The following is a 41357-nucleotide window of genomic DNA, read 5'->3' as shown; positions in this document are numbered from 1 at the left end:
AACCAAGACAACCAAGACAACCAAGACAACCAAGACATATTAACTAGTTGGTCAAGAACTTATACTGCTACATCTGGCAGCACTGAATATGATATAGATTCTGTTCTTACCTTTACTGAATCTGGTTTTACATACGATGAAATACAGCATGCTCCCGTTGGAAATGTCCTAGAAAACTATAAAGGAACTTGGTCGATTAAAGATGGGAAGATTACATTAGTGACAACACATGTTCCAGGTCGTAATGAAAAATACATAACTATTGAAAAGGAAGCACAAAACATATATGACCAGAATGTGGGGTCTGGTTCTACCGAAAGTGTTGCTTTAGAAAATAAAAATTATACTTTGTCACTCAAGTATACCGTTTGTGATTTTGTTTTAACCAGTAATAGTCTAACCTTATCTGTTAAAAGTGGCAAAACACAATATGGTGGTACACACAAACACAAAAATTAATTATTTATCACTTCAAAAATGATACTGCTATCGGGTATCTAGTCTCTCTATTTACCTGCTAGCAAACACTTATATGTTTATAATGTCTATTACCTCTTTGACTTAAAGTTGACTCTACGAATTAAACTTTCTTCATCACATAGAGAGGTATAAATGAAATACTGGCGAATCATTGTCGGTCATTGGGTTAGCTTGTATGAGAATGTTGACTGCAAATTTCGATATTACGGGAATGAAAAAAGGAACTGCTCCTTTACGCTTGCCTCGTTTTCAGGGGGAACATCTTGAGAATAATAAAAAATTTGTTACTCCTTAAGTGACTATGCTGACAGCAAAAATATTAAAGCAGCCCAATTAGCTTTAGCATGAGTCCCCTCCCGTGGTAACGCTAGTTAGGGATTTTTCTCTTTGATTTTTCATTACACTAGTGCAACAATATTTCTAAAAGGAATAAGAATTGAAATTCGATAATATCCAAAAAGCACTAAGTAAAATCAAATCTGCCAAAACAACATTATCATTAAACCAGATGTGGTTGGGTTCTGTCCCTGAGGAAGTAGGGGAATTGCAGAACCTGTCCCGTTTAGATCTGAGTTATAATGACCTAAAGGAACTACCTGATTTTGTCTATAGTTTGACTAAGCTTCGTCATTTAAAGTTAAAAGGAAATAAAATCAACTTCCTGTCAGAACAGATAAGTCAATTGACCAAGCTTAAGACTTTAGATCTTGAGGGGACTGTCATAACAGCTCTTCCTGAATCCATAGGAAGTTTGTCAAACTTGGAAGAACTAATTGTGGAATCAGGTGCATTAACCAAGGTTCCTGATTCCCTTGGAAGCCTTACAAAATTAAAAGTATTAGATTTGGGTCGTAATCCTGTTAAAAGGATTCCCGAATCTATTGGCCAATGTACGCAGTTGGAAAGACTAAACCTTACTTATACCCAATTGGAATCACTACCTTCTTCACTGGGGCAGTTACAGAATCTGGAACAGTTATCTTTGTTATACACAAATCTGACAAGTATTCCCGATTGTTTAGGAGATTTAACCTGTCTTACCGGTTTCGGTATTGCTGGTATGGAGAAATGCGTATCCTTTCCTTCTGACTTTTCTAAGCTGACTAGGCTTAAGAATTTCATTTTAAAAGACTGCAAGCTGGATAAGATTCCTCAGGGAATTTATACTTTTTCATCCCTTGATTTTCTTCGTATAGAGGGGTGTGGATTAACAGCTATTCCAGAGGATGTTCTTAACCTTTCTGACTTAAAGGGCTTGTATGTAGGTTTTAATAAGATAAACACCATTCCTGAATTCTTATCTCAAAAGGAATGGCTTACCCTTGATCTATCAGGGAATAATATTACAGCTTCTTCCTTTCCCGATAACTTTGAGCAGATGAAGATTCACAATCTCTATCTCTACAGTACTCCCTTATCTGATTTAAAAAAGGAACCCGATGGTTTTACAAAACCTGATATGACCAAGATCGCAGGGATTGGGTTCAAGATACAAAAGAAACGACCAGATACTTTCGTGATTGATTTGGAAAAAAGTCTAAAAGAGGAGGGCTCTGACCTGAATAGTCTAAAGACAGAGGTGCTGAATAAAATTAATCAACCATTGATAAAATGGGGAGGCACCAGTAATCAAATCACAGAGATAAGTGACTGGCAATGCCTCTCTCTCAAAACACTTATAGATAAAAAACTCAGCAAGTTAAAGACCATTGCTAAAAGATCCTTTCAGGAATTCTATGGAGATGACAAGAAAAGGATCCTAATGGATGTACAAAGTTTGGAGCTTCCTCAATTTGATAGTGAATGGGAGATCACTATTAATAATAAGGACATGACAGGGCCCTTGGTTATACTGAAAATGAATGGTTGGAATGTCTCAGAAGAGACATTGGTCGGGTAATAAATGAACGCCACTTTATTTATGTTGTGATATTAGGTATAATCCGTTTCAGATAAAATGTGATTGATTCACTCAAGGATAAATAATTATATGGTAGTTAAAGGGATGCGAAGCCAAGCTTATGTCGCCATTCGAGAGAAGATCGTTAATTGTGTCTATCCTCCGGGAACCATGCTAAATGAAGCAATGCTCACCCAGGAGTTGGAGTTCAGTAGAACCCCTATACGAGATGCTTTAACACGAATTGAACAAGAAGGCTTTATAGAGATCCTTCCCAAAAAAGGTATCTATGTCAAAAATGTATCTCTAAAGGATGTACGGCAAATCTTTAAAGTCCGTCTTGAGATTGAGCCTCTGGCACTCAAAATGGCTGGTCCCTCCTTACCTAAAGAATCCCTCTTCAAGTACCGAGACTTATTTTCAGGCAGTGAAATATCTGTGGAAGCGGACTTTCGCGTTGATCAGCAAATGCATCTGTTTATTATAGATCACTGCGGCAATCGCTTTATTATTGACATGATGCATAAAGTTTTTGATGAAAACACACGTGTTATCATATCAAGTGGACAGAACGAAGCCAAAATACATGATGCCCGTAAAGAGCATTTAGCGATTATTAATTATCTTATCGATGAGAATTATGACTTAGCTGAAGAAGCTATGAAGTTTCACATCAATCAATGCAAGGAAAAGGCCTTAGACTTCTTTTATAATGTATAAGAGAATGCTGGTCTGATTTTCCTTTACCTGTCTATTATTCCTTACTAACTGTATTATCCTATCTATTTTCTCATATCCCTTTTTGATTATATCTTCGTGAATTAATTTAAAGCTTTATATAGTAAGTAAATATTATCTGTAAAAGCTATTAATTAATTTTATTGACAATTTTTATTAAGCAATAGTAACATGATTAAGTCATGATAAATACATAATAGTATATTTGTTGTATACAACAGAAATAGGACAATGTAATACAGATCTATTGCTTCAAAGATCTCGTAACACCTATGAATTTGTACGGTTAAAAAGGAGGAGCTAGAAAGGTGATTATCATATTGATCGGACTTTCACTATTGTTGATTTTGACACTGAATAAAGTATCAACGTTAATTGCCTCATTAGTCTCAGTGCTATTTATTATTGTTTTCAGTGGTTTACCCATACTGGACTCAATAACTGGTGACTATATGAGTGGTTTTGCTGGTTTTGTTGGAAATGTTTGGCTAATGCTATTACTGGGAGCTTTATTTGCGAAAGTAATGGACATAACGGGAGCAGCTAGATCAATTGCGCAATTAATAATGAGTAAATTTGGTGCCAAGCGGGCCGTTCCGGCAATTATTGTGGCCGGAGCTTTGTTAACTTATGGAGGTATCTCTTCCATGGTCGCTTGTTTTGCTTTGTACCCCATAGCACTGACCTTGTTTAGAGATGCCAATCTTCCCAGGAAGATCATTCCTGGAGCAATAGGTGCGGGTATGTTTACCTTTATCAATATGCTGCCAGGTAATCCTTCTATTATGAACATTATTCCTACGAAGTATTTAGGTACCACTCCTATGGCAGCACCTATTATCGGTATTGTCTGTGCCATTTTCACTTTTGTATTAACTCTTGTTTATTTTAGATATGAGATTAAAAAGGCCCAGGCTACAGGAGAAGTCTTTTTGTCTGATGCTGATACAGAGAAGGTATTAGCAAAAGCTGATGAGTTAGAAAAGATTGGAAACTTACCCAATCCTCTATTAGCTTTGCTTCCCCCCATAGCTGTTGTTGTCACTCTTAATGTGATAGGGGCTGATATTGTTGTGGCTCTTGTCGTTGGTATTGCTTTGTGCGCTGCCTTGTTTTTTAAGAATCTTAAAGGAATTGTACAGGCATTTACTGATGGAGCTAATGGTGCTGCTGTCACAGCCATGACCGCGGGAGCTATTGTAGCTATTGGAAGTATCATTCGAATCACACCTGGATTTGAGCGGGTCGTGGCCCGTGTCTTAGAGGCTTGTCAAACAGGTGGAAGTCCTTTGGCTATCTTCGCTGCAGCAACTTCCTTTTTATGTGGGTTGAATGCTTCTGGAATGGGTGGATTATCAACGACCCTGGAAGCCCTGGCTAAACCCTTCCTTGAAATGGGTGTTAACCCTCAAGTCCTTCACAGAGTAGGAGTTATAGCTTCAACCAGTTTGGACAGCTTGCCCCATAGTGGTGGTGTTGTCGCTTTATTAACGATAACAGGAATATCTTACAAAGAGGGATATAAACCCATATTTATTACTACCGTTTGTATTACAACTTTGGCTTTGATAATTGCAGTCATTTTAGGTGCCCTGTTACCAATTGCTTAACTAATGAGAATAAGGAGAAGAATGTAATGTCAGCAAAAAAAACATTGAGACAGATTTTAGAAGAAACTAAGGAATGTTTTCTCGTTCCTTGTGTATATGATTGTGCGTCCAACAGAGCCGTAGAAATGTGCGGTTTCCCTGTTAGTTTGCTAAGCGGTGGAGAAGTATCGATTAGCCTAAATGGTGTTATCGACTACGGATTCACAAACTTGACTGATCTGGAATGGGTTGTAAGTCGTGTGTCCACAACAAGTTCCATACCTTTGATATGTGATGTTGAGGATGGTTTTGGTGGTCCTTTGGCGGTGTATCGTTCTTGTAAACGACTTGCCGCTGCTGGTGCTGCTGCTCTTCAATTAGAGGATTCTGCTGATATGGAAGAGTCCACAAAGATCCTTCCCCGAGACAAATACCTTGCCAAAATCAGAGCGGCTGTTGAAGCTCTGAAAGGTACTGATTGCTTACTCATAGCCAGAACCAATGCTGATCCTTCTGATCCAGAAGAGTTCAGAGAAGGTATGGATCGTGTTCGGGAAGCTATGGAGTTAGGAGCTGATATGGCTATGATGGTACTAGTATCTTCCTACGAAGATGCAAAGACTATGGCTGAAAATGTTCCTGGTTGGAAGATATTAGCTGATGTTAGAGCTGATAATGGTGTTCCTAACTTAACAATGAAACAGTTAACAGACTTGGGCTTTAGCATGTGTTCCACTCACTACACAATGAAGGCTGCTATGGAAGGTATGTTGGAACATGGTCTACAAAATTTTAAAGACCAAAGTGTTGCTTATACTTTTAGCCATGCTTCCGGTACTGGTCAGCCTGATTACAGTGCCTCTCCCTTATTTGAACCCCAGGCTTATCTTGAATTAGAGAATGAATTTACAGGCAATGATAAGGAATACACCATTGTAGGACATAAAGTAGATGGCTATCCAGAAGGTTTTAAACGGATTGACATCAAAGACAGATTGTAAGGCAAAAAACAGGAGACATTATGGTTAGAACAGAAGAAGAGCTTCAAAAGGAACAAAAACCAGCCCCCTTTGAAGGCAAAGGGGAGATCCTTGTAAGAAGTTTATTAAATGGACCGGATGAAATGTATAAAACGGGACGGGTATTTGCTCATACCACAGTCTATCCCGGAAGTGGGATTGGGTATCATGTCCATAATAAAGAATCAGAGACTTATTATATCCTAAGTGGTGAAGGTAAGTTTAATGATAATGGAGTGATTAAGACCGTAAAAGCCGGTGATGTCACTTTTACAGGAGCTGGCGAAGGTCATGGCATTGAGGCTTTAGGGGATACTCCCATTGAGATGATAGCCTTAATTCTCTATGACAAGCGACAGTAATATTGGAGAACTAGAATGAAAACATTTGAATTAGCTAAGGGACTTCGAGTGGTTGATTTAACCAAAACACTTGATCCTAGTACAGAAACAAGAAGGTGTGGTTTAACTAGATTTAACACTGGCGGACCTATTCCTGATTTTCACACTATCATGGATTTAACTAGCCATTTGGGGACTCATGTTGAATGTCCTTATCATCATAATGATGACTGGACAGATGTCCCTGGACTTCCTTTAACAACTTTTATGGGAAGGGCTATCTATGTCAATATTACCCATTTAGATCCTAATGCTAAAATCAAAGGCTCTGATCTTGAGAAGGCTTGTGGTGATCGAATACAAGAAGGGGATATTGTGATCATTGATTCTGATTATAGGATCCCTCCTTTTACCAAACTAACCAATACAGCTGAAGATAAGCGTTTGTTCATTTGTCGCGAAACAGCAGAATGGTTCAAGGCTAAAAAGGTAAAGTGTGTGGGGTTCGGAGATGGTGTATCTATTGAAAGCAATAACGAAGATGTTTGTGCCTTTCATGATGTATTGATGGAGGTTAATGTTGTCTTTTTAGAAGTTCTTAAGAATTTAGAATTGCTGGAGACAGATACTTTCTTCATGTCATACAGTCCTCTTCCCATAAAAGGACTTGATTCTTGTCCTATTCGAGCTTACGCCATTGAAGGATTGGCTGAGTTTTCATAAGCAGTATGAATCACTATTGGGGCTCCTGGAATAATACCAGGAGCCTTTATCTATATTACAACAGGGGGAACTATGAAAATTGCCGTAATTGGCGCAGGTGCTATGGGATCCATTTATGGAGGGAACCTCTCTAAAGAAAATGAGGTCTATCTAATCGATAACAATGAAGAGATTGTTAATAAGATTAATAAAGAGGGGCTTATCATTCAAAAAGATGGTGTTGATCAACGATTTACACCTAAGGCTACAACAAATAGCGAGGCTCTTCCCTCGATTGATCTGATCATTCTCTTTGTTAAATCTTTGTATTCCAGGGATGCCCTATGGAACAATAAGAATCTAATCGGAGAACATACTTGCGTTATGACTCTTCAAAATGGTTCTGGTCACGAGGATATCTTAAAAGAATTTGTTCCCTTGGATCGGATAATTATTGGAACTACTGAGGATAATGGAGCGGTCTTAGGTAAGGGGTGTGTTCGTCATGGAGGCAGGGGGAAGACTAACATCGGTATGTTAGGTGAAGATAGGAACGATATACTTCCTGTGGTTAAAAAAGCCTTCGATGATTGTGGGTTTAAGGTTGTCATCCATTCTAATATCAAACAGCTTATTTGGAATAAGCTTTTCACAAATTCTTCCTTAAGTGCTGTGACCGCTATATTACAAGTAGATATTGGGTTTATTGCAGATAATCCCTATGCCTTTGCTTTGACGAAATCTCTAATAAAAGAAGCCTGTGCTGTCGCTCAGGGAATGGGTCTAGAAGCGAAGGAAGAGGATATTATTGAAGAAGTAAGAAACACATCCTTAGAATCTCCTAAAGGATGCACCTCCATTAGAGCTGATATTCGTGATGGGAGAAAAACGGAAGTGGATACCATCAGCGGTGCTGTTGTGAGAGCTGCAGAAAAGCTCAACATACCCGTTCCCAATCATACCTTTGTCTTAAATATGATTCACGCACTCGAACAGAAATAACTTCATTCATTGGATATCTAACTAGTTAAAATAGATACAGATAAATCAATATTACAACTAATTTCATTACATATTACAAGGAGCTCAAAATGAAATTATCAATTAGGTCAAAGATATTAATACCAGCTCAAATTCTTGTGATTGTCGGTATAACTATTGTATCTTTATATACCTATTTTGAAGCTGCCTCTTCATTAAAGAAAGTTTCTTTTCAAGCACTAACCCAGATGGCTGGTGATACTTCGAACCTCATAGATAACTGGGTTGAAGAAAGAGTGCTCAATGTAGAAAGCTTTTCTCAGGAACCAACTTTTGTTCGTTATGTTCAAAACAATAATTCAGAAAGTGACAGACAATCAGCTGTGAAAAGAATCAAAGAACTTCAACAGGTATTTCCCTATTTTGACACTATTGGGGTTATTAATAAACAAGGGATCTCACAGGTTTATAGTTCAAAAGACAGCAAATCAAAGATTGATTTGAGTCATAGAGAATACTTTAAAAAAGCTATCTCTGGTAAAAAAAATATATCCGAGTCTTTTACTTCTTCTGTTACAGGAAATACGGTGTTTGCCATCGCTTCCCCAATTTCGATGGATGATGAAAATATCGGAGTCTTCTTTTGTACAGTAGAGTTTAGTAATATATCTCTCCATTTTACTGATTTGATTAAAATTGCCGAGAGGGGGTTCGGCTATGTAGTGAGTTCTAAGGGAACCGTTCTTGCTCAGCCCGGTAATGGTGTTGTATTGAACGAAGATATAACAGAGGAAGAATTCGGCAAAGTCGTGGTCAGAGATAAAACGGGTTATGTAGAACTTGCTTCACAAGGTATTAAGAAGGTCTTTGCTTTTGCTGAAGTACCAGCAACAGGTTGGATCATTGTCGCTGAAGTGGAGAACGATGATCTATTAGCCTCCATAATTACGATGCGTAACAGCACAACTTTAATTGGTCTTGTTTTAGTTGTCGCCATATTTCTGCTTCTATTTTTTAGCCTTCGTGGATTAATAAAATCCATAAAAACCGTTGCTACCCACACAGAAAGTTTATCAGAAGGGGAAGGCGATCTATCCTTACGGCTTGATATTAATACCTCAGATGAGATGGGTATGTTAGCCAATAGGTTCAATCTTTTTCTGGATTCCCTATCTAAAATCATCTACAACATTCAGGAAGGGACAAAATCTACAATTACGGTTAAAGATAATCTTGAACATAGTGTTGGTTTGACTGTTAAGGCTTTTGAAGCCATCTATAATCATGTGGATAGTATTGCCAGTCTTTCTTCTAATCTGGAAGGAGAGATGAAAGAATCTGTAAGCGAAATGAATCTTGTATCAAACAATATTTCCAGGTTGTCAGATCAAGTTGTTGAGCAAACTGCCGCTGTTGAGGAATCCACTGCTGCAGTCAATGAAATGGTTGCTTCTATTAAAAGTGTTGCTGTGATTACCCAGAAGAAAAAAGAAACTACTCATCTTCTCTTGCAAACAGCTCAAGAGGGAGATGAAAAACTCAAAGATACTTCAAAAGCTGTTACTATCGTCACAGGTCATATTGAACATGTCAATGAAATGGTCTCCATTATCAATAATATTGCGGACCAAACTAATCTGCTGGCGATGAACGCCGCCATTGAAGCGGCTCATGCTGGCGAGGCCGGTAGAGGCTTTGCTGTGGTCGCTGATGAGATTCGAAAATTAGCAGAAGAGTCCAGTAAAAGTGCTGCTAATATTGGTAGTATTATGTCCCAGATGGTTGAAGCCATTCAAAATGCGTCTCTGTCCAGCAGTATCTCTTCTGAAAAATTCTCAGAGATTTATAGTGAGATTCGAGATGTATCTCAGTCCTTCGAAGAAATCTATCAATCAGCAGAAGAGCTAAACCAGGGAGGTCATCAGATTATTCAAGCAATGACTATCCTGTCTGAAACCTCTATAAGTGTAAATACTACTTCAACAGATTCAAGACAACAACTGGATAATGCTGTATCAGGAATAAAGAGTATTGCTGAAGTCTCCTCTAAAGTTAGAGAGGAGGTAGAAGGTATTTCTTCAGATGTAGATAATATATCTCATTCGATAGATCAGGTTAGTGAACAAATTGATAAAATTAATGACACTGCTAATAATCTTGAGAATGAAGTAGGCCGATTCATCCTATAGATATAAAAAGCAGGACTCTTTAACAATTGTATTTACAATATGTCTAATTCGTTTTAGTTTCCATGGTAAGCAATGTTTGAGGATACTGTTTATGCTAGAAATCAAGAACCTATCAGTCAAAAGAGGAGACCATCCTTTATTTATCAATTTGAGCTGCGAAGCCCTTCCTGGGGATGTCGTGGCTTTATCCGGTTCTAATGGTTGTGGCAAGACCTCCTTATTCCTTTGTATAGCCGGCAGTCTTCCTTATGAGGAAGGAAGGATAAATATTGTTGAAGATAGGGTTAGCTTTGTGCCGGATAATGGAGGAACCATTCCTTTGTTATCCGTGGTTGAACAACTTAGTCTTCAGTGTTTGCTTTCAGGCTTAACAAAGGAAGAGACCCGGAGAAGAGTCGATCAGGTGATTCAGGTTCTGGAATTGGATCCCCACAGGGACAAAAGGGGGGCTGAATTATCCTTGGGCTTAAAGAAGCGTTTAGGTATCGCCTTGGGTATCATTCGTGATGCTGATGTTTTTCTCTTTGATGAACCCTTTAGCGGACTAGATTATCTCTCGGTTCAAGTCTTTTATGGAATCTTGCAAGCTCTTAAAGAGAAGGGCAAGATTGCTGTTGTATCCTCCCATTCCCTGACTTTAGAAGAGGATCTTTTCAACCGTCGATGGGTTGTGCGTGATAATAGGATTATTCAAAATCCTGATGAGGAACCAAGCTCTCCAGGGCGCCTCTCAAGTCTAGCGGATTTGACATGGTTAGATTAACTTCTCTTGTTAACATTTCCCGGGCTCTCCATTATCGCAGCATTCATAGAGATAATAGTGAGTCACCCTTCGCTGTTGTAGGAATCTTTCTTCTGTTTATTCTGGTGGTTCGGACGGGTTCTGATCTATTGATGGTTAAAGGGATGTCTACAGGTACGGCTAGTATTGATTACCTGCAAATCAGTAATGGCCTATTAACATATATTGTTTTATGGGGGTTATTTAGTGGGACCCTTCATCTGTTACGCCTTTTACAAAGCATTCCTGAAGATGCCTTTGTTCACTTCACTAGCCAAGGCCTGGGTTTCCGGAAGGTCTATAAAAGGCAAATCTTACTACGTTATCCTGTTCATTCTATTTGTGTACTTCTTATTCTAAGCGTTCCTTTTCTGGTTCCTTCCGGGGATATCCTTTATGGTACATTGTTCAGCCTTTTGATTATAGGCTTTATGATTCTTGCCATTCTTGTGATTGCCAGACTTCCGAAGAACTTAATCCCCAGGTCTGTTGATATTGAGCATCTGCAGATATTTTTTTTATTATTGCTCGTTGGTTTAAACCCGGATGTTGGCAATGTCCATAACAAAGTTGTTCTTCTGTGTCAGGGCAAGTTTATATCTTTTGGTTGGGCGGCACCTTTATTGGCCGTGCCAGTATTTATCTTATTAGTGACAATGTGCTTAATATTTATGTCTCTACTTAATAGAGGGAAAGGGGTACGTACATATAGTCCTCAGTGGCCTGTTTTAGTACGTTGGTACCTTCGTATCACTGGTAAAATCTGGTTCCTAATGTATCTATTCGGTATCCCTTTTATTCTCTCAGATTATGTTGATGTGTTTTTGAAGAAAATGATAACCATAATAGCACTGGTTTTATCCTTCTTAAGTTTTATGATATTCAGAGGGTTAGCCAGTGGTGAAATCTATAAGCTCTGGCATCGAGTCTCTTTTGACTCTAAACATAAAAACCTCTGGATTCCTGTGATTGTGATGGCTATTATCTTAGGGATTGTCCCCACTGTATTATACCGGTATACCCTTTCTTGATCTGAAGTACAGGTATGAGTACAGAAAAGCTAAGGATGGCCCCATACATTACCTGGTTAAAGGAGTCCAAGATCTCTTGCTCTGAGAGCCGCTTGGGTTCTATCTCTCAAATTCATTTTTCTTAGTATTGAACTGACCCTGTTTTTTATGGTTCCTTCAGTCAAATAAAGATGATCTGCGATTTCTTTGTTGGTATAACCAATGGCTATAAGCTCGAGTACCTCTTTATCCCTTCTGGATAATGATCCTATCATTTCACTTGTTATCGTCTCATGTTCGTATTTACGCTGGGTCTCAATGAGAGTTTCCAAAAGTTTGTCTTTTTGTTTCATGATCCGCATCAAATACCAATACAATTCAGCAAATAGTGTAAAAGCTATGAGTCCCGGTAGTTCTTTGATGACATCAAATCCGCTGTCCCCTATTTGGAGGGACTCCATTATTAGGGGAAGAAGAGCGAATGTATAAATAGTAAGGTAGGCAATCAAAGAAAAGTGTTTTGGTAATCTAGCACAAATCATGATGAGAATCAAAAACAGAAAACTCAGGCCTCCTGGATTGTCCAGAAAAAGAATTCCTGCGGCTATAAGAGCCGCGTTTACTAAAGATAGTAGCAGGATACTTACAGGTGGCCAAGATGTTTTACCTACAGGTAAGAGAATGGCATATACCACTAGGATAATAGCCCAACTCCACAAGGAATTGGTTCCCTCAATCAAAAGATGAAGGAACACAAAAAAGATTGTAAAATACAAAGCTATTCTTATGAGAGAAAATACCCTTTGGAATTCTTTTGTTCTCATTCGGATTTCTCCTTTAGGGATATGGAATATAATAACTTGCCTATTCTGCCCAGCATTATTCCTGAGATTATAGCAGAGCTTGTGAAAAAAGGTACTATGAATGCCACAGAATGCAAGTCCTCAGGGGAAATGGCTAGTTTGACGCCATAGAGGAACTTCAGGGTAAAAATGGCAGGGAAGAGAAGAAGAAAGACCGGACTACCTGCTACTATCCATTTTCCCGTTTCTTTATTATATCCTGTTAGCTTCTGTGCCAGAAAAGACCAACCGATTAATCCTCCAATTAAGAAGCAAAGCGTCCATAGTAATAAAACGACAGGATGATCAGAGGCTGATTTAAGCATTGTTGAAAAACTTAGATACATAAAAAGGACTGCCAATATCATAAGCCTTTTTTTATTTACAAATTGTTCCTGTAAATTCTTTACACCTACCATAATCCCATAAGCTAATCCTGCCCAGGCCCATATAGGAGCTCCTTTAATAATTTCTAATAACATGTTAACTCTCCCTATTGTTTCGTGATTAGCCAAGTATAGGGTTCTGGTTTTTCAATAGGGAGGTGTCAAAAGTCACATTCTAGTAACATATTAGTCATGTTTTATGTGGTGATAATAGAATGCCGCCCTAGTTTGTCTATAAAAACAGGGCGACATAGTAATTAGTTAGATAAGGCTTCTATTTTATGTAAGGTATTTCTTTGTTTGATGTATAATACGGTTCCTACCAGGAAGGCCAGAAAGAATCCCAGTGGTTGTGCTGCAAACACACCATTTACCCCCATAATATGAGGTAATATCAACACTAATGGAATCATAAAAAGCCCTTGTTGTCCTGTGGCTAATATCAAAGCATACTTCCCATTCCCCAATGCCTGGAATATTCCACCATACATAATAACCAGTCCGATAGGGACAAGAGTGACAGCCATCATTCTTATGGATGTGATTCCCAGACGAACCACTTCCTGATTCTGTGGAGAGAAGATCTCCATTATGGTACGGGCAAAGAAGAAGCTGGTTACACCTGCCACTAATCCTACTATGGTTGCGGTGAGAAATACGAGACGAATCACACCATGAACTCTAGTATATTGTTTGGCGCCATAATTGTATCCTGTTAATGGTTGCGCCCCTTGAGCCAAGCCCATTAAGGCCATCATTACAATACTAAAAAGTCTTAAGGATATACTAACTGCTGCTATGGCCGAGTCTCCAAAGAGCCCTGCCATGTTGTTAACACTGGCAAAGGAGATACTTCCTAGAAATTGTCTCGCTAGAGTTGGTGTCCCAAGTACCATGATTTGCGAATAGGATTCTTTTGTTGGGTGAAAATTGGATAAAGTAAAAGGATGAAGTTCTCCTTTTTTCCTTAGATAATAACTGGCCAGGAATAGGGAAGCCATTGCCTGAGACAGAATCGTAGCTACTGCTGCTCCTGTGATTCCCATATTAAGGACAAAAATAAAGATGGGATCCAGAATAATATTTAATACAGCTCCTATGATTTGTCCCATACTACTGTGCAGGGAAGCCCCTTCTGAACGAAGGATATTGTTAATACACATGTTAAATACTTGGAATATCGATCCACCCACAATAATACGTCCATAGAGAGACGCAACATCCATAATGGCGGGAGAAGCTCCAAATAGTCCAAGAAGAGGGCGAATAAAGATAGCTCCCAAGATAGCGAAAACTAATCCTACACCAATGGCTGTATACACAGCTGTTGCGGCGGTTTGTTCTGCTTTTTTATGCTCCTGTTCTCCCAGGCGACGGCTTATAACACTGGCCGCACCTATTCCCAGAGTTAATCCAATTGATCCTATTAATTGGAATATAGGAAAAACGATTCCTGTAGCAGCGACTGCGGCTGTATCCCTCATAAGACTTACAAAAAAGGTATCCACAACATTATATATTGCCATGACTAGCATTCCTATGATGGCCGGGGTGGATAGTTTGAAAAGGGCAGATCCAATGGCACCACTTGCCATCATTTCCATACGCTTATTGTTGTTTTGAGACGGCATATAGTCCTCCATTTACAATTTGATCTAAAACAAAGTTGATGTTTTCATCTCTTTGATCTGGAAATTGGAATAGTAATCTGGAAATGCTAGAAATCGTTGATATAGTCAATCTATTGAGCTGATCTTCTATACCTTTTCCTTTTAGTACTCCTTGCCAAACAGGAATAAAGGAAGTTACGAGCCATTCCCAGGCCTGAGGGCTGTGAGGGTAAGGGGGATTCGATACGGTGTGTTTACAATCTATAGACTTCTTCCGTTGGGCATGTCGCTGGCCGACTTTTTCTATGAGATTGTAGATTTCTGTAACGATAAGCTTAAGATCTGAGCCTTCTGGACTCTTAGTGTTATTTAAGCCTTCTTGAATTATCTTGATTGTATTAGACCATTCTCTTTGGAATACAACCTTGATCATCTCATCTTTTGTGGGATAGTAGTTATATATAGTTCCTACTGCCACACCAACACGGGCTGCTAGAGCACGGATGCTAATCTCTTTTCCCTCATCACAAACCATTTTTTCGAGTTCTTCTTCCAGTCTTTCGGAGATGTTTTTTATTATCTTTGGCATGTTTATATTAATATGAACATTGTTCATATAAGTCAAGTAGAATCGTAAATGATCGGACTACTTTGATTATTAACCCTTCTTTTTGTAAATAAAAGTTTTAATTGAGGATGCTACTTTTTCCGGTTGTTCTATCGCTGAAAAATGTCCGCAATGATCAATAATTGTTGATTCTATATTGTTAAAATTATTTTCTACAAAACCTTCCCTATAGGCCTCTATATCGACGGCTTCGTCCCTACCTCTCAAGTATAGAACGGGACTGGAAATGATGATTTCTGCTTGCCCTTTGTTGTCCTTTTCATCATTCATAAAATTCCTGTATAAATTAAAGCCTGCTGTTAATGCTCTTTTCCTTGAATAGGCAGAGGCAAAGCTTGTCTTAAGGTCATCATCAATCTTATGGCCATTGCCTACTAATAAATCATAGAAATAGGAAAAGTACTGTTGTTCCTTGCCATGGATTAAAACTTCGGGTAATTCAGGAATTAGATGGAATTTGAAATGCCATATATATGGATTCATTTTAACAGTATCCCATGGTTTTACACCAGGAATGGCAACATTCATTATAACGGCTTTGGACACTTTGTTTGGAAAATTCTTTAGGAAGGAATAAACAATTTGACCTCCTATATCTCCTCCTACTAGAGTAACTTTATCAACTTGAATTTCATTTAGTAATTCATTTATATACTTGGCAATATTCCCCTTGCTATAGGAATCAAGGGGTTCTTCTGAATCACCGATTCCAGGTAAATCAAGGGCAATAACATGAAAATCACTGGATAGGATATTCATTACCTTTTCAAATTCTCTCCAGTTTGTGGGCCAGCCATGGATAAACAGTATGGTGTTTTTAGATTTCGGTCCTACTTCAACAATGTGAATAGGGACTCTCATAACCTTTATTATTCTGTGGTTGAATTGAGATTCCTGATCCTTTTTATGAAATGGCATATCATTTCTCCTTAACTATATTGAATTAATTCTATTTTAGACATAAATTACGTCACAATATGGCATGGTTTACAAAAAAAGGGACTTGAAATGTCTAAAATGCGAAGGTTGATTGATATTTGGTTATACATTAACCGTGTGAAAAGGTTCACTGCTCAAGAGATAGGGGTAAAATTCAATATAAGTCTTCGTACTGTACAACGGGATTTATTAGAACTAACAGAAATGGGGGTTCCTTTTTACTCCGAAGTGGGTAGAAATGGTGGTTATGTAATGCTTAATAATGAAGTATTGCCTCCCATATCATTTACTGAAGAAGAAACGGCTTCGATTATTTTAACTTATGAGTCTCTAAAACAATATCAAGATATTCCATATAAAATAGAGATTGATTCTGTTATACGCAAACTTCTTGGTCAAGTTTCAGAGCCATTACAGAAAAAACTTCTTAGTTTAAAAGATTATGTATTGATGAAAATCCCTAATAGAAAGGAAGAAAATCCTTTTCTAAGAGAGATTTTTCAAGCTGCTATAATAAAACAGCAAATACTATTTTCCTATGATTCTCTAAGAGAGCAAAAAGACAAAACAGCAGTTCCTCTCGGAATATATTCAGAAAACGGTTATTGGTACTTCCCTGCATATGACTTACTCTACGAACGTATAAGCCTCTTTCGTGTTGACAGAGTAAAATCTATAAAGGGAGGTGAAAGTATTGATATAAACCTTCCAACAATTGTCGAATGGATGAACTTAAAGAAGCAGAACGTTGACGAGAATACATGTACCTTGGTTTTACAAATTAGTAGAAGAGCTACGAGAGATTTTTCAAATTCCTTTTTTGATTTTTCAAAGATTACCTGGAATGAAAATGGTACGGGTATATTATTACAGGAAATATCGGAAAATGAGTTTCAATATATAGCATCATTAATTGCAACATTTGGTTCGGAAGCAAAGATATTAGCTCCTCAAAAATTAAAAGACATACTTATCCTAAAATTAAAGAAAACAATTTCTCTTTATTGAAACTAGTGAACTGATTTGGTTCTTCAGTAAGGTCCTCAATAAATATACTGACAGATTAGTCAGATTAGTGGTATTCTCTTATCATGAATATAAATAGTGATAAAAAAAACTTTAAAGGATTTATTCCTATTCCCTCTTTTTTTGCCATAGCTCCACAAAATAGACAAGAATCAAAACCAATAAGTATCATACCTTCCTATCCCTTGGAATGTTATATCCCTGGGTCAAAAATAGAAGGAGATAGTCTATACCATTTTGATTTCCAGACCCTAAAGACAGAGGTTGTTCTTTTCAAAGTTCATGGTTGGGATATAGAAATAGGGACTGTTGTTGCCTTTGAAGAAGGGAACCTCCATATATTATGTATTGAAAAAAATAGTAAGCATAGTGTTATATCCTCTCTGAAGTCTTTAGAATGGATAGCACCAGTTACCTTTGATAGATCCCTAGCAGAAGATAAAGAACCATTACTAACAACTTTCGATGTCCTTAATTGGTTGGGAGCCTGTGTATTAAAGGGGAAAATCGAAGGTTCCTCTGTATCTTTGGATATTCTAAATCTTAGTCTTTCCAAAGCCCGCATGAAAGATGAGGGGCAAATCTTATCTCTCATAGCCTCACCTTTAAAAAGGAGAAGACCAGAAAAAACGATTAATGGCTTATCGTCAACAATCTTTGATAGAAGTACAGCTCTAGGAGCTTCTCTTAGCTGGCGTTTAGATCATCATATGATAGATCGCCACTATAATATCTATAACATCATGGCGAAAGGGTATATTCGCTCCTATAAAGAGACATTACCAGAACAAATTGATTTGGCTTTTCTAAATGATCTAGATACTAAGGCATTACTTGCCTTTTACCAAAAGGGGGAATGGCCTGTCACGAAGCTTGAACTTGAAGTGAGTGATTCCGCTTGGGCTGCGCATCTAGAGGGATGCATCCCTTTCGCGTGTAATTATGAATATTATGGGACGGTTAAGGATTGTGAGGAAGGGGTTATTGTGTGGAGTTCAGAAGAGCAGGAGAGAGTCCGTAAGCCAGATTATCCAATATTAAGTTCTCTTCTGTTCAACATATTAAAAAAAGGAGAATACCCCCTCGATGATGAAGATGAGTTCATCATGTATTTAAAAGAGGCTGTTAAAATGGGGGATGCCCCTTCTATGATACGCTTAGGTAGGTGCTATCAGCTAGGCTGGTGTGTAGATCAGGATAATTTGAAGGCTTTAGACCTATATGAGCAGGCCTATAATATAGATCAATCGATTACGAGCCTAAGGGGAATGCTCCAGGTGGATTTCCAAAATCATTTTAGGCATTTCACTGATCATCAAATTAGGGAATGGTTATCTGATATAGAACAATATAAACCTAAGGAAGAAACCGTTCCCCCAGAAGATTATTGGGATTCCGAGGCCAATGCTTTACAGGAGTTAAAGCTACTCAAAGGACAATTTCTTCTAGAAGGTTATGGATTGGAAAAAGATTTATCCGAAGCTAATCGTATCTTCTATGAAATGAAGTATCTAGGGATTGGAGATGGTAATATCTTTAAAAAATTATCAGAAAAATACTTAGTGACCTTTGAAATAAACGATGTAAGTTCCTTTGAAAATGATATGCGATCAAAGGTCCTGGACCTATATTATGCAAAGGAAATCTTAGATGACAGATTCAAAGTACCTCCTGCTTATTTAAACTATATTGCTAATGTTAAAGAGATTTATAAAAAAGGCTGGCTTTATGTCTCCGGTTCTACTGAGGCTATCTCCAACACTCAAGGTTGTTTTAAGTTTCATAATTGTCAAATAGGCTCTGTAGATATTATCATGATTAATGTTGGGTGGTGGTCAGACAAACATGATTACTGGTTAAGCTGTGATACAAAATATTCTTTTGGTAAAGTCTTTGATTGTTATGATATCAATGTGTCAGAACTGAATGAAGGCAGTGCTGATGAATTGTGGGATTCTTGGGAAGATTTTTTGATGAAATTGTAAAAAGAAGGTAAGGTAAATGAAGAAAAAAGTAATGTATTGGTTTTTTTTAATGTGCTTAGTATCCGCATATGGGGAAGACCCTGTTATAGGAGATAGTATTGGTGAGTATGTTGAGACTCACATTACAAATTATAATAACCATCAAGTTATTATGAATCCCCTTGGATGGAATGACATTGAAATTTATGGTTTCATAGATCCAAGTAGAGCATCAGCCACCATGTTGCAGTTTCACCAAAAGGGCAAAGTAGGATTTCCCTTTGGATTTATTGTAGGTGAATCACCAAATGCTTATTGTTTATTAGACACTAATGGTGACGGAATATTAGATAGAAAATCTGTAAATCTAATACCTCCTTTCTGGGGTGTTCATCCAAAAACTATCACTAAAGTAGATGATGCTTTCTTTGAAACTCTAAATTATCTGTACATAAGCTTTCAAAACGAGGATGGTCCAAAAGGTATGAATAGCAAAATGAATGATTTTATGTTTGCTATAACAAATGCTTCACAGAATTTAGATACTCCCAATCGTGATCTTTATTATGCATTACATTCCTATCTGAATTATGTTCAAAAGTATCCTGATGTTGGTTTAGAATCTATTAAGTTTTTAGAGTTTACTTTTAAGGAAAGATTTGGAGGAACTCATGCCGTTATCGAGTTGTTTCACGTTGAATCACTAATAAATATAGGAAGAAGAAAAGAAGCATACTCATTACTAAATGATACAAACTACAAAGATTTCAAACCCCTTATTGTTTACAGTTATAAACTTGAGGAGGATCCTCAAGTAAAAGAGGAAAAACGGAAACAGCTATTAGAACTATATAGTGAGCATTGGATGGTCAAAAAAATATTGGGTATTTAGATCATTATCTTGTTCTGTCTCTGAAAAGGATTCCATCTTAGCAGCACTTGCTAGTACAGCAACCATATAGGCAAAAATATCGTATCCTAAATCTGTTTTAACCTCTTTTAATCTTTCTTCCATTCCATTATCAGCGATAAGATTTATGGAATTGTCTAAAATAGAATCAACGAATTTTTCATAATCACTATCTTTGTATTCCTTCTGAGCAGAATACAAACCTCTGAGTATCATTGCGAGGGACGTGCCTGTTTCTGTTTGGAATTGAGCATTTTCTTCACTCCTTTGAAGACCCGTAAATGAAGATTATACACCCACTACTTAGGCCGTTAATCACAAAGCATAAGAGAGTGTGTCTCTATTGGCAGTACTCAGAATAGGCACTCACAGCTGTACATCATAGAAACCCACACCTGTGTATCATAAACACCCACACCTGTGCATTGTAAGCACCCACACTTGTAGGTGAGCTCCTATGTCATGCTAGAAGAGACTCGACCACAGCTCTAAGGGAGGCATAGTTAAAGAGTCACTTTCCCTAACCCAGATTCCAGATATCGCTGTGTCGTACCATTTCTCTTCTCATAGGGACTTCGATAAAAGCCTCTTATCGACAAATGATCCAACCATAGGCTTTCTTCATAATAACTATATCTACTAAGAAGTGTATTGATACTATTAGGCCAATCATAAGAGTCTATTACTTCATCAAGATCTTGATTTTCTCTATCTATCATGACAACTGGTGACGTTAGAATTCTAAAAGAATAGGTTCGCCATTGAATACGAAGGGCATTTTGAACTGTGAAAGATGTGAGCTTTACACAGAAAACTTTACAGGCTCACCTCTTCATTCAAAAGGATATTTTTTGTTTCTTGCCATAGGATGTATTAATTCTTGTGAAATCAATGTAAGTACTGACCCTTTATCGAGGAAGAAATCTATCTATATCTAAGCCTCTATCCAGAATCAAATGTCCTGTATCTCTTAATACTTTAATCTCCGTATTGAGTTGAAGTTGTTTTAGTCTGTCTACACTTTTTTCTGTGTTTAATAGGACGTCGTGATCCCCTGCTGCATAGTAGATTGGCATGGTAAGCGCTTGTAATTCTTCATCTGTAAAGACGGGAACTGGTTCTGTAAGAGGTCGAAAGTGTTTTTGTAACAACTTTTGGAAGGATTTTGCTTCCTTTGGCATAGGTACTTTGTGACTTATAAGACTATTAATCTTATCCATCCCTTTATTTCCCTGTAAGGAATACCAAAAAAATTTAAGGATGAAATCTGATCTCTGAGGGGCTAGGCCACTTGGTGCTATTAGAGCTAATGCTTTCACTCGTTGAGGATATATTGTGGCAAATCTAAGAGCAAACCATCCACCTAAACTCATGCCTACAAAAGAAGCTTGATCTAATTGTAAAGCATCCATAACTCCCTCTAGCCATAATTCTGGTTCCTTTGATTTTAATATAGGACGTTGTGCTTCTGTAAATCCCGGTTCACCTGGTAGATCCACAGCTAGGACTCTTCTTGTTTTTCCCCATAAAGGAATATCATTCAGCCAACTTAGGCTTGTAGACATAGAACCATGAAGGAGAAGGGTAGGTATTCCATTTGGATTTCCCCATTCTAATATAGTTGTAGCACCTAAAGGAGTCTCAACTGTGAATTGCTTTAGAGAATCCTTCCATTCTTCTAAGTGAAATCTGTACAGATTATGTAAATCTTTTTTACCTTTATTAGTTTTCCAAACATTGATGGGCATATGATACTCTCCTTAGTCCTGATTTAAGGACATGTTTTTAAACATATTCATGATTTGAATCATGAAGTCACAATCTCCTGTAAAGCTATACCGTGCTGTCTGAGCAGATTCCTGATAGGAAAAATTAAAATCGACATGTCCCCGTGTAGGATCAGGTTCTGCTAAAGCTGCCATGATACTATTGGATATGCTAGAAGCCTTATATAACGAATATCCTTTGTAAGTGACATGAGTTGTTACCTCCATAGATGGTTCTTCTCTTTCCTCCTCCAACTCATTGGGCATGGTGCTTAGTTCTTGGTGGGCAAACTGAGCTAGAGAGTTAGGAGATACCATCCAGTTCCTTCCTATCTTCGTTCCCTGGATTTTTCCTTCTCTGATAAATCGTTGTACTGTCTTTTTATGAAGCTTTAATATGGTAGATATTTCATCTACACTATACCATTCTTGATTCATTGTTATTCCTTATTGAGGTTATGATTGCTTATAAATTGGGGTTTGTCAAATTTATTAGGTAATAATAAGTAATAAAAAGAAATTTGTGTAGTTTGACTGTATTTGTTATTTTTTAAGACCTGCGTCCTTGATACGCCTATATTCTCTACTCATACTTGATTGTAAGGTCCACCTGGATCTAGCAGATAAATATAAATATCCCTATTAGCAAATTTTTTCGAAAACAAAGATTTAATGACAATGGCCCCTTTTGTTAGACCCTAATAAATATACTGATAAATGTAGTTTTATTGAGCTGATTTGCTGTATCTTAGTAAGTATGTAATATTTAATCTAAGCTAGGGGAGTTATTATTATGAAGACTAATTTACGTGTAATTGTTATTTCTTTGTTTTTAGTATTCGGCATCATTTCTTGCAAATCTGTGACAGATACAAACAAGGATATTGTAGATCAGGCAGCACAGAATGTGATGGCAAAGTACAAAGTTCCAGGTATGGCATTGGCCATTATTGAGAATAACGAGATTAGTTATGTGGGGACTTATGGGCTGGCAACGCCTACAAATATGGTGACCAAAGAGACTATATTTAATGTAGCTTCTCTGACGAAACCATTATTTGCCTTGTCCTATTTGCATCTTGTACAGGATGGTATGGCAGATCTGGATGAACCACTAATGAAGTATTGGATAGATCCTGATGTAAAGGATGATCCTCGATTGGAAAAATTAACAGCTCGTTTAGTATTAAGTCATCAAAGCGGATTTCCCAATTGGCGTGGATCCAATAAATTACGGTTTTTATTCACTCCTGGAGATAGACATGAGTATTCTGGTGAAGGATACCAATATCTCCGTATGGCTATGGAAAATAAAACAGGACTAACCTATACAGAACTAATGAATCAAAATGTTTTTGCTCCCCTGGGAATGAATCACACAATCTTAGGATGGTCTGACGAAATATCTGAAAATCTAGCTAATGGCTTTGATGAGGAAGGAGAATTGATCAGCAGTGAACATCTTAAAAATCGTGTACCTAATGCTGCTGCCAGTACCTTCACCACAATTGAAGATTATGCTCGATTTGCCGCATGGGTAAGTGACGGTGCCTCCTTAACTCCAGAAGTATTCAAGGAAATGTCAACTTTACAATCGGTACATCCTAATCCCATAGAGTTTTACGGACTTGGATGGCGATTAACACAAATGTCCGAGAGTAGAACCATTCTGGAACATGATGGAAGAGAACCGGGAGTCAGAACCTTAATTATGGTTGATCCTGTAAAGGATAGAGCTTTTGTTCTGCTGACAAATAGTTCTAATGGAGAATTGGTTGTCCCTTCTATGGTCAAAGCCATTTGGCCTGATGGGGGAGATGTTTTGGCTCAACGGGACGAAGATATCTGGGTTTACTTAGCTGGCATACCTGAACCAGCGGTACAGGGAATGTTAGGTTTTATCTCTCAATCCCCTTCTTTTGTTATGAAGTTGCTTTACGCTGCAAAAGCAGGAATTGTTGATCCTGGCTCTATTAGTTCTGAAGAAAATCAGGAATTGGATCAATTAATAGAAGATCTGGTATATGGGAACTTTGTTGGTGACATAAGTGCTGAGCAGGTTAATGAAGTGTTTCTACAACTAGGTTCTCCTACTGAGCAAGGTTTTCATTTTTACAATCTCATGACAGTTGATCAAGTTCATCAATGGATGGAAAGTATGAGAGCTCTTAATTAGTAGATAATGACCTTAGGTAATTATATATTATCTAAGGTCATTTAAAAAATATTGGAGCAGGGTTACTTTCAGAACGCTTATAATCTGGCATAACACCCTCGGGATATAGGAACTAATAATGACAATTCTTGATGATGCTAATAGTCCAATAGATCAGTTAGTTCTGTTATCTTCTCATGTGCTTCTTTTGAGATCTTCGTTTTATCAAGCCATTCTCTTGTATATTTAAGAGACCAACCTGTTGGTATTTTTTGAGAGAGAAGGGCTCTTAATTCTGATTCAAAAGCTTCTATGGAAATACCAGCACCTGTGTATATACAAGCCTTCAAATAGAGATACAAAAGGCGCATACCCTCTTCCTGATCTTCTAATATTTGATCTTCAAACTCATGGATATACTGGACACCCTCTTCAAAGCATTCTTCAAGCATGTATAGTTCTATAGTATCCAAATGCATTCCCATGTTGTAGGGATCCTTTGTCGCCGCTAATTGCAGATATGTCCATACCTTATCAATATCTTTCATTTTATGATAAATGTTAGCAATGAAAGTATAGGCTTCACTAGAGTCAGGATCGATTTCAATTACCCTTTCCATATCCCTTAATGCTTTTTGATCTTCTCCTATTTGTTTATAGAGAATAGCGCGATTTGTTAAGGTTGTTTCTGATTCTTCCATCTTTATGGCTTTAGACATCGCTTCAAGGGATTCCTTTGTATACCCTAAACAACCACAAATGGCTCCTTTAAGCACGTAAAATCTTAGACTATCGTCTTCAAGATCAATAGCTCTATTGATGAAATCCAGAGCTATATTAAAATATCCCTCATTGTAATAGGATTCGGCCTTATCTGCTAATCGATTAGCTTCCCCCTGAAAGAGCTCCCAATCTACTTCATCTTCTGTCCTAAAGTAAGCGTCTCTTTTATAAGTTAATGGACTATTAGGGAAAGAAGGTTCCACCTCAATCCATATCGTATCAGGAACAAATCTGAAAAGCCAAAACATTTCTGTCAAATCAGGAGTATCTGATTGATAGATATCAAAGCAAAATGACTCTTCCTCTGCATCTACAAGCATAGCCAGGAAGAACATATACTCTCTGAGAACGAGAGATGTATTGGCTTCTGTAAAGCTCGTTTTCTGGAAAGTCACTTTTGATAACTTGATATTCAGTAATCGATTAAGAAGAATTTCATACCATCCGTCAGGATAGATACCTAATGCTTGGTTTAACTCGGCTTTGATACGATTGATTTCTGTATCAAGAATGGTTATCAGTTCTGATTCCTCTGAGGTTTCTTTAACTTTATCAATGAAGGAATTCATATCCAAATGGTTCTTGATAATAGAACCCATATAATCAACAAGCACTTTACTTTCATAGTCTTTTAAGTATTCAAAAGTAATAATATTGTCCAGTAGATTATATCTTTCTTGTTCATTTACAAATATCTTAGTATCAATAGGAGTTAATAAGCCTTTAGAATAATCTGCCCAATTTACTTCTGTTTTCTGTAAACGAGTCGCGACAAGATTGTCATATCGTTTCTTAATGAATGTTGATGTTTGCTGATTTTGTTTAATGCTTTTAATCGCATGGTTGATTTTATGTTCTTCCCCTGATTCGAGGTATTCACAAATTAAAGAAAGATTATCATTAGCGAGATCTGGCAGTTCAAGGTTCTCTTTAAACAAAGGAATGTTATGTTCTGGAAAGGCAGGAATAGATTGTGCGATTAGAGAATCTTTTTTATATCTTATCCAGATTTTTTTGATTTTACCATCTAATGCATAATAAAGGCATTTGAAAGGATCCTCCCATCCATAGGGAAGTCTATCAATCTTTGTAGTCGGAGTTGTCCTATAATCGATTCCCCTTAGACTAAGACCTAGCTCCTCACCTTTTGATTGATAATTTAAGGTGAGTTCAAAGTCTGTATATTCGGGCAACTTTGAACCTGGAAATGGTAAGGGGATAATATCTGATCTTATGTATTCTAGAAGATCTTTAACTCCCATACCTTTGACCGTTGGTAATTGGCTTCTTTTTAGCGTTCTATGGACTAATGTGTTAGGTGGAAATAGTTGATAAGCCCAATCAAATTCGTCCCTAAGCTGTGTGTCTATAATGTCTCTAATAGGGCTTAGATAATTTCTATTCCCTTGGTCATCTATATAATAATATCCTCCACCAGAAGAACCATTGTCCATAACATAGACATAAGCATGATAAAGTACCTCGGGCTTTAGAATGTTATCTGTGGCTTCTTGAACCTTTTTATAAGTATCCTTTAGTCGTTCATTGTTATCAATGAAATGTTGGGCTGTATCAATAAGTTTTTGATGAGAAGGGGATTTATATTCTAGGTTCGTCGCTTTATAAGTGAAGCAATTCAGTAATATAGCCTTATCCCAAACAGCTTGACTGAAATCACTTTCATTCAAGTAGCAATCCAGAAAAAGGCTATTGGTGAAATCACAATGAGAACAATTTGTATGTTCCATATTGATTGAATCAAGAGTTGTTCCCTTAAAGGAAGCTCCAGATAGGTTCGCTCCATCAAAATCTACTTTATAAAAATAAACATTATCAAATACTTCACCACGTAGATCCATATTTCTAAAGGATAATTGATTACCCTCTAATCCTTTACTTTTTACATACATTAGGTGTTCTATTAACTTTTTTTGTATATCTTCCATTTTTGGTTACCTTTTATTTCCTTTATTAACAACAATATATAGCAATAATTCATTTTTAAAAACAAAATACTGACTTTTTAGTTAGTTATAAAAATTGGTAATAACTGAGCTGTAAACCTTAGGAAGGGAAAACTGATGCCCATTAAGTTAATAAAAATATATACTATTCTTAAATAACACTGGGGGGCAATGATGGCCCATCGAAACAAGTATATGTTTAATTATTTTATAGTTATGCTGGTCTTTACCTTTCTAGCATGGGGGATCATCGTTTTCTTACATTGGGATTTTAGTAAGCCACAGGCCTTATTATTAATGTGAATCCCATTAAAGATCTATATGTGATTGACTCATTCTTATGATTCTTCTTGCCATGGGTTTATTAAAAATTATTCCTTTTGAAAAAGATTTGTCTCTAGTTATACTGGTGGTACAATCGATAGGAAGAGCGAACCTGATAGATTAGAAATCTGTATTCCCTTACTAAATAAATTATAATTAACTTGCTTCAGGAAATCATACGCATTACTATTACTATATAGAATAGAACGTTGCTCTATTCATAAGGAGTTAGTATGCCAAAGATCAATCTTCACGTAGATGGTGCTGTCTTATTTATTGCTGGTTTAGTTATTTATATTCAATTGGGATTACCTATTTGGGCATTCTTCGTTTTCCTTTTAGTTCCAGATCTTTTTATGTTGGGTTATCTTATTAATAACAACTGGGGGGCAAGGGTGTATAATATTGGTCATTCCCTTGCCTGGCCTCTTGTCTGTGCCATCATAGGAATAGTCCTATCCAATCCACTCTGGTATGGAATCGCTTTGATTTGGACTAGTCATATTGGAATGGATCATGCTATGGGGTATGGGTTTAAATACAATGATGCCTTCAAGCATACCCATTTTTCAGAGGTGTAAATGGCTTATCGTAGAACAGATGCTCGTATTCAACATAGTGAAGAGATGCGCGAAAATATTCTAAAGGCAGCCCTTATCCTGATAAAGGAAAAGGGTCTCGCTGGTTTAACCATTCGTAAGACAATAGACAGGGCTTCTACATCAAATGGGAACTTTTATTTTTACTTCAAGGATAAAGAGGACCTAATAGATCAACTTATTAAAAGCGAAGTAGAGAAAGTTTTAGCTCCAGTGGATAGAATAGGACAATATTACCAGAAGAAGGAGCTATCTTCTGCTGTTATCTTAGCTTCAATGGTTTATACAGGAGTGAAGGTGGGGTTAGATTACAGTAGTCATTCAGGAATACTATTTCAGAAGGCCTTACGTAGTAGAACCTATTCTATTCTACGACCTATCATGATTGAGAGAACCCAGAAGGTGTTTGAAAGTATTCAGCTTCCTGATGGCTTGGATTCCTTATTAGGGGCTACCATGTGGCAAGGAAGTCTATTGGTAACTATAGAAGAATATGGCAATAAGGAATGTGATCATCATAAGGTTGCCCTTCATTGTGCCAGTTGGAATTTGAGGGCTCTGGGATGGGAGCAGAAGGATGCTCTTCAGGCTCTGGAGCAGGTTGTTAAGACACCAATAACAGAGTTATCATAGAAAAGAGAGATAAAATATGAGTGTACCCATAAAAGTATTGATCAAAGATATTATCGATTTGCTTCAAAAAAGAGCCATCCTCATTGGTGTGTTCTTTGTGTATAACTTCGCTTTGTTTTTTTACGGGAATGAACAGATAAGACACTATTTGATGGGCGATCTTGATCCTGATAACTTATTTGTTATCCAATCTCTGATTAGCATGTCCGTTGTGACATTATTGGGTTTTGTCTTAATGGGATATTTGATCCTTCACTTAATGGATGATAGGGAGCTGGATCCTATCAATCTAAAGAAATTAATCCTTACTATAAAACAGCTACCCAATATGATCATCACTCTATTGTTCACAATCATTCGTATGTTGCCTTTTTTATTATTACTTATCTTACTTCTCACTATTATTGTTATGATTTTAAGTTTGACTATGTATGGTAGTCGTTCGTTCTATATGATCATTACCAATCTTGGTTTCTTTCCTCTTTTTATGCTAGTTTTTGCTCGTTTTTCTCTGGTATTTTACACATCGATTACAACTAGATATAAATATTGGTCTAGTACACAAAAAGGTGTTGAACTGTTTAAACATAACAGGAAAAATGTCTATTTCCTAAGTGGTATTGTGCTTGTTGGTATGCTTATTCCTGCTTGTACCCCGTTCTTTGATAAGGCAGCTTTGCCTGGTGAGATATACAATAATACTAATTCTGCTCAGTATTTGTATATTATAAGTTCCCTGGCAGGAATCGTTTCTATTCTGGGTTCTGTAGTCATTATTAAAAGGAATATCCCTAAAGAAGATTTTATCTTAGAGTGATTCTTTTGAATCACCTGTCTGACAATAAATTAACCATATCCGTATCTGTATCTTCTGCGATCAGGATATCGTCTTTATATTCTTTATATGTATAGATATCATCATCTTTTTGTACCTCAAAGTAATGGACATCATTTATTCCTCTATAATATTCCAATCTTATAGATAATATTGAACTATAGATGGTGGCTTTGAGTGTTTCTAATCCATATTCTATATTACCATCATGTTCTTTTCTGATAATATTTATTTGTTTGCCAGCCCAATTTTTAAATATACGTACTTCTTCAGATGTGTAGATAGGATCTTTATGGACACCATTAATACTAAGTGGCTCCACTCCAAATATTCTCTCCAATTCCGTTTTTTCTGTATATGATTCATCAATATCTACCTCAACATCATGATCACTTAATTGAAATGCCTTTTCTCCTATATCCTTTTTGCCCTTTACAACAATTCGCTCATGTGGGTTAGAGCTAAAAGCATACTTACCAATGATTTGAGTACCACTAGGTATATATATGTTATTGATATGATTCTGGGAAAAAGCGCTTTCTCCAATTTCCTCAGGCCCAGTTTCAAACTCAACTGTTTGTAACTCACTTCTCAGAAAGGATTTTGGGCCTATTTTTTCTATATTATCAGGGATGTAAATACTGGTAATTTTTGTATCATTAAAGCTCGCCTCTGGAATTTCCTTAATATGAGAAGGTAGGGTTATACTGGACAAAGAGCTTCCTGCAAAGGTTGCTTGTCCTATTTTACTTAAGGATTCAGGCAGATTTATTTTTTCAAGGGCCGAACTTTCAAATACGCCTTGTCCAAGGCTCTGAAGGCCCTCTGGTAAAGATACATTTCTGACGTTCTTATTTTCATAGAAGCCAGGCCATTCTATTCCTACAACGGGTAAGCCTTTAATCGTACGGGGGACAACATAATTACTATCTATGGTACCCATTTCTGACATAATAATCTGATTATCTGAATTGATCTTATAGACTATGTTATTGTCCCTAATATCTATTGGATAGTTATAGCTAATGTCATTTATGACAAAAACAACTAATCCCTTTCCTACCTGGTGGGTATCAAATACACTAATATATTGATTGGGATTTTCCAGAGACTCTTGAGTGGCTCGTTCTGTAACAACAAAGGAGCCCTTGTGGTAAGAGAGGATATCATCTTTAAAAAACACACTATTAGCACTTAAGCTTATCCCATAGGGCTTTAGATCTTCTGGTTCACCATCATGAGGTTTGGGTTCGGTGTTAAAAAGGTTACAACTACTTACAATAAGACTTAGTGATATGAGCCTAACTAAGGACATAATCTTTTTTATATACATGTTTTATTCCTTTTCATTAATGTTAACTTTGTAAACTATATTGCATAAAGATTATTATTTCAATCAATTATTTAACCACTTGTCTATATCCCCCATAATCTTTTCCAGCTCTTCATATGATGAGGGCCCATGCTCCATTTGAGGATAGTAAATAAAGTCGAATAATTTAGAAAGGTGAGATTCTTCTACAAATCTTGTAGATTCTACAGGAGTCGACCAATCCAGCTCTCCATGTAAGAATAAAACAGGAATGTTTATCTCTTTTAAATATTCAATAGGTTCATATTTAAAATAGCTTTTCCAATGAATATAGGGACGACCAAGATAAAAAAGATTTGTAGCTTCTGGATCTGCTTCTATAAGCTTTACTAGTGTATCCACAGTTCTATACTGATCACGGAATTCCTTGGGCATAGGAACTGGAGAATCCCCAAGGATTTGAAATTCCTTTAGCTGGCTTAAACCACCACCACTCCAAATGACAAGTCTGTCAATGAGTTTTCTATTTTCAATATGGGCATAAATGTAGGGAAGAAGGGCTCCTCCTTCTGAAGTGCCCAGGAGGACAATATACTCATATTGCTTATCTTGTAAGAAGTTATCAATTTTAAGAGCATAACTTTGTCCCATATCTTCTACTGTATCTTGAGGCAAGAACCTATTCGCATCAGCATAGTCCCTACCTGGTTCATAAGTTAACTTTTCAGGTAGGAGGATATTATAGTTCTCTTTAAAAAAGGATGATAAAGGGTTCGCCAAAGTGGTTACTGACCATTTTTTATTCCCCTTCTGAATGCCTAATACAGAATGATAACCACTTCCATCTATGTAGATTATCAAGGATTGGGAATCTGGGTTATTCAGGAAGTAGGTATACCCATTGCTATCCTTGATATACTCTATTCCTTCATAGGGATTTGATGAATGACAAGAGAATAGTAGCAATAGAAATAATAGGGGAAATAATAACCTGATACCTGCCACTGGATTCATCTCCTTGCTAAACCTTCCAGGTTCTATCAGTCCTTTTATAATAGTATGGTTTTATTGAATCATAGAGAGAATTTCATCGCCTACCGTCTCAATTTTCTTCAAATCTTTGTTTTCAGAAGCTTTGATGATAATCTTCTTTGATTTAGGTATCTCTATATTCAGATACTTTTTACGGGCCTCTTCCAGGAGGTTCGTTGTTTTCTCATAAACATCTTTTTCCTCTCCTACATAGTCACGATGGCCTTTCTTATCAATGTTTAAACTAGATAGATCCGTTGATATATCAATGATAAAGTAGGTGTCTGGAATGGGCAACGATAATTTTCCATGTTCCAGTTCGATTATCCAATCCCTGATTTCATTATCCGCTTTTCCATATCTGATGCTTTGATAAATAATGCTGGATAAGGTATATCTATTGAAGAAAACATAATCATATTGGGTGTAGTCAATGTTTTTAAGCTTATTCCATCTATCCAGGGCATACCATAGGCTCATGGACTTAGGGTCGACATCATTGGCATTGATATCTCCCTTACCGGATAATAGATAACCGATTTCCTTCCCGAAGAAGGAATCATATTCAGGAAAGGAGAAAATAACTGTTTTTTTGCCCTGTGCTTCTAGCTGATTGTTGATGTAGTTGAGATACGTTGTTTTACCTGACCCATCTATCCCTTCTATAGCAATGAATAGGGGCGTATGGCCTTTATGCTCTGTCTCTATGGTTTTCATATCGTTAATTATAGCCTCTTTGTTTATGGAATAAGGATCTCTTATTCGTAATCTCTCTTTTTCTTTTCTTTCCAGAGTCTATGTTGTAATAAAAAGGAAATCTGTAAAAGAGGCGTCATCATACAATTTTTGTTAAGGTTCATCAATTTGTAATGATGACTTTATTGTATAGCTAGGATAGGGGCCTATGCTTAGACATTGTTATATTTGTGTTATGGAGAAAACAGGACATCTCAGAGTAACTATGCTATAGTTCATGAAATAAAAACATATTATCAGGAGAGAAAATGAGTGTTCCTATAAAAGAATTGTTTAGAGAGATCGTTGATCTGGTACGTAAGAATGTTTATCTAGTTGTCGTTTATGTTATGTTTTCTATGATTTCGTTTGTTGTAGGAAGTCGATATAGTAAACAATTAATGGGGGCATCAATAGATCAGCCTCCTGTGTTTGATACAAATATGTTCATGACAATGATGGGTATTACGTTTATTGGGGTTCTCTTGTCGATTTATTTTATTTTACAATTGATGGATGATGATGACAACGACTTGATAAGTATCAAGAAAATAGTACTTACCTTAAAACAAATACCTAATATGTTTGTAACTGGTTTGGCAACGATGATTAGAATAATTCCATTTATTTTTTTGATGTCTATAATACTGTTTGCTGTGTTTATTCCTTTTGGTATGTTATTTCAAGAGTCTTCTACTAGTACAGTATTTATGATCGTAGTTTACACTGTTGTGTTTACTTTTATGATTTTAGTTATGGCTCGATTTGCTCTTATCTATGGTGTTTCTATGACAACTAAATACAAATATTGGTCAAGTACAACAAAAGGTATAGAAATGTTTAAGGCTAATAAAAAGAATGTGTATTTCATAAGTTTTATAATGTTACCCGGATTTCTCATTCCATCATTGATTCAACTTTATGTTAAAATAACTAATCCTGAAGATATTTTACTTTATTCATCTATCTCACAGTTCTTCATCGTTTTGATATCTGTATTAGGGCTAATAAATATGTTTGCTACTGTTGCTATCATCAAAAGAAATATGCCAAAAGAAGACTTTGTGCTGGAATAATCAATTACAAGTAGAATTGTATCTAAGAGGTGTGTTCAATAGTTAGCCCTATCAGGCCTGTCCTATAGATGAGGACTACACCTGATAGTGAGGGCTATAAGATTAGGGTAAGATATTCCCTGCTGAAAGATATATTTCGTACCATTCTTCCCTAGTTAGAGTAATATCAGAAGCTTTAGCACAATCCTGCAATCGGCCCAGATTCATGGTTCCTGTAACTGGTTGCATATGAGCAGGATGGCGAAGCAACCAGGCTATGGTAATGGTGACATTACTAACACCATACTTATCAGCGATTTTGTTGATGGTGACATTGAGCTTGGGGAACTTATCATTATCCAGAAATACCCCTTCAAAGAAACCATACTGGAAAGGAGACCATGGTTGGATGGTGATGTCATTTAAACGACAAAAATCTAAGACACTGGCATCCCGATTAACAGCTCCTTCATCAAGCATATTTACATGCAAACCCTGGGTAATCATGTTGGCATTGGTGATACTAAGTTGTAGTTGGTTAGCCACAAGGGGTTGTCTCACATATTTTTGTAATAGTTGGATCTGCATGGGATTCTGATTGGATACCCCAAAGTTCTTAACCTTTCCTTGCTCTTGTAGAATGTTAAAGGCTTCCGCCACTTCTTCTGGTTCTACCAGAGCATCAGGACGATGGAGAAGAAGAACATCCAAATACTCTGTCTGTAAGCGTTTTAAGCTACCGTCAACAGAAGCTAAAATATGTTCTTTGGAAAAATCAAAGGCTACCCCTTTGCGGATACCGCATTTGGATTGAAGGAAGATTTTATCTCTCATAGAAGCGTTCATTTGGATAGCTTCAGAGAAGATTTCCTCACAGGATCCGTCACCATAGACATCGGCATGATCGAAGAAATTCGCTCCTACATCCAGAGCTCCCTTCACAAAACGTTCTGCTTCTTTCTTTTCAAGTCCATTCATACGCATGCAACCGACAGCAATCACTGGAACTTGTAAATTAGAAATACCTAAGGGCATCGTTCTCATTATGTTAATCTCCTTTATTGTTTTAGAATGTTGTTTTGTCTGGATCTGCATGGAGACCCACACATCCGGTTAATCCGGCTATGAGTTCTACATCCGAAGCTTCTAATGTGAAGTCAAATATCTCAGTATTCTCCTTGATCCGGGAAGGTGTTACTGATTTAGGTAAGGGGAGATAGCCCCGTTGTAAACTCCAGCGAAGGCAGATCTGAGCTATGGATTTGCCGTACTTCTTGGAAAACTCCTTCATTTCTTCTACTTCGAATATTTTCCCTACACCTAGGGGACTGTAGGCTTCGAGGACCATATCCATTTCCCGACTGAAGTTGACCACTTCCTCTTGAGTGTCTCCTGGACAAAGGCGAATCTGATTCACCATGGGAGCTATAGTCGCCGTTCTCATGAGTTCTGTTATATGGTGGGGTAAAAAGTTACTGACACCAATAGCTTTGATGCGTCCGGCTTTGTAGAGTTCTTCAAAGGCTTTCCAGGTTCCTGTATTAGCTTCCTGCCAATGGTCACGGAAGGCAATAGGATTAGGCCAGTGAATGAGAAAGAGATCCAAGTAATCCATATCGAGTTTTTTCATGGTGGCTTCGAAAGCGAGGTGGGTCTTCTCATAACCATGTTCTGTATTCGTTAACTTGGAAGTGATAAAAAGTTCTTCCCGGGGAAGACCGCTTTTTTTCACAGCAATACCAACGCTTTCCTCATTACCATAACCTTGGGCTGTATCAATGTGTCTGTATCCAGATTCAATGGCGCTAAGAACGGAAGACACGCAAACATCCCCGTCAGGGGTTTGCCATGTACCAAATCCAACACAGGGGATTTGAACGCCATTGGATAATGTGTAACAATCAGTTAATGATGTCATTTTTACTCCTTAACTTTAACTTCTTGACAGATAGTTGATTTCAATTACAAAATTAGGCTAAACCTTCGCGTTAACGCTAAGTCAAGGAATATTTTGAAAAAAAGAGAGGACCTGTTCCATGGGCTATACGGTTAGTATGGTAGCTGAGATTACAAACTTGAATGCCAATACCTTACGATATTATGAAAAAGAAGGCTTGCTTCCCAGTGTCAAAAGAACGAAAAGTGGTGTGCGCCATTATTCAGAAGCAGACCTGGAATGGTTGGGATTGATCTGTTGTCTAAAGAACACAGGGATGACCATTAAGCAAATCAGGGATTTTGTTGACCTAAGCCAGAAGGGCCCTTCCACTCTCAAAGAACGTTGTGAAATGCTTATAGAGCATAAGAGAAGTGTGGAACAACACATCGAAGAGATGCAGGATCACTTGGAAAAGGTGACCCATAAGATAGAATATTTTACCAAGCAGTATGAGGAATATCCTGCTAATTGAGTAGTAGTAATGTGATTAGTCCCTCTTCTGAAGCGACAATCAGATTCCCATCCTTTGTAAACTCCAGAAAGGAAATACTAGCTTTGCCCTCAAAGGGTACACGTTCTCTTTCTTCTCCGCTTTTGCTATCAATGATTAAGATAAGTTGATTACTGTATATAAAGGCTAGTTTTGATCCACAAGTTGACAACGCGATCGTTTTAGAAGGTTGTTGCCAAGAATTATGGTCTGAGGGAAACTGCTCTTCCCATAGTATTTTGCTATTACCCGTCTTGCTATCCCATACTAAAACATTACATTGCCCATCGATAGCATATATCTCTTCCGATTTGGGTGATATAGCTAATGATCGTAGTCCTGTCTCCGTGGGAATGGGAACATGGGATTGTTCTTCCTTCTTAATATCAATAAAGGAGAGTTGAGAACCAAAGGTTTCTGTTACACACAAGGTCTGTGCATTGTTAGAGTAGGCAAAATTATGGATTTCTCCACTAAAAGATATTTTCTTCTCAACTTCAAGATTTTCTACGTCTATAAAGAGGATTTCTCTTTTGTTTGTTAAAATGCCTATTCCTTTCATAGGTTCATAAAATACTCCTAAAGGGGATCCTTTTAGTTGGTTACTAATATCTAATGTTGAACCAGGTTTCTCTTCAAGAATGTTTAGGTCATGTAGGGTAAAGGCTGAACAAATGATGAGCCGGTAATCATCTATAAATACCATTGGACCAGCTGTCTTTGGTAGTTTTTTAATGGCTTTACCCGTTTTTACTTCCCATACAAAGCTATCATTTTGATCCGAGGCCGCTAGGTAATTCCCCTCATGGGATATCACCATAGAACGTATACTGGAGGAAGGTAGCATGGGTGTTGCTTTTTTTTCTTCCATCGTTTCTGTATGAAAGAGATGTATCTTCCTCTCACAGATTATGAGTAGAGATTTCTTATCTGGGCTTAGGGCTACTCGATTGATCCGTTCTGAGAAACTTTTGAGGGGGACCAGAGTATCTTTAGATTGGTCATAATAAGCTAAGGTCTGGGGATCACTATTCAATAACCATTTATCCTCTGATAGCCATTGGATAATGTTGCCTTGGGGTTTGGTTATAGGGAGATTAATAGATTGTATTTCAAGACTTGTCATATCTAAGAGGGAAAAACCATTGCGGCGTAATATTAAGAGGGAGTCCTCCCGGGGAGATAGGTCCATTCCTAAGACCCAATAAGAATAACCTTCCTTTGCCGGGGGAAGTTCTTTTATTAAGGACCAGGTCTTGGTATCCCAAATACTAAGGAGACCTTCCGTATCCCCGGTGATGAGCATGGTTCCTTCCTTCACAAAAAGGGCTGAGTAGATGGTATGTTTATGTCGTAGTTTGTGAACAAGTTCTCCTGTTTCCATAGACCATACTAATAGATCTGTAGGCTTGGTATTTGTTCCTGCAAAGCCATATCCTGCAATGATCCACTGCCCATCAGGAGAGAAGCGAATGACATGGCTTTCCCTTTTACAACCTTTAAGTGAGTAGACTTTTTTCCAATTTGTAGTATCCCATACGGTTAAGGTCTTTTCCCCGGATACGAGGTATTTTTCATCTGGAGAGAGGGCTATACTATTAAGCCATCGTGATCCCCCAGTGGATAAAGTCTTTACTTCTTGTCCCGTATCTCCATTCCAGATGCGAACTTTCTTATCAAGACCTCCTGAGGCAAAAGTTTTGTTGTCAGAAAACCAACATAGGGAAAAAATGGAATCATCATGTGTGAAACCTTTGAAGGGAGATTTCCAATCCATACCATAGACTTTGTGTTCTGCTTTTTTACTTTCCATGTACTTCTCCTTTGGGGCCATTGTATATGATTAACTAGTGGGTTAGTAAAGGGTGTGAATAGAAAAATAAAGTATATGTAAACACCCATCTATGGTGGGCAAGGCCGCCGATCCCTTTGGAACATTGTACGACTCTAGTAAATTTGCTTCTACGGTGGAAATCTTATCCAGAGAATGTTTCTTCATAATAGAAGTTAGGAATAGCAGCTGGATTTCTTTTCGGCACATATTTCATGGCCAAATCAAGTGGGACAGGTTCTCTCCACTACATACCCAGTTCTGTATGACTTAGATTAAAAAATGTCTATTATTTAAAGCCAATCTAAATTGGTATCATAGGCAGACCAATTCCATATCCCAACAGGAATATTTTTCAACAGCTCCACAGAACTAAAAGTCATTGAAATTGAAACCATTGGTAGATGTTTCACATATTCTTTATTCAGAATAGATTTATTATAGATATCCCATCCGTCACCTATTTCAGAAGCTTTTGGTGTTAATGGATGATCCGAATCATCGAGTATATCTATATCAAAATCAAGATTGAATGCTGATATTGTTGCCGATTTGATTATTGAATTTAGTTTCTCTCCCGATAAAGTGTAGGCTTCAGAAGGTGTTGAAACTTCTGATAGTAAAGGATTATTAAATTCATCAGAATAGTTTTCAATTAAACTAATTAACAAAGTTAAACCTGTTGCTTTTAACATAGGTAATTCATCAGTATCGTCATTAAAGTCATATTTTAATACGCCATCAGCACTTACTAAATAGCATTCGATTGATACTGTATCCTCTTTAATTGAATCGATATTGACAATGGTAAATTCGCTCATTTTTTCTCCTTTATTTTTATTTTATAATTAATGTATATCACACCTGTCCAAAATAAATTATATCAATAAGCCAGACCTAACTGACCAGTATTCCCTTCACCAACCTCATCAATTAGTTTTTGTGTCATGACGGCATTGCTACTGGTACCAAGAAAGCTTTTAATCTTGAAGAAGATTTCTCATTGGCATCTATCCTTATAAGTTCAGACTATGTTAGACGAATGGTCTTGTTTGTATCAGGATCATAACTCTCTACAACTCCTAAAGTTATTGTAGCATTAATACTGTAAAGAGGATTTTTGAATCGAAACTTATGTTTGTTACGGTTATCATAAAGTTTTTGACTTTTGATAGTTCCATGTGATAAAGCTTGCTATTATTGACTTACAACTGAAGCGCCTATGTTCCTATCTATATCCGTAAACAATGAAATGTTTATTTATATTATGATGAGCATAGAATTAGTATTGGCTTTTCTGTTTAATCCAAAAGTTTCAAGTCACCCACTCTGCATCCTATGGATTACTAGCTGTTATTTTACTCATCCTGGTTTTACAATAGACTTAACAAAGCATATTAGGAGGTTTGATGAATACCACGGATATCCCAACATTGTACAAGAAATATTTTGTTGACAAGAAGGATGAACGAAGAAGCCTCTTCGAGGCAATACAGGATCTATACAAGCCTCAAAAAGGGATCTACCCCGGTAGCTTTGTTCATCTGACTCCTTCTTTTTATATAAAAGAAATGACCTATATAGATTCGGATAAAAGAATCTCAAGATTCTTCGATGGGCAGGACATCCTCAGCTATGTCAACCTTAACAAAACCTATCCAGAGCCTCCTGTGATACAGGCTTTTCAAGCAGACTTTTCTAGGCAGATCCCTATTGAGAAGGAAGCCTTTGATATCATGTTCTCCTTCTATGCAGGCTTTATTTCTCAAAGCTGTAAACAGTACTTAAGAAATACAGGAATATTAGTCTGTAATAACAGTCATGGAGATGCTAGTCTTGCCTTTTCTGACAAAGATTATAGCTTGATTGCTGTTATAGATTGGGAGGATGAGACCTTCAAAATATCAGAGGAACATTTAGATAGATACTTTATCAAAAAAGATGGAACGCCGATTGATCGAGCTAATGTTCTACAGAGCATGAAGGGAGAAAGATTTACAAGAGAGGCTTATGCCTATGTATTTCGTTTGCAGACCTTTCATTAAAGGAATCGATGAAGTGGGAGCTTGATGGTAGTCTAATTCGAGACCTACCTAATCCAGATATTCGGATCATGGTCGAGATGTATAATAATAAAGTTTATCTATTAGCCGTTTTGCCGTTTAAGTGAGATTATAGTTACGAAAAAAATGATTTTTGTTCTATTAGCATCTTTTTTGATATGTTTTACAAGTTGTACGCAAGAAAAAGATTTAGTTAGGACCTTGAGTGGGACTTGGTATCGAAGTGCAAATCCTACAAAAACTGTTGAAAAAAAGTATGGTTGGGGTTCTGCTAGAACAGTTATCAATTTTACCTTAGTAATAGATGGGTATAAAACAAAGCCAACTATTTTTTTGCCAATGATCGGAGGCCCTTTTGAGATTAGAAAGATTACGAAGGTGTCAAATAACACTTATGACTTAGCTTTCTATTTTGATAGAGGTAATTTCGATGTTGTATATAGATTGCATATGTTATCCGGAGATAGTTTTTGGGTAGAGCAGATATCTAAAAGTGATGATAAACCTTTTATCCCTACAGGGGAGGCTGCTGTTTATTTTAGAATTGATGGACCAAATAGGGAATAAACTTTACCAATCCTTAAAAGCATTGCTCCAAGGCAAATCATCCTGATTCTACCGAACCAGGAGCGTTCCTGCTCAGATAAAATATTCTTATCTGTGAAGGATTTGATTTCCCTTTAAGAATTCGTGAGGTGAGAAGATGAAAAAAATCTATAAATTAGGTATATTAGGTTTTATAGTAATGATGATTTTTACAATATCAAATCCCGTATTAACAAAGTATGGAGTAAATAGACGAGAAGTTGAATCTCTTGCATATAGTAATTCTGATAAAGGTTATTTCTTAGTATATATAGATAGTGATGAAATAATAAATATTACTAAAAGAGATTATTATTTTATGAACACTTTTTCCATTTTTCAAATAATATGTGTAATATCTGGATTTTTCTCACTGTGGTTGATGTTTTTATATATAACTATGAAGAAATCATTACAATTCTTAAAAACCTTTTTTGGCCTAAAGAAAAAGAGTTAGTGCCTTGAAATATGAAATGATTAATTATTGTTGATTCCTTCTTACGATAGTAAATAAGATAGCATTGAGAAAGAGACTTTAAAGTGTTTTGTTCAATGCTCATTAAGAGATTATATATTAGCGATGAAGACTTCTATAGATTGTATAATGGGGATAGGTAAGGAATACTGAATATCAATAGAACAAAAATTCCTTTTTATGGCACAATAGACCTATGAATGATGATAAGAAATATATCTCAATAGAAATCGAAAAAGGATTTTGGAGTATAGAGGATGGTGGTGTTCGTGCCTTTCTGGTGGAAGGAACACAAAACGCAATGCTCATCGATACAGGATTCGGAACAGGAGACATGAAGTCCTTTGCCGAATCCCTGACCACTAAGCCAATATTTCTGCTTAATACCCACTGTGATATGGACCATATTGGCTGTAATGATAGCTTTGACAAGGTTTTATTACACCCTAAAGAAGTAGAGCACTACAAGCGAAAGCATCCCGAATACAAACCCACTCTGGAGTTTGTAGAAGAGGGGGATGTCATTGACCTGGGAAATCAAAGCTTTACAGTCATTCACATACCAGGACACACACCCGGCAGTATTGCTCTCTTTGACAAGGCGAATAAGATTCTCATCAGTGGAGACAGCGTCCAGAAGGGAGCCGTCTTTATGTTCGGGGAAGGGCGAGACTTGGAGCAATACATCAGCAGTATGAAGAAGCTGGACACCATTAAGTCCGACTTCCACAGGATCTATGCCTCCC

The 41357-nt window shown here is 37.1% G+C and carries 41 protein-coding genes (1 of these 41 only partly in view); 24 read left to right on the top strand and 17 right to left on the bottom strand.

Annotated elements, in window-relative coordinates; all coding sequences use genetic code 11:
- The 11 genes from K345_RS23530 to K345_RS0118830 form a co-directional block, all read left to right on the top strand.
- Positions 1-459: hypothetical protein (locus K345_RS23530; protein ID WP_211227928.1), on the top strand; the 459-nt coding region annotated here is incomplete at its 5' end.
- A gap of 457 nt (positions 460-916) precedes the next feature.
- The gene (locus tag K345_RS0118875) at positions 917-2380 is read left to right on the top strand and encodes a leucine-rich repeat domain-containing protein (RefSeq protein ID WP_028975491.1); all 1464 of its coding nucleotides are present in this window, start codon (positions 917-919) and stop codon (positions 2378-2380) included.
- A 90-nt stretch (positions 2381-2470) separates the two neighbouring features.
- Entirely contained in the window at positions 2471-3100 is a 630-nt protein-coding gene (locus K345_RS21915; protein ID WP_037573331.1) for a GntR family transcriptional regulator, read from the top strand.
- 326 nt (positions 3101-3426) lie between these two features.
- Positions 3427-4728: a GntP family permease gene (locus K345_RS0118865; RefSeq protein WP_028975490.1), complete on the top strand. Its 1302-nt coding sequence runs from the start codon at positions 3427-3429 to the stop codon at positions 4726-4728.
- A gap of 26 nt (positions 4729-4754) precedes the next feature.
- Entirely contained in the window at positions 4755-5708 is a 954-nt protein-coding gene (locus tag K345_RS0118860) for an isocitrate lyase/PEP mutase family protein (RefSeq protein ID WP_028975489.1), read from the top strand.
- A gap of 20 nt (positions 5709-5728) precedes the next feature.
- Entirely contained in the window at positions 5729-6088 is a 360-nt protein-coding gene (locus K345_RS0118855) for a cupin domain-containing protein (RefSeq protein ID WP_028975488.1), read from the top strand.
- A 15-nt stretch (positions 6089-6103) separates the two neighbouring features.
- Positions 6104-6790, top strand: a complete 687-nt coding sequence (locus tag K345_RS0118850; protein WP_028975487.1) for a cyclase family protein — start codon at positions 6104-6106, stop codon at positions 6788-6790.
- A gap of 72 nt (positions 6791-6862) precedes the next feature.
- Complete coding sequence (locus K345_RS0118845; protein WP_028975486.1) at positions 6863-7771, top strand: ketopantoate reductase family protein; 909 nt, start codon at positions 6863-6865, stop codon at positions 7769-7771.
- A gap of 89 nt (positions 7772-7860) precedes the next feature.
- Positions 7861-9939, top strand: coding sequence for a methyl-accepting chemotaxis protein (locus tag K345_RS0118840; protein WP_028975485.1), 2079 nt, complete (start codon positions 7861-7863; stop codon positions 9937-9939).
- Between the two features lie 91 nt (positions 9940-10030).
- Positions 10031-10702 carry an ATP-binding cassette domain-containing protein gene (locus K345_RS0118835; protein WP_028975484.1) on the top strand — a complete coding sequence of 224 codons (672 nt, stop codon included), beginning with the start codon at positions 10031-10033 and terminating at the stop codon, positions 10700-10702.
- Positions 10690-11751, top strand: coding sequence for a hypothetical protein (locus K345_RS0118830; RefSeq protein ID WP_028975483.1), 1062 nt, complete (start codon positions 10690-10692; stop codon positions 11749-11751). The genes K345_RS0118835 and K345_RS0118830 overlap by 13 nt, the downstream gene beginning before the upstream one ends.
- A 56-nt stretch (positions 11752-11807) precedes the next feature.
- Here K345_RS0118830 and K345_RS23615 read toward each other — a convergent pair whose 3' ends face one another.
- The 5 genes from K345_RS23615 to K345_RS21900 all read right to left on the bottom strand — a co-directional run bounded on the left by K345_RS23615 (position 11808) and on the right by K345_RS21900 (position 16114).
- Positions 11808-12554, bottom strand: coding sequence for a helix-turn-helix domain-containing protein (locus K345_RS23615; RefSeq protein ID WP_053228472.1), 747 nt, complete (start codon positions 12552-12554; stop codon positions 11808-11810).
- Entirely contained in the window at positions 12551-13054 is a 504-nt protein-coding gene (locus tag K345_RS0118820) for a DUF6622 family protein (RefSeq protein ID WP_028975482.1), read from the bottom strand. The genes K345_RS23615 and K345_RS0118820 overlap by 4 nt, the downstream gene beginning before the upstream one ends.
- Positions 13055-13215: 161 nt before the next feature.
- Entirely contained in the window at positions 13216-14589 is a 1374-nt protein-coding gene (locus K345_RS0118815; RefSeq protein WP_028975481.1) for an MATE family efflux transporter, read from the bottom strand.
- Positions 14567-15157, bottom strand: a complete 591-nt coding sequence (locus K345_RS21905) for a TetR/AcrR family transcriptional regulator (RefSeq protein WP_037573326.1) — start codon at positions 15155-15157, stop codon at positions 14567-14569. Before K345_RS21905 ends, K345_RS0118815 begins: the two co-directional genes overlap by 23 nt.
- A gap of 69 nt (positions 15158-15226) precedes the next feature.
- Positions 15227-16114 (bottom strand): alpha/beta fold hydrolase, encoded by an 888-nt coding sequence (locus K345_RS21900; protein WP_053228471.1) that lies wholly within the window; start codon positions 16112-16114, stop codon positions 15227-15229.
- 90 nt (positions 16115-16204) lie between these two features.
- On the opposite strand from K345_RS21900, the gene K345_RS0118800 reads away from it, so the two are divergent.
- The 3 genes from K345_RS0118800 (at position 16205) to K345_RS22680 (ending at position 20017) form a co-directional block, all read left to right on the top strand.
- Positions 16205-17143 carry a helix-turn-helix transcriptional regulator gene (locus K345_RS0118800; protein ID WP_028975480.1) on the top strand — a complete coding sequence of 313 codons (939 nt, stop codon included), beginning with the start codon at positions 16205-16207 and terminating at the stop codon, positions 17141-17143.
- 83 nt (positions 17144-17226) lie between these two features.
- Positions 17227-19146: a tetratricopeptide repeat protein gene (locus tag K345_RS0118795; protein WP_028975479.1), complete on the top strand. Its 1920-nt coding sequence runs from the start codon at positions 17227-17229 to the stop codon at positions 19144-19146.
- Positions 19147-19162: 16 nt separating this feature from the next.
- Complete coding sequence (locus K345_RS22680; RefSeq protein WP_053228470.1) at positions 19163-20017, top strand: hypothetical protein; 855 nt, start codon at positions 19163-19165, stop codon at positions 20015-20017.
- Here K345_RS22680 and K345_RS0118785 read toward each other — a convergent pair.
- The 4 genes from K345_RS0118785 to K345_RS22675 form a co-directional block, all read right to left on the bottom strand.
- The gene (locus K345_RS0118785; RefSeq protein WP_028975478.1) at positions 19973-20251 is read right to left on the bottom strand and encodes a hypothetical protein; all 279 of its coding nucleotides are present in this window, start codon (positions 20249-20251) and stop codon (positions 19973-19975) included. The two genes, K345_RS22680 and K345_RS0118785, sit on opposite strands and share 45 nt — an antisense overlap.
- A gap of 287 nt (positions 20252-20538) precedes the next feature.
- Positions 20539-20754 carry a hypothetical protein gene (locus K345_RS0118780; RefSeq protein WP_028975477.1) on the bottom strand — a complete coding sequence of 72 codons (216 nt, stop codon included), beginning with the start codon at positions 20752-20754 and terminating at the stop codon, positions 20539-20541.
- Positions 20755-20943: 189 nt separating this feature from the next.
- Positions 20944-21783, bottom strand: coding sequence for an alpha/beta fold hydrolase (locus tag K345_RS0118775; protein ID WP_028975476.1), 840 nt, complete (start codon positions 21781-21783; stop codon positions 20944-20946).
- A 12-nt stretch (positions 21784-21795) separates the two neighbouring features.
- The gene (locus K345_RS22675; protein ID WP_053228469.1) at positions 21796-22239 is read right to left on the bottom strand and encodes a helix-turn-helix domain-containing protein; all 444 of its coding nucleotides are present in this window, start codon (positions 22237-22239) and stop codon (positions 21796-21798) included.
- A 355-nt stretch (positions 22240-22594) separates the two neighbouring features.
- On the opposite strand from K345_RS22675, the gene K345_RS22670 reads away from it, so the two are divergent.
- Positions 22595-23977: a serine hydrolase domain-containing protein gene (locus tag K345_RS22670; RefSeq protein ID WP_053228468.1), complete on the top strand. Its 1383-nt coding sequence runs from the start codon at positions 22595-22597 to the stop codon at positions 23975-23977.
- Positions 23978-24114: 137 nt separating this feature from the next.
- Here K345_RS22670 and K345_RS0118760 read toward each other — a convergent pair whose 3' ends face one another.
- Complete coding sequence (locus K345_RS0118760; RefSeq protein ID WP_028975475.1) at positions 24115-26685, bottom strand: pentapeptide repeat-containing protein; 2571 nt, start codon at positions 26683-26685, stop codon at positions 24115-24117.
- Between the two features lie 575 nt (positions 26686-27260).
- On the opposite strand from K345_RS0118760, the gene K345_RS0118755 reads away from it, so the two are divergent.
- Genes K345_RS0118755 through K345_RS0118745 form a run of 3 tightly spaced genes read left to right on the top strand, consistent with a single transcriptional unit; the run spans position 27261 to position 29076 of the window.
- Entirely contained in the window at positions 27261-27608 is a 348-nt protein-coding gene (locus K345_RS0118755; RefSeq protein WP_028975474.1) for a DUF4260 domain-containing protein, read from the top strand.
- On the top strand, positions 27609-28259 hold the full coding sequence (locus tag K345_RS0118750; RefSeq protein WP_028975473.1) for a TetR/AcrR family transcriptional regulator: 651 nt from the start codon (positions 27609-27611) through the stop codon (positions 28257-28259).
- A gap of 16 nt (positions 28260-28275) precedes the next feature.
- Positions 28276-29076, top strand: a complete 801-nt coding sequence (locus K345_RS0118745) for a hypothetical protein (RefSeq protein WP_028975472.1) — start codon at positions 28276-28278, stop codon at positions 29074-29076.
- A 10-nt stretch (positions 29077-29086) separates the two neighbouring features.
- Here K345_RS0118745 and K345_RS0118740 read toward each other — a convergent pair whose 3' ends face one another.
- The 3 genes from K345_RS0118740 to K345_RS21880 form a co-directional block, all read right to left on the bottom strand.
- Complete coding sequence (locus K345_RS0118740) at positions 29087-30427, bottom strand: leucine-rich repeat domain-containing protein (RefSeq protein WP_028975471.1); 1341 nt, start codon at positions 30425-30427, stop codon at positions 29087-29089.
- Between the two features lie 63 nt (positions 30428-30490).
- Complete coding sequence (locus tag K345_RS0118735; protein WP_156888474.1) at positions 30491-31411, bottom strand: alpha/beta hydrolase; 921 nt, start codon at positions 31409-31411, stop codon at positions 30491-30493.
- Between the two features lie 60 nt (positions 31412-31471).
- Positions 31472-32155 carry a dTMP kinase gene (locus tag K345_RS21880; RefSeq protein ID WP_053228467.1) on the bottom strand — a complete coding sequence of 228 codons (684 nt, stop codon included), beginning with the start codon at positions 32153-32155 and terminating at the stop codon, positions 31472-31474.
- Positions 32156-32442: 287 nt separating this feature from the next.
- Between K345_RS21880 and K345_RS0118725 the strand changes: the two genes are divergently transcribed.
- Complete coding sequence (locus K345_RS0118725; RefSeq protein ID WP_028975469.1) at positions 32443-33249, top strand: hypothetical protein; 807 nt, start codon at positions 32443-32445, stop codon at positions 33247-33249.
- A 102-nt stretch (positions 33250-33351) separates the two neighbouring features.
- Here the strand turns inward: K345_RS0118725 and K345_RS0118720 are convergent, their stop codons facing one another.
- Both K345_RS0118720 and K345_RS0118715 read right to left on the bottom strand, forming a co-directional pair.
- Positions 33352-34272 carry an aldo/keto reductase gene (locus K345_RS0118720; RefSeq protein WP_028975468.1) on the bottom strand — a complete coding sequence of 307 codons (921 nt, stop codon included), beginning with the start codon at positions 34270-34272 and terminating at the stop codon, positions 33352-33354.
- A gap of 22 nt (positions 34273-34294) precedes the next feature.
- On the bottom strand, positions 34295-35146 hold the full coding sequence (locus K345_RS0118715; protein WP_028975467.1) for an aldo/keto reductase: 852 nt from the start codon (positions 35144-35146) through the stop codon (positions 34295-34297).
- 118 nt (positions 35147-35264) lie between these two features.
- Between K345_RS0118715 and K345_RS0118710 the strand changes: the two genes are divergently transcribed.
- Positions 35265-35639, top strand: coding sequence for a MerR family transcriptional regulator (locus K345_RS0118710; protein ID WP_028975466.1), 375 nt, complete (start codon positions 35265-35267; stop codon positions 35637-35639).
- Here the strand turns inward: K345_RS0118710 and K345_RS0118705 are convergent.
- Together K345_RS0118705 and K345_RS0118700 are read right to left on the bottom strand one after the other, a co-directional pair.
- The gene (locus K345_RS0118705; RefSeq protein WP_028975465.1) at positions 35632-37470 is read right to left on the bottom strand and encodes a hypothetical protein; all 1839 of its coding nucleotides are present in this window, start codon (positions 37468-37470) and stop codon (positions 35632-35634) included. The genes K345_RS0118710 and K345_RS0118705 overlap by 8 nt on opposite strands.
- A 311-nt stretch (positions 37471-37781) precedes the next feature.
- Entirely contained in the window at positions 37782-38309 is a 528-nt protein-coding gene (locus K345_RS0118700; RefSeq protein WP_028975464.1) for a hypothetical protein, read from the bottom strand.
- Between the two features lie 588 nt (positions 38310-38897).
- Between K345_RS0118700 and K345_RS0118695 the strand changes: the two genes are divergently transcribed.
- The 4 genes from K345_RS0118695 to K345_RS0118675 all read left to right on the top strand — a co-directional run.
- Positions 38898-39533 (top strand): hypothetical protein, encoded by a 636-nt coding sequence (locus K345_RS0118695; RefSeq protein WP_028975463.1) that lies wholly within the window; start codon positions 38898-38900, stop codon positions 39531-39533.
- Between the two features lie 219 nt (positions 39534-39752).
- Positions 39753-40118, top strand: coding sequence for a hypothetical protein (locus K345_RS0118685; protein WP_169714841.1), 366 nt, complete (start codon positions 39753-39755; stop codon positions 40116-40118).
- A 136-nt stretch (positions 40119-40254) separates the two neighbouring features.
- Complete coding sequence (locus tag K345_RS0118680) at positions 40255-40593, top strand: hypothetical protein (protein ID WP_028975461.1); 339 nt, start codon at positions 40255-40257, stop codon at positions 40591-40593.
- Positions 40594-40807: 214 nt separating this feature from the next.
- Positions 40808-41357: the 5' portion of an MBL fold metallo-hydrolase gene (locus tag K345_RS0118675; RefSeq protein WP_053228466.1), read on the top strand. The gene runs 149 nt beyond the window's last position; 550 of the gene's 699 nt are visible here — the first part of the coding sequence; its start codon is at positions 40808-40810; its stop codon lies beyond the right edge, outside the window.

Origin of the sequence: Spirochaeta cellobiosiphila DSM 17781 (assembly GCF_000426705.1) — a bacterium.
GTDB classification, from domain to species: Bacteria; Spirochaetota; Spirochaetia; order DSM-17781; family DSM-17781; genus Spirochaeta_E; species Spirochaeta_E cellobiosiphila.
This window is presented reverse-complemented; position numbering and strand designations above follow the sequence as displayed.

Coding starts and splice junctions, on each gene's coding strand:
- K345_RS21915 (WP_037573331.1), top strand. CDS start 2,471: ATGGTAGTTAAAGGGATGCGAAGCCAAGCTTATGTCGCCATTCGAGAG.
- K345_RS0118860 (WP_028975489.1), top strand. CDS start 4,755: ATGTCAGCAAAAAAAACATTGAGACAGATTTTAGAAGAAACTAAGGAA.
- K345_RS0118855 (WP_028975488.1), top strand. CDS start 5,729: ATGGTTAGAACAGAAGAAGAGCTTCAAAAGGAACAAAAACCAGCCCCC.
- K345_RS0118850 (WP_028975487.1), top strand. CDS start 6,104: ATGAAAACATTTGAATTAGCTAAGGGACTTCGAGTGGTTGATTTAACC.
- K345_RS0118845 (WP_028975486.1), top strand. CDS start 6,863: ATGAAAATTGCCGTAATTGGCGCAGGTGCTATGGGATCCATTTATGGA.
- K345_RS0118840 (WP_028975485.1), top strand. CDS start 7,861: ATGAAATTATCAATTAGGTCAAAGATATTAATACCAGCTCAAATTCTT.
- K345_RS0118835 (WP_028975484.1), top strand. CDS start 10,031: ATGCTAGAAATCAAGAACCTATCAGTCAAAAGAGGAGACCATCCTTTA.
- K345_RS0118830 (WP_028975483.1), top strand. CDS start 10,690: ATGGTTAGATTAACTTCTCTTGTTAACATTTCCCGGGCTCTCCATTAT.
- K345_RS23615 (WP_053228472.1), bottom strand. CDS start 12,554: ATGAGAACAAAAGAATTCCAAAGGGTATTTTCTCTCATAAGAATAGCT.
- K345_RS0118820 (WP_028975482.1), bottom strand. CDS start 13,054: ATGTTATTAGAAATTATTAAAGGAGCTCCTATATGGGCCTGGGCAGGA.
- K345_RS0118815 (WP_028975481.1), bottom strand. CDS start 14,589: ATGCCGTCTCAAAACAACAATAAGCGTATGGAAATGATGGCAAGTGGT.
- K345_RS21905 (WP_037573326.1), bottom strand. CDS start 15,157: ATGCCAAAGATAATAAAAAACATCTCCGAAAGACTGGAAGAAGAACTC.
- K345_RS21900 (WP_053228471.1), bottom strand. CDS start 16,114: ATGCCATTTCATAAAAAGGATCAGGAATCTCAATTCAACCACAGAATA.
- K345_RS0118800 (WP_028975480.1), top strand. CDS start 16,205: ATGTCTAAAATGCGAAGGTTGATTGATATTTGGTTATACATTAACCGT.
- K345_RS0118795 (WP_028975479.1), top strand. CDS start 17,227: ATGAATATAAATAGTGATAAAAAAAACTTTAAAGGATTTATTCCTATT.
- K345_RS22680 (WP_053228470.1), top strand. CDS start 19,163: ATGAAGAAAAAAGTAATGTATTGGTTTTTTTTAATGTGCTTAGTATCC.
- K345_RS0118785 (WP_028975478.1), bottom strand. CDS start 20,251: ATGATACTCAGAGGTTTGTATTCTGCTCAGAAGGAATACAAAGATAGT.
- K345_RS0118780 (WP_028975477.1), bottom strand. CDS start 20,754: ATGATAGATAGAGAAAATCAAGATCTTGATGAAGTAATAGACTCTTAT.
- K345_RS0118775 (WP_028975476.1), bottom strand. CDS start 21,783: ATGCCCATCAATGTTTGGAAAACTAATAAAGGTAAAAAAGATTTACAT.
- K345_RS22675 (WP_053228469.1), bottom strand. CDS start 22,239: ATGAATCAAGAATGGTATAGTGTAGATGAAATATCTACCATATTAAAG.
- K345_RS22670 (WP_053228468.1), top strand. CDS start 22,595: ATGAAGACTAATTTACGTGTAATTGTTATTTCTTTGTTTTTAGTATTC.
- K345_RS0118760 (WP_028975475.1), bottom strand. CDS start 26,685: ATGGAAGATATACAAAAAAAGTTAATAGAACACCTAATGTATGTAAAA.
- K345_RS0118755 (WP_028975474.1), top strand. CDS start 27,261: ATGCCAAAGATCAATCTTCACGTAGATGGTGCTGTCTTATTTATTGCT.
- K345_RS0118750 (WP_028975473.1), top strand. CDS start 27,609: ATGGCTTATCGTAGAACAGATGCTCGTATTCAACATAGTGAAGAGATG.
- K345_RS0118745 (WP_028975472.1), top strand. CDS start 28,276: ATGAGTGTACCCATAAAAGTATTGATCAAAGATATTATCGATTTGCTT.
- K345_RS0118740 (WP_028975471.1), bottom strand. CDS start 30,427: ATGTATATAAAAAAGATTATGTCCTTAGTTAGGCTCATATCACTAAGT.
- K345_RS21880 (WP_053228467.1), bottom strand. CDS start 32,155: ATGAAAACCATAGAGACAGAGCATAAAGGCCATACGCCCCTATTCATT.
- K345_RS0118725 (WP_028975469.1), top strand. CDS start 32,443: ATGAGTGTTCCTATAAAAGAATTGTTTAGAGAGATCGTTGATCTGGTA.
- K345_RS0118720 (WP_028975468.1), bottom strand. CDS start 34,272: ATGAGAACGATGCCCTTAGGTATTTCTAATTTACAAGTTCCAGTGATT.
- K345_RS0118715 (WP_028975467.1), bottom strand. CDS start 35,146: ATGACATCATTAACTGATTGTTACACATTATCCAATGGCGTTCAAATC.
- K345_RS0118710 (WP_028975466.1), top strand. CDS start 35,265: ATGGGCTATACGGTTAGTATGGTAGCTGAGATTACAAACTTGAATGCC.
- K345_RS0118705 (WP_028975465.1), bottom strand. CDS start 37,470: ATGGAAAGTAAAAAAGCAGAACACAAAGTCTATGGTATGGATTGGAAA.
- K345_RS0118700 (WP_028975464.1), bottom strand. CDS start 38,309: ATGAGCGAATTTACCATTGTCAATATCGATTCAATTAAAGAGGATACA.
- K345_RS0118695 (WP_028975463.1), top strand. CDS start 38,898: ATGAATACCACGGATATCCCAACATTGTACAAGAAATATTTTGTTGAC.
- K345_RS0118680 (WP_028975461.1), top strand. CDS start 40,255: ATGAAAAAAATCTATAAATTAGGTATATTAGGTTTTATAGTAATGATG.